Source organism: Pantoea sp. IMH (genome assembly GCF_000599885.1).
Classification (GTDB): Bacteria; Pseudomonadota; Gammaproteobacteria; order Enterobacterales; family Enterobacteriaceae; genus Erwinia.
In genome coordinates, this window is sequence record NZ_JFGT01000005.1 from 172,117 (window position 1) to 228,856 (window position 56,740).

General features: G+C 56.1%; 52 protein-coding genes and 1 pseudogene (2 of these 53 running past the window's edge). 29 read left to right on the top strand and 24 right to left on the bottom strand.

All coding sequences use genetic code 11. The features are described from left to right. The 3 genes from glpG to malQ all read left to right on the top strand — a co-directional run. A protein-coding gene (gene glpG, locus EA20_RS0108950; RefSeq protein ID WP_024966504.1) for a rhomboid family intramembrane serine protease GlpG crosses the window boundary here: on the top strand, positions 1 to 619 show its 3' portion. Its footprint begins 203 nt before the window's first position; only the last 619 of its 822 coding nucleotides appear in the window; its start codon lies beyond the left edge, outside the window; the stop codon is at positions 617 to 619. Positions 620 to 656: 37 nt separating this feature from the next. After that, positions 657 to 1,415, top strand: coding sequence for a DeoR/GlpR family transcriptional regulator (locus EA20_RS0108955; RefSeq protein WP_024966505.1), 759 nt, complete (start codon positions 657 to 659; stop codon positions 1,413 to 1,415). A 269-nt stretch (positions 1,416 to 1,684) separates the two neighbouring features. Continuing rightward, a complete protein-coding gene (gene malQ / locus EA20_RS0108965; protein WP_024966506.1) occupies positions 1,685 to 3,778 on the top strand; it encodes a 4-alpha-glucanotransferase in 2,094 nt (697 codons plus the stop codon). Positions 3,779 to 3,957: 179 nt separating this feature from the next. On the opposite strand, the gene nfuA is transcribed toward malQ, so the two are convergent. Together nfuA and gntX are read right to left on the bottom strand one after the other, a co-directional pair. Further along, positions 3,958 to 4,533, bottom strand: coding sequence for a Fe-S biogenesis protein NfuA (gene nfuA, locus EA20_RS0108970; RefSeq protein ID WP_024966507.1), 576 nt, complete (start codon positions 4,531 to 4,533; stop codon positions 3,958 to 3,960). 58 nt (positions 4,534 to 4,591) lie between these two features. Further along, positions 4,592 to 5,275, bottom strand: coding sequence for a DNA utilization protein GntX (gntX, locus tag EA20_RS0108975; RefSeq protein WP_024966508.1), 684 nt, complete (start codon positions 5,273 to 5,275; stop codon positions 4,592 to 4,594). 32 nt (positions 5,276 to 5,307) lie between these two features. Here gntX and bioH point away from each other — a divergent pair, with 32 nt between their 5' ends. Together bioH and EA20_RS0108985 are read left to right on the top strand one after the other, a co-directional pair. Beyond that, the gene (bioH, locus tag EA20_RS0108980; protein WP_024966509.1) at positions 5,308 to 6,084 is read left to right on the top strand and encodes a pimeloyl-ACP methyl ester esterase BioH; all 777 of its coding nucleotides are present in this window, start codon (positions 5,308 to 5,310) and stop codon (positions 6,082 to 6,084) included. 165 nt (positions 6,085 to 6,249) lie between these two features. After that, complete coding sequence (locus EA20_RS0108985) at positions 6,250 to 6,519, top strand: DUF1471 domain-containing protein (protein ID WP_024966510.1); 270 nt, start codon at positions 6,250 to 6,252, stop codon at positions 6,517 to 6,519. A 36-nt stretch (positions 6,520 to 6,555) separates the two neighbouring features. Here the strand turns inward: EA20_RS0108985 and EA20_RS0108990 are convergent, their stop codons facing one another. The 5 genes from EA20_RS0108990 to greB form a co-directional block, all read right to left on the bottom strand. Beyond that, the gene (locus EA20_RS0108990; RefSeq protein ID WP_024966511.1) at positions 6,556 to 8,244 is read right to left on the bottom strand and encodes an alpha-amylase family glycosyl hydrolase; all 1,689 of its coding nucleotides are present in this window, start codon (positions 8,242 to 8,244) and stop codon (positions 6,556 to 6,558) included. A gap of 107 nt (positions 8,245 to 8,351) precedes the next feature. Further along, positions 8,352 to 10,658 carry a Fe(2+) transporter permease subunit FeoB gene (feoB, locus tag EA20_RS0108995; protein ID WP_024966512.1) on the bottom strand — a complete coding sequence of 769 codons (2,307 nt, stop codon included), beginning with the start codon at positions 10,656 to 10,658 and terminating at the stop codon, positions 8,352 to 8,354. A 2-nt stretch (positions 10,659 to 10,660) separates the two neighbouring features. Then, the gene (gene feoA, locus EA20_RS0109000; RefSeq protein ID WP_024966513.1) at positions 10,661 to 10,882 is read right to left on the bottom strand and encodes a ferrous iron transporter A; all 222 of its coding nucleotides are present in this window, start codon (positions 10,880 to 10,882) and stop codon (positions 10,661 to 10,663) included. A 144-nt stretch (positions 10,883 to 11,026) separates the two neighbouring features. Next, positions 11,027 to 13,360: a Tex family protein gene (locus EA20_RS0109005; RefSeq protein ID WP_024966514.1), complete on the bottom strand. Its 2,334-nt coding sequence runs from the start codon at positions 13,358 to 13,360 to the stop codon at positions 11,027 to 11,029. 95 nt (positions 13,361 to 13,455) lie between these two features. Then, positions 13,456 to 13,935, bottom strand: coding sequence for a transcription elongation factor GreB (gene greB, locus EA20_RS0109010; RefSeq protein ID WP_024966515.1), 480 nt, complete (start codon positions 13,933 to 13,935; stop codon positions 13,456 to 13,458). A gap of 253 nt (positions 13,936 to 14,188) precedes the next feature. On the opposite strand from greB, the gene EA20_RS0109020 reads away from it, so the two are divergent. The 3 genes from EA20_RS0109020 (at position 14,189) to envZ (ending at position 17,822) form a co-directional block, all read left to right on the top strand. Next, complete coding sequence (locus tag EA20_RS0109020) at positions 14,189 to 15,478, top strand: glycoside hydrolase family 28 protein (protein WP_024966517.1); 1,290 nt, start codon at positions 14,189 to 14,191, stop codon at positions 15,476 to 15,478. A 278-nt stretch (positions 15,479 to 15,756) separates the two neighbouring features. Then, positions 15,757 to 16,476 carry a two-component system response regulator OmpR gene (gene ompR / locus EA20_RS0109025; RefSeq protein ID WP_001157751.1) on the top strand — a complete coding sequence of 240 codons (720 nt, stop codon included), beginning with the start codon at positions 15,757 to 15,759 and terminating at the stop codon, positions 16,474 to 16,476. Beyond that, the gene (gene envZ / locus EA20_RS0109030) at positions 16,473 to 17,822 is read left to right on the top strand and encodes a two-component system sensor histidine kinase EnvZ (protein WP_024966518.1); all 1,350 of its coding nucleotides are present in this window, start codon (positions 16,473 to 16,475) and stop codon (positions 17,820 to 17,822) included. The genes ompR and envZ overlap by 4 nt, the downstream gene beginning before the upstream one ends. Positions 17,823 to 17,856: 34 nt before the next feature. Here the strand turns inward: envZ and pckA are convergent, their stop codons facing one another. The 4 genes from pckA to EA20_RS0109050 form a co-directional block, all read right to left on the bottom strand. Continuing rightward, positions 17,857 to 19,470, bottom strand: coding sequence for a phosphoenolpyruvate carboxykinase (ATP) (pckA, locus tag EA20_RS0109035; protein ID WP_024966519.1), 1,614 nt, complete (start codon positions 19,468 to 19,470; stop codon positions 17,857 to 17,859). A gap of 199 nt (positions 19,471 to 19,669) precedes the next feature. Then, a complete protein-coding gene (gene hslO / locus EA20_RS0109040; protein ID WP_024966520.1) occupies positions 19,670 to 20,551 on the bottom strand; it encodes an Hsp33 family molecular chaperone HslO in 882 nt (293 codons plus the stop codon). Between the two features lie 22 nt (positions 20,552 to 20,573). Then, positions 20,574 to 20,975 (bottom strand): ribosome-associated heat shock protein Hsp15, encoded by a 402-nt coding sequence (gene hslR, locus EA20_RS0109045; protein ID WP_024966521.1) that lies wholly within the window; start codon positions 20,973 to 20,975, stop codon positions 20,574 to 20,576. Positions 20,976 to 21,125: 150 nt separating this feature from the next. Beyond that, a complete protein-coding gene (locus tag EA20_RS0109050) occupies positions 21,126 to 23,264 on the bottom strand; it encodes an intracellular growth attenuator family protein (RefSeq protein WP_024966522.1) in 2,139 nt (712 codons plus the stop codon). Between the two features lie 408 nt (positions 23,265 to 23,672). Here EA20_RS0109050 and nudE point away from each other — a divergent pair, with 408 nt between their 5' ends. Continuing rightward, complete coding sequence (nudE, locus tag EA20_RS0109055; RefSeq protein ID WP_024966523.1) at positions 23,673 to 24,239, top strand: ADP compounds hydrolase NudE; 567 nt, start codon at positions 23,673 to 23,675, stop codon at positions 24,237 to 24,239. Positions 24,240 to 24,322: 83 nt separating this feature from the next. On the opposite strand, the gene mrcA is transcribed toward nudE, so the two are convergent. After that, a complete protein-coding gene (gene mrcA, locus EA20_RS0109060; protein WP_024966524.1) occupies positions 24,323 to 26,872 on the bottom strand; it encodes a peptidoglycan glycosyltransferase/peptidoglycan DD-transpeptidase MrcA in 2,550 nt (849 codons plus the stop codon). A gap of 119 nt (positions 26,873 to 26,991) precedes the next feature. Between mrcA and pilM the strand changes: the two genes are divergently transcribed. From pilM to trpS, 12 genes are all read left to right on the top strand, one after another. Then, a complete protein-coding gene (pilM, locus tag EA20_RS0109065) occupies positions 26,992 to 27,819 on the top strand; it encodes a type IV pilus biogenesis protein PilM (RefSeq protein WP_024966525.1) in 828 nt (275 codons plus the stop codon). Then, positions 27,816 to 28,364: a PilN domain-containing protein gene (locus tag EA20_RS0109070; protein WP_024966526.1), complete on the top strand. Its 549-nt coding sequence runs from the start codon at positions 27,816 to 27,818 to the stop codon at positions 28,362 to 28,364. Before pilM ends, EA20_RS0109070 begins: the two co-directional genes overlap by 4 nt. Beyond that, positions 28,357 to 28,860 carry a hypothetical protein gene (locus EA20_RS19970; RefSeq protein WP_024966527.1) on the top strand — a complete coding sequence of 168 codons (504 nt, stop codon included), beginning with the start codon at positions 28,357 to 28,359 and terminating at the stop codon, positions 28,858 to 28,860. Before EA20_RS0109070 ends, EA20_RS19970 begins: the two co-directional genes overlap by 8 nt. 16 nt (positions 28,861 to 28,876) lie before the next feature. After that, positions 28,877 to 29,263: a HofP DNA utilization family protein gene (locus EA20_RS0109080; RefSeq protein WP_161635079.1), complete on the top strand. Its 387-nt coding sequence runs from the start codon at positions 28,877 to 28,879 to the stop codon at positions 29,261 to 29,263. Then, positions 29,208 to 30,578 (top strand): DNA uptake porin HofQ, encoded by a 1,371-nt coding sequence (gene hofQ, locus EA20_RS0109085; RefSeq protein ID WP_235192643.1) that lies wholly within the window; start codon positions 29,208 to 29,210, stop codon positions 30,576 to 30,578. The genes EA20_RS0109080 and hofQ overlap by 56 nt, the downstream gene beginning before the upstream one ends. Positions 30,579 to 30,966: 388 nt before the next feature. Then, the gene (gene aroK / locus EA20_RS0109090; protein ID WP_024966530.1) at positions 30,967 to 31,488 is read left to right on the top strand and encodes a shikimate kinase AroK; all 522 of its coding nucleotides are present in this window, start codon (positions 30,967 to 30,969) and stop codon (positions 31,486 to 31,488) included. A 49-nt stretch (positions 31,489 to 31,537) separates the two neighbouring features. Next, complete coding sequence (aroB, locus tag EA20_RS0109095; protein WP_024966531.1) at positions 31,538 to 32,632, top strand: 3-dehydroquinate synthase; 1,095 nt, start codon at positions 31,538 to 31,540, stop codon at positions 32,630 to 32,632. A 91-nt stretch (positions 32,633 to 32,723) separates the two neighbouring features. Then, entirely contained in the window at positions 32,724 to 33,707 is a 984-nt protein-coding gene (locus EA20_RS0109100; protein ID WP_024966532.1) for an SPOR domain-containing protein, read from the top strand. Between the two features lie 124 nt (positions 33,708 to 33,831). Further along, the gene (gene dam / locus EA20_RS0109105; RefSeq protein WP_024966533.1) at positions 33,832 to 34,650 is read left to right on the top strand and encodes an adenine-specific DNA-methyltransferase; all 819 of its coding nucleotides are present in this window, start codon (positions 33,832 to 33,834) and stop codon (positions 34,648 to 34,650) included. Between the two features lie 52 nt (positions 34,651 to 34,702). Further along, the gene (gene rpe, locus EA20_RS0109110; RefSeq protein ID WP_024966534.1) at positions 34,703 to 35,389 is read left to right on the top strand and encodes a ribulose-phosphate 3-epimerase; all 687 of its coding nucleotides are present in this window, start codon (positions 34,703 to 34,705) and stop codon (positions 35,387 to 35,389) included. Next, positions 35,373 to 36,050 (top strand): phosphoglycolate phosphatase, encoded by a 678-nt coding sequence (locus tag EA20_RS0109115; RefSeq protein WP_024966535.1) that lies wholly within the window; start codon positions 35,373 to 35,375, stop codon positions 36,048 to 36,050. The genes rpe and EA20_RS0109115 overlap by 17 nt, the downstream gene beginning before the upstream one ends. A gap of 14 nt (positions 36,051 to 36,064) precedes the next feature. Continuing rightward, positions 36,065 to 37,069 carry a tryptophan--tRNA ligase gene (gene trpS, locus EA20_RS0109120; RefSeq protein ID WP_024966536.1) on the top strand — a complete coding sequence of 335 codons (1,005 nt, stop codon included), beginning with the start codon at positions 36,065 to 36,067 and terminating at the stop codon, positions 37,067 to 37,069. A 114-nt stretch (positions 37,070 to 37,183) separates the two neighbouring features. On the opposite strand, the gene cysG is transcribed toward trpS, so the two are convergent. The 3 genes from cysG to nirB all read right to left on the bottom strand — a co-directional run bounded on the left by cysG (position 37,184) and on the right by nirB (position 41,489). Then, the gene (cysG, locus tag EA20_RS0109125; RefSeq protein WP_024966537.1) at positions 37,184 to 38,557 is read right to left on the bottom strand and encodes a siroheme synthase CysG; all 1,374 of its coding nucleotides are present in this window, start codon (positions 38,555 to 38,557) and stop codon (positions 37,184 to 37,186) included. A gap of 74 nt (positions 38,558 to 38,631) precedes the next feature. Further along, a complete protein-coding gene (nirD, locus tag EA20_RS0109130; protein ID WP_024966538.1) occupies positions 38,632 to 38,958 on the bottom strand; it encodes a nitrite reductase small subunit NirD in 327 nt (108 codons plus the stop codon). Further along, complete coding sequence (gene nirB / locus EA20_RS0109135; RefSeq protein WP_024966539.1) at positions 38,955 to 41,489, bottom strand: nitrite reductase large subunit NirB; 2,535 nt, start codon at positions 41,487 to 41,489, stop codon at positions 38,955 to 38,957. The genes nirD and nirB overlap by 4 nt, the downstream gene beginning before the upstream one ends. 249 nt (positions 41,490 to 41,738) lie before the next feature. Here nirB and EA20_RS0109140 point away from each other — a divergent pair, with 249 nt between their 5' ends. Then, positions 41,739 to 43,019, top strand: a complete 1,281-nt coding sequence (locus tag EA20_RS0109140; RefSeq protein ID WP_024966540.1) for a cytosine deaminase — start codon at positions 41,739 to 41,741, stop codon at positions 43,017 to 43,019. Between the two features lie 128 nt (positions 43,020 to 43,147). Here the strand turns inward: EA20_RS0109140 and tsgA are convergent, their stop codons facing one another. Further along, complete coding sequence (gene tsgA, locus EA20_RS0109145) at positions 43,148 to 44,335, bottom strand: MFS transporter TsgA (protein WP_024966541.1); 1,188 nt, start codon at positions 44,333 to 44,335, stop codon at positions 43,148 to 43,150. Positions 44,336 to 44,609: 274 nt separating this feature from the next. Between tsgA and ppiA the strand changes: the two genes are divergently transcribed. From ppiA to EA20_RS0109165, 4 genes are all read left to right on the top strand, one after another. Further along, positions 44,610 to 45,182: a peptidylprolyl isomerase A gene (gene ppiA / locus EA20_RS0109150; RefSeq protein ID WP_024966542.1), complete on the top strand. Its 573-nt coding sequence runs from the start codon at positions 44,610 to 44,612 to the stop codon at positions 45,180 to 45,182. Positions 45,183 to 45,283: 101 nt separating this feature from the next. After that, positions 45,284 to 45,844: a putative adenosine monophosphate-protein transferase Fic gene (locus EA20_RS0109155; RefSeq protein ID WP_024966543.1), complete on the top strand. Its 561-nt coding sequence runs from the start codon at positions 45,284 to 45,286 to the stop codon at positions 45,842 to 45,844. A 33-nt stretch (positions 45,845 to 45,877) separates the two neighbouring features. Further along, entirely contained in the window at positions 45,878 to 46,453 is a 576-nt protein-coding gene (locus EA20_RS0109160) for an aminodeoxychorismate synthase component II (RefSeq protein ID WP_024966544.1), read from the top strand. A gap of 81 nt (positions 46,454 to 46,534) precedes the next feature. Then, entirely contained in the window at positions 46,535 to 47,752 is a 1,218-nt protein-coding gene (locus EA20_RS0109165) for an aspartate aminotransferase family protein (protein WP_024966545.1), read from the top strand. 66 nt (positions 47,753 to 47,818) lie between these two features. Here the strand turns inward: EA20_RS0109165 and EA20_RS0109170 are convergent, their stop codons facing one another. Beyond that, the gene (locus EA20_RS0109170; RefSeq protein WP_024966546.1) at positions 47,819 to 49,897 is read right to left on the bottom strand and encodes a YccS/YhfK family putative transporter; all 2,079 of its coding nucleotides are present in this window, start codon (positions 49,895 to 49,897) and stop codon (positions 47,819 to 47,821) included. 58 nt (positions 49,898 to 49,955) lie between these two features. Beyond that, the gene (gene crp, locus EA20_RS0109175) at positions 49,956 to 50,588 is read right to left on the bottom strand and encodes a cAMP-activated global transcriptional regulator CRP (RefSeq protein ID WP_024966547.1); all 633 of its coding nucleotides are present in this window, start codon (positions 50,586 to 50,588) and stop codon (positions 49,956 to 49,958) included. Positions 50,589 to 50,896: 308 nt separating this feature from the next. Between crp and EA20_RS0109180 the strand changes: the two genes are divergently transcribed. Beyond that, on the top strand, positions 50,897 to 51,301 hold the full coding sequence (locus EA20_RS0109180; RefSeq protein ID WP_024966548.1) for an OsmC family protein: 405 nt from the start codon (positions 50,897 to 50,899) through the stop codon (positions 51,299 to 51,301). 26 nt (positions 51,302 to 51,327) lie between these two features. Here EA20_RS0109180 and EA20_RS0109185 read toward each other — a convergent pair whose 3' ends face one another. The 3 genes from EA20_RS0109185 to EA20_RS0109195 form a co-directional block, all read right to left on the bottom strand. Continuing rightward, complete coding sequence (locus EA20_RS0109185) at positions 51,328 to 52,197, bottom strand: phosphoribulokinase (protein WP_024966549.1); 870 nt, start codon at positions 52,195 to 52,197, stop codon at positions 51,328 to 51,330. Positions 52,198 to 52,294: 97 nt separating this feature from the next. Continuing rightward, positions 52,295 to 52,519: a YheU family protein gene (locus EA20_RS0109190; protein ID WP_024966550.1), complete on the bottom strand. Its 225-nt coding sequence runs from the start codon at positions 52,517 to 52,519 to the stop codon at positions 52,295 to 52,297. Position 52,520: 1 nt separating this feature from the next. Next, entirely contained in the window at positions 52,521 to 53,465 is a 945-nt protein-coding gene (locus tag EA20_RS0109195) for a hydrolase (protein WP_235192649.1), read from the bottom strand. Positions 53,466 to 53,596: 131 nt separating this feature from the next. On the opposite strand from EA20_RS0109195, the gene EA20_RS0109200 reads away from it, so the two are divergent. After that, the gene (locus EA20_RS0109200; RefSeq protein ID WP_024966552.1) at positions 53,597 to 54,199 is read left to right on the top strand and encodes a LysE family translocator; all 603 of its coding nucleotides are present in this window, start codon (positions 53,597 to 53,599) and stop codon (positions 54,197 to 54,199) included. A gap of 179 nt (positions 54,200 to 54,378) precedes the next feature. On the opposite strand, the pseudogene EA20_RS0109205 reads toward EA20_RS0109200, so the two are convergent. Beyond that, positions 54,379 to 54,732: pseudogene (locus EA20_RS0109205) on the bottom strand (IS1 family transposase); the annotation flags it as partial. Between the two features lie 160 nt (positions 54,733 to 54,892). Here EA20_RS0109205 and EA20_RS21285 point away from each other — a divergent pair. Then, positions 54,893 to 55,081: a hypothetical protein gene (locus EA20_RS21285; protein ID WP_024966554.1), complete on the top strand. Its 189-nt coding sequence runs from the start codon at positions 54,893 to 54,895 to the stop codon at positions 55,079 to 55,081. 59 nt (positions 55,082 to 55,140) lie between these two features. On the opposite strand, the gene lldD is transcribed toward EA20_RS21285, so the two are convergent. Next, positions 55,141 to 56,322, bottom strand: a complete 1,182-nt coding sequence (gene lldD / locus EA20_RS0109215) for an FMN-dependent L-lactate dehydrogenase LldD (RefSeq protein ID WP_024966555.1) — start codon at positions 56,320 to 56,322, stop codon at positions 55,141 to 55,143. Next, on the bottom strand, positions 56,319 to 56,740 hold the 3' portion of the coding sequence (lldR, locus tag EA20_RS0109220; RefSeq protein ID WP_024966556.1) for a transcriptional regulator LldR. 364 nt of this gene lie beyond the right edge of the window; only the last 422 of its 786 coding nucleotides appear in the window; its start codon lies off the right edge, out of view; its stop codon occupies positions 56,319 to 56,321. The genes lldD and lldR overlap by 4 nt, the downstream gene beginning before the upstream one ends.

The window sequence follows — 56,740 nt, forward strand, 5'->3', positions numbered from 1 at the left end:
GCAGGCGGGCAATACAGAAAGCGGCATCCGCTACCAGCCCTCATCGCTGATGGAGAATATCCGCCAGCGGGCGGGTCCGCTGACGCTGTCGGTGATGGTTATCTGTGTTGCGGTATTTATCCTGATGCAGATCACCGGCTATCCGGTGGTGATGAGCTGGCTGGCCTGGCCGGATGTCGGCCAGCACTATCAGCTCTGGCGCTGGTTTACCCATGCATTTTTGCATTTTTCCCTTCTGCATATACTTTTCAACCTGCTCTGGTGGTGGTATCTCGGCGGCGCGGTAGAAAAGCGGTTGGGTTCCGGTAAGCTGTTTGTCATCATGCTGATTTCCGCGCTGCTCAGCGGCTGGATGCAGTCAAAATATAGCGGCGTGATGTTTGGCGGTCTGTCGGGCGCGGTTTATGCTCTGATGGGCTACGTCTGGCTGAGGGGCGAGCGGGACCCGGAAAGTGGGGTCTACCTTGAACGTGGTTTAATGGCTTTTGCCGTGGTCTGGCTGGTGGTGGGATATATGGACTGGTTTGGGCTCGCCATTGCCAATGCCGCGCATGTCACCGGCCTGCTGGTCGGGCTGGCCATGGCCCTCGTCGACAGCCGGCAGGCGAAGAGATCCTAATGTTAAGTCGCGCGGATGCGGTCAACAGGAGAGTTTTGTGAAGCAAACCCAACGTCATGACGCCATTATCGAGTTGGTGCGTCGCCAGGGCTACGTCAGTACGGAAGAGCTGGTGGAGCATTTCACCGTCAGCCCGCAAACCATCCGGCGGGATCTGAACGATCTCGCGGAGCAGAATAAAATACAGCGTCATCACGGCGGCGCGGCGCTCCCTTCCAGTTCGGAAAATACCGCCTGGCAGGATCGTAAAATGATGTGGTCAGCGGAAAAGGCGCGCATCGCGCAGCGCGTCGCCAGCCAGATCCCTGACGGCGCCTCCCTGTTTATCGATATCGGCACCACGCCCGAGGCGGTTGCGCATGCGCTGCTGAACCACAACAATCTGCGGGTGGTCACCAATAATCTCAACGTCGCTATGCTGATGATGTCAAAACCGGACTTCAGCCTGATTGTTGCCGGTGGTGAAGTTCGCACCCGTGACGGTGGCATCATGGGAGAAGCCACGCTGGATTACATTTCACAGTTTCGCCTTGATTACGGCATTCTGGGGATCAGCGGCATTGATATGGACGGATCGCTGCTCGACTTTGACTATCATGAAGTCCGCACCAAACGGGCCATCATTGAGAACTCCCGCTGCGTGATGCTGGTGGCGGATCATTCGAAATTTGGCCGCAACGCAATGGTCAATCTGGGCAACATGAGCCTGATCGATTATCTGTTTACCGATGAGGCTCCACCGCCCAACGTACTGAAAAACATTGAGCAGCATGAAGTTCATCTGGAACTCTGCTGAGGTCTGGCGCTCGCCTGACGGCAGCAGGGATGCTGCAAAACTGCTTCTTTATCGTTCTCACATTTTCTCACTTCTCAGGTGAGCATTTTCTGCTGTTCCGGTCTTAACTGTAAACGTCTGTAGTGCTTTTACTTTTCATCTTTCGTCCATTACTGGAAAAGGGAGCGGTATGTCGCAACTGAAATTTCATCCGGCGCGCTTTAACGCGCCGCTTACGCGCCAGGCAAAGCCGGTTTCTCTCTGGCAGAGCAAAGGATGAGGGGCGCGCTATGAACAGGAAAAAAATTGAAGAGCAGGCGGCAGCAGCGGGGATCGCCGCAAAATATGTGAATGCCAGAGGCGAACCTGAAGAGATCAGTCTGGCGATCCGTCAGCGGTTGCTGGCCGCAATGGCGCCAGCGAGCCGCAAAAAAAATGCGCCGCTTCCGGCCTGCAAGGTATTTATCCGTCGCCGTACGATGCTGCTGGATATTGCCGGTTCCGGACGCTATCAGTGGCGGCTGGAAACGGAAAGCGGGAAGACGTTTCACGGCGAAATTGACGGCGGCAGCGCGCTTAAGCTGCCTGCCAGCCTGGCGTACGGTTACCATCAGCTTACGCTTACGCAGGGCAAAAAAAGCTGGACGAGCCGCGTTATCGTCGCGCCTGAGCGCTGCTATGAACCGGAACCGCTGCTGGCCGGAAAACGGCTTTGGGGCGCCACCGTTCAGCTTTATACGCTGCGCTCGGAAAACAACTGGGGCATCGGCGACTTTGGCGATCTCAGAAGAATGCTGGCCGAAATTGCCGATCGCGGCGGTGCCTTTATTGGCCTGAATCCCATTCACTCGCTCTATCCGGCCAGTCCGGAAAACGCCAGTCCTTACAGTCCCTCATCACGACGCTGGCTGAATGTGATCTACATTGATGTCTCAGCCGTGCCGGATTTCCAGCAGAGCAAAGCAGCACAGCGCTGGTGGCAGCAGAAAAATACCCGTGCGCAGCTGGCGAAAGCAAGGGAAAGTGACTGGGTGGATTACACGCGGGTTATCGGGCTGAAAATGCAGGGGTTGTGTCACGCGTGGCACCATTTCAACCAGCGTGACGAGCAGGATGCCGATCGGCAGCAGTTCCAGAAATTTGTCGAGAGTGGCGGTAAAAGTCTGTTCTGGCAGGCCGCCTACGACGCGCTGCACGGCGCCATGCTGAAGGAAGATCCGCAGCGCTGGGGCTGGCCCGCCTGGCCGGAAGCACTACAGCAAACCGACAGCGAGGCGGTACAACACTTCTGCGACAGTAACGAAGAGGAGATCCGTTTCTGGCTATGGCTACAGTGGCTGGCGCACAGCCAGTTTGACGCCTGCTGGCAGCTCAGCCAGCAGCGCGGTATGCCGATTGGCCTTTATCGCGACCTGGCGGTTGGCGTGGCAGAAGGGGGAACGGAGACGTGGTGTGACCGGGAGCTGTACTGCCTGGGCGCGTCAGTGGGCGCGCCACCGGATATTCTCGGCCCGCAGGGACAAAACTGGGGTCTGCCGCCGATGGATCCCCACGTTATGACGGCAAGAGGTTATCAGCCCTTTATCGATCTCGTGCGGGCCAATATGGCGAGCTGCGGCGCGCTTCGCATTGATCACGTCATGTCGATGTTGCGGTTATGGTGGATACCTTACGGGGAAACGGCGGATAACGGCGCCTATGTTTATTACCCGGTAGAAGATTTACTGGCGATCCTGGCGCTGGAAAGCCAGCGCAACCGCTGCATGGTGATCGGCGAGGATCTGGGCACCGTGCCAAAGGAGATTGTCGCGATGCTTCGCCGTAGCGGCATTTATTCCTGGAAAGTGTTGTTCTTTGAACAAGATAAACCGGATAGCTATCGTTCGCCCGCTTCGTGGCCCCGTCAGTCGATGGCGAGCGCGACCACTCATGATCTGCCGACGCTGCGGGGATTCTGGACGGCGGGCGATCTTTCTCTCGGCGAGGAGTTAGGCATTTATCCGGATAAAGCCGTATTGCATGGGCTCCATCAGGATCGTGCCAGGCAGAAGCAGGCGCTGCTGGAGGCGCTGCGTCAGTATGGTTGCCTGCCTCAACGTAGCGGAAAAAATGCCAGCCTGATGGCGATGAACCCGCAGCTTAATCGCGCCATGCAGCGGTTTATCGCCGACAGCAACAGCGCGCTGCTGGGGCTACAGCCGGAAGACTGGCTGGACATGGCAGAGCCGGTCAACGTTCCCGGCACCACCGATCGCTACCCCAACTGGCGGCGTAAACTGGCGGTGACGCTGGAGGCGATGTTTAGCGACGATCGCATCAACAAACTGCTTAAAGACCTTAATCGCAGGCGCAACGCTGGCAACGGTGTGGGCAGAGAGAAATGAGCCAGGGAGGCCTGGAGAAAAACAGCGTGGCGCTTTGCAGCTAAGAAGAGTATTGCAGGGATGCATGCTGCGAAAGGGTTGAATGCTTCGAAAAGGATAAATGCGGCGGCAGAGAAGAATGCTGCGCAAGGAAGAAATAATGCGGGCAGCACAGAGGCCGCCCGCGTAACGCCGCCCACTCAGTAGAAGGAGTGCTCGCCGCGCTGGTGCTCGGTCAGATCGCGGACGCCCTTCAGTTCCGGGAAAGTGGCCAGCAGCTCTTTCTCAATCCCTTCCTTGAGGGTCACATCCACCATGGAACAGCCGTTACAGCCGCCGCCAAACTGCAGAATGGCGTAGCCGTCATCGGTGATTTCCATCAGGGATACCCGGCCGCCGTGGCTGGCGAGCTGTGGGTTGATCTGCGCCTGCAGCTGATATTCAACGCGTTCAATAAGCGGCGCGTCGTCGCTGACTTTACGCATTTTGGCGTTTGGCGCTTTCAGCGTCAGCTGGGAGCCAAGGTTATCGGTAACGAAGTCGATTTCCGCATCGTCGAGATAGGGTGCGCTCAGCTCATCCACATAGGCAGAGAGCTTTTCAAACTTCAGTTCGGTGTCGGTGGCTTCTACCGCATCGGGTGGACAGTAAGAGACACCGCACTCGGCAGTTGGCGTACCCGGATTAATGACGAATACGCGGATTTGGGTGCCATCTTCCTGTTTCGACAGCAGTTTTGCGAAGTGCTCTTGCGCAGAATCAGTAATTCGGATCATGGCGATTGCTCAATAGTTGACTAAATCAGTTGGTTATAATACGCCCATCGCCGACGCTCTACAAGGTTCGGCACAGGCACCATATCTGTACGCTGGCGGCGCCCGCCGCCAGCAAAATGCGGCTCATCTCCCCGGCAGTGCTGCCGGTGGTCACCACGTCATCGATAAGGGCAATATGCTCATCCCTGACACCGGTGACCACCCGGAAGGCACCCCGTAAATTCCGGCGGCGCGCCCGGGCTGTCAGGCTGTGCTGAACCGCTGTCTGACGAAGCGGCCTGATGCCTGCGGGCAGATAGCGGCAACCGAGCCAGTGGGCGAGAGAGCGGGTCACGCTTTCCATCTGGTGATAGCCGCGCTGCCAGGCGCGCTTTTTCTGTAAGGGTACAGTAAGTAGCAGCGTGGGTCTGCACAGCCCGTGCTCACGCCGTGCCGCCAGCCAGCGCAATAGCAGCAGCCTCGCCAGCATGGAGGAAAGCGCGTTAGCACGGAAAAATTTCAGCCGCTTAACCAGTTCGCGTACCGGCGGCTGCCAGTCGCTCACGGCGACCATATGTTGCCAGGCGGGAGGATGCAGCAGGCAGCGGCCGCATTCAAGACGGGATGTCGCTGCCGGTAGTCCGCAGCGGGGACAGCAGGCGGGCAGGCGGGGTAAGTTACGCAGACAAAGGCTACAGCAGCCATGATGCGCAAGGGCGAGCGGCATCTGACATAGCCAACAGGCGGCGGGGATTGATAGCATAGCGGCCTCAGATAAAAACAGGACAATAACGCATGACTCAGCTTTACTGGGAGACAACAGGCGCAGGCGATCGCGATCTTGTGATGCTGCACGGATGGGGGCTGAATGCGGAGGTGTGGCGCAGCACGTTGGCGCGGCTCAGCCCCCATTTTCGCCTGCATCTGGTGGATCTGCCCGGCTATGGACGCAGCCACTCTTTTCCCGCCATGAGTCTGGATGAGATGGTGGCCACGCTGCTGCCGCATGCCCCTGCGAAGGCGCTCTGGCTCGGCTGGTCGCTGGGGGGGCTGGCGGCCAGCAAAATGGCGTTACGCCACCCGGAGCGGGTAAGCGGCGTAATTGGTGTGGCAACCTCGCCTTGCTTTACGGCGGGTGAAGCCTGGCCGGGAATTAAACCGGAAACGCTCAGCGGCTTTCAGCGTCAGCTGAGCGAGGATTTTCAGCGTACCGTTGAGCGCTTTCTCGCGCTGCAAACGCTGGGCACCGAAACGGCACGTCAGGATGCCCGGATGCTTAAAAATGTGGTGCTTAGCCAGCAGGCTCCGGATGTTAACGTCCTGAACGGCGGGCTGGAAATATTGCGTACGACCGATCTGCGTGAAGCGATGCTGGCGTTTACCGTACCGCTGTTGAGAATTTATGGTGCCCTGGATGGACTGGTGCCGCGCCGCATCGTCCCCCTGCTTGACCAGGCATGGCCCGACAGCGAGGCGGTCATTATTGATAAAGCTGCCCATGCGCCCTTTATTTCTCACCCGGAAATCTTTTGCCAGCAACTGATTGATTTCGATTTGAAAATATCACATTAAATTTGCCTTTCCGGCTGGCTATTTATCCATCAGGGGCAATAATAAAGAGGGTAAGCAGGAACGCTTACCTTTTACCTCTGAGATGGCCAGGGAGCCGGACAGTCTTCTCCCTGTAACCCCATCGAGCGACGGCTTATTTCTAACAACTATGCAGGAGAGTGTTTGATGAAAATGTTCAAAACAGCTGTGGCCGGTTTACTGGTTAGTGCAGTTTCTTTCGGCGCATTTGCCGCGCAGGAAGTGACGAAAGAAGAAGTGCAGACCATGAAGCTTGAAAAAATTGGTACGGTTAGCACGACGGCAGAAACCACCTCGCCAATGGACGCTAAAGAAGAGCTGTCCAAAATGGCTGATGAAAAAGGCGGGAAATATTTCCTGGTGATCGCCGGCCGTGAGCACGGTAAATTCAGTGCTACCGCAGACGTCTATAAGTAAATCCCGGAAGCAGGCAGAGCGCATTCTGCCTGCTTTTTAACCCTTCAGCCACAGCCAGCCCCAGGGCGCCAGCGACACCGGCGCGTCACCTTCTATGCGCTCATCATTATTGATATTTCTGTAGCGCCTGTTTTCCGGCAGCGACCAGGTCACCTCACGTCCGCTGAGGTTGTAGATACACAGTAGCGCATCATGTTTTTTAACCGGCTGCCGGCCGATGACCAGCAGCGCATTGTCGCTTTCCAGCACCTCCATCGGCGTATCGGGATGAAAGGCCGGCTGGCGGATGCGTAGCTGAATCAGCGCGCTCAAAGCGTGGTAAACACGGTGACGCAGCGACTTGCGATCGCCCAGCGCCGCTTCAATCGCGCTGATGGCATATTTTTCACGGTTAATCGCCCGGTTATGCCCGGCGACCTTCACGCCTTCCATATCATTTCGCGATCCCAGAATGCTCTGTACATAAATGGCCGGCACGCCGGGAAAGGCCAGTAGCAGGGCATGAGCCAGCATAAAGCGCTGCAGCCGCGTGTCATCGTCATCCTCTTTTTTGTTCAGCGCGTCCATGTAGGTGACGTTGATTTCGTAGGGACTGGCGGTGCCGTCAGGATTGTTTTTCCATGAAATTAACGCGCCTTCGGTGGCCAGATCGCGCACCAGAGACACGATTTCGGTTTCAGGCAGAATGCCGCGTAGCGGGTTCAGGCCAATGCCGTCGTGGGAAGCGAGGAAATTGAAAAAAGTGGTGGTGCCGTCTCCCGTACCGAGAGAGGCCGCCCACTGCTTCAGCGCGCGGGAAGAACCATAGTGGATTGCGTGCAGCACTAATGGTGGCAGCGAAAACTGATAAACCATCTGCGCTTCATCGTATCCGTTACCGAGGTAGCTGATATTGTCTTTATGCGGCACGTTGGTTTCGGTAATGATCACCGTGCCTGGCGCCACTACATTGGCAATAGCGCGAAACAGCTTCACCAGCTGGTGCGTTTTTTCGAGATGAATGCAGTTGGTGCCAGGGGTTTTCCACATGTAGCCGACCGCATCGAGCCGGACGTAGTCTGCGCCTTTTGCCAGGTAATCCAGCAGAACGTCAGCCATACGCAGCAGAACCTCAGGATTGGCAAAGTTGAGGTCAATCTGATCGGCACTGAAGGTTGTCCAGATAAACCGCGTACTGCCGTCAGCCATCTCAAAAGGTGTCAGCAAAGGCGATGTGCGCGGACGGGTAACGCCGCTCAAATCGGTTGCGGGCGGCATACTGATAAAAAAGTCATCCCAGCCAGCATCCATCGCCAGATAGTGCTTAAACCAGCGGCTGTGTGCGGAGATATGGTTACAGACAAAATCGAACATCAGGCGCGTATGCTGGTGCAGTTCAGCCACATCAGACCAGTCGCCGCAGATGGCGCTGACCTGATGATAATCAATCACCGAAAAGCCATCGTCCGACGAATAGGGAAAAAAGGGCAGCAGATGCACAAGATTGAAGCTGGACTGGAGATGCTGTTGATAAAAGCGGGAGAAGGTACGCAGCGTGGGAGCTTCACTTTCGCGGAACTGATCGGCATAGGTTATCAGCACCACATCTTTTTCATCCCAGTGCGCTTTACGCTGATGCGACAGGGCATCACGCGTGGTGCAGATGGCGGCGGCCAGCCTTGCCCGACAGGCGTCGGGAAAAGTGCCGTCATAGATCTTATCGAGTAGGGAATTGATAATTTCCATTTTATTGGGGGAGCCACCGCAATTATTCAATGCCACATTAGCTTTCACTGTAGACCGTTGAAGCAATATCGCAACTTCAACGGCCCTTTAGCGCAAAAGCGGCAGGATCAGTGGCAGTTGCCGCTTTTGGCGCATCCCTGGCAGCGGTTTTCAGCCCCGACCGTTCTGACCGCCAGGCGCCCTGGCGGCAGATGGATATTTTTCAGTATCAGCCAGATCAGCAAATTGAAGAGCGCGATCGCCAGTAGTGTGACGCTGCTGTACTGAGGATGCTCACTGAAGGTGGCAACCTGATAGAAGAGCGTCGCCAGCGAATAGGCCAGATTCAGGCCCCAGAAAACGGAAAACAGCATCCAGCGGGTACTGCTTTCGCGGGCAATCGCCCCCATAACCGATACGCAGGGCACATAAAGCAGCACAAAAATCAGATAGCTGTAGGCAGCGGCATCGTTGACAAACTTGCTGTGCATGATGCCCATCGCGCCGCTCGCCATCTCGCCGTCGCCCTTACTGGCTTCAAACGGATTGGCTAATACGCTGAGGCTGAAGGTATCCCGTACGCTCGCCCAGGTTTCCGACAGGGCATCGCCCAGCTCGGCGGTCAGGCTGAAGCTGGCCGCATCAAAGGGCTCATCATGCAGCGCCTCGGCGGTATAGAGCGTGTTCAGCGTACCGACAACAACTTCCTTCGCCATCGCCCCGGTGATCAGACCGACCGTTGCCTGCCAGTTATCATCGTGGACCCCCATTGGCGCCAGCAGCGGCGTGATCTGGCGGCTGACCGTTGCCAGCGCCGATTCATCAATGCCTGATACCGGCTGACCGCTGAAGGAGAAGCTGTTCAGGCCACCAATCAATATGCTCACCAACACGATGACCTTGCCAGCCCTGAACACAAAGCTTTTCAGCCGTTGCCAGGTTTGCAGCAGCAGGCTCTTCAGGTGCGGAACGTGCCAGGTCGGCAGTTCCATCACAAAGGGTGAAGCCTCGCCGCGCATCAGCGTATGCTTCAGCACCAGGCCGGTCAGGATTGCAGCGGCAATGCCGAGCAGATAAAGACTGAATACCACCAGCGAGCCGTGCTGGCCAAAAAACGCCGCGGCAAAGACGGCAAAGATTGCCAGCCGGGCGCCACAGGACATAAAGGGTGCCATCAATACGGTAATCAGCCGTTCACGCGGCGCATCCAGCGTACGGGCGCCCATCACCGAAGGCACATTACAGCCAAAACCCACAATCAGCGGCACAAATGATTTGCCCGGCAGCCCGAGTGCCTGCATCAGACGATCCATAACAAAAGCCGCCCTGGCCATATAGCCTGAGTCTTCCATCAGCGAAAGAAACAGATACATCAGACCGATTTGCGGGATCAGCGGCATAACCGTGTTGATACCGCCACCGATGCCCTGCGCCAGGAACAGCGTGAGCGGCAGCGGAAAATGCAGCATGGCGCCTGCCCACTGCATGCCGTGAATAAAGAGCGCGGCAGAACCGAGATCGAACAAGGGTTGCAGCGCACCGCCAAGATTGATCGCCATAAAAAACATCAGGTACATCACCAGCAAAAATACCGGCAGGCCCAGCCAGCGGTTCATCACCAGCCTGTCCAGCCTGGCCGAAAGCTGATGCGGCGTCGCCCGGTCAGGTTCGATCACATGCTGGCAGACGGCTTCAATGGCCGCATAACGGGCGGTGACGATACGCAAAGGGTCATCCTGCTGACCCGGCAGCGTTGCCAGCAGCTCTGCCGCCTGGCCGATCTGTTCACGACTGTAGATATCGCCTTCCAGGGTTTGCAAGGCCAGCCAGCGCTTCTGCTGCGGCGTATAGTGAGGCGGCATGGCATCGCACAGCGTGGCGACGTTGCGCAATACGTCGTCGGGGTAGTGAACCGTAAGTTCTCCCGGCTGGCGGGAATGGCTGTCGATGGCCGCCTTCAGCTTATCAATGCCCCGCCCGCGGTTTGAGACCAGCGGGACCACCGGGCAGCCGAGGCGTTTTTCCAGTTCGGCAATATTGATGGCTATCTGCTGATTTTCAGCAATATCCAGCATATTCAGCGCAACGATGCAGGGAATGCCCAGCGCCTGGAGCTGGAGCGTCAGGTAGAGATTACGCTCCAGATTGCTGGCATCCACGACGTTAATCACCAGATCCGCCTCACCGCTCAGCATGTAATGACAGGCGATCTGCTCGTCAAGCGAGGTCTGATCGGAGATGGTCGTCAGCGAGTAAGTGCCGGGAAGATCGATCAGCCGCACCTTATACTGGCCGGTGATAAAGTTACCTTCCTTACGTTCAACGGTCACGCCAGCCCAGTTTCCCACGCGCTGCCGTGCGCCGGTAAGCTGATTAAACAGCGTGGTTTTACCGGCGTTAGGGTTGCCAATTAAGCCGATTGTGCAGGGTTTCATGGTTAAGCGCGCTCCAGCTGAAGAGAGGCGAGATCCTTTTTGCGCAGCATCAGGCTGACGCGACGCGTATCGATCTGCACGGGATCGCCAAAGGGCGCCACGCGTTTTACTTCAAAAGTGGCGCCCGGTAGCAGGCCGAGGGAGAGAAGCTTCTGGCGAAAGGCGATACTGACGTCAGGGGAAAAGCGAACGATTTTGTAGTGTTCTCTGGCAATAAGCTGCATAAATCCACCCAGGCGGTTCTTGCCGCACCGTGATAATTAACAGCGTAAATTATAATGAGAACCATTCTCGTAAACATTGACTCAGGACAATTTTTAATCGGGGAAGAAACGGGAAGCGCCGGACGGCACCTCCCGGAGAGACGCTTAACGCTTTTTACCGAACGCGGCTGCCAGCGCATCGCCCATCGCGCTGTTATTACTGGCAGCGGCCTGGGCCGGCTGACGTGGCCGCGCCTTGCCCTGCGCCGGACGTCCGTTTTCCCGATCGCTCTTACCGCCGCTGCGGCGTGACTGGGTTTCGCCTGGCTGCTCATCAAGGCGCATCGTCAGGGCAATACGCTTGCGCTGAAGATCAACCTCCATCACTTTCACTTTAACGATATCGCCTGCCTTCACCACTTTATGCGGGTCATCAACAAACTTATCGGCCAGCGAGGAGATGTGTACCAGACCGTCCTGATGTACGCCAATATCCACAAAGGCGCCGAAGTTAGTGACGTTGGTGACCGATCCTTCCAGCACCATTCCCGGCAGCAAATCGCTCAGGGTATCAATGCCTTCAGCAAACTGGGCGGTTTTGAATTCAGGGCGCGGATCGCGACCCGGTTTTTCCAGTTCTTTAATGATATCGGTGACGGTCGGCAGGCCGAAGCGCTCGTCGGTAAAATCGACCGCTCTCAGCGTACGCAGTCCGGCAGGGTTGCCCATCAGCGCATTCAGTGCCTCGCCGGTGGCGGCCAGGATACGCTGCACGACCGGATAGGCTTCCGGGTGCACCGTAGAAGCATCCAGCGGGTTATCACCCTGATTGATGCGCAGGAAGCCCGCGCACTGCTCAAAGGCTTTCGGCCCCAGCCGGCTCACCTTCATTAACTGCTGGCGATTCTGAAAGCGGCCATTTTCATCACGCCAGCTGACGATATTCTGCGCCATCATTTTCGTCAGGCCTGCCACACGGGTCAGCAGCGGAACGGAGGCGGTATTCAGATCCACGCCTACGCCGTTCACACAGTCTTCCACGACGGCGTCCAGCTTCTTCGCCAGCTGGCTCTGGCTGACGTCATGCTGATACTGGCCCACGCCGATCGATTTCGGGTCGATTTTGACCAGCTCGGACAGCGGATCCTGCAACCGGCGGGCAATGGAGACGGCACCGCGCAGGGAAACATCCAGATCGGGAAACTCCAGCGCGGCCAGCTCGGAAGCGGAATAGACGGACGCGCCAGCCTCGCTGACGATGACTTTTTGCGCGGTAACCTGCGGAAACTGCTTCTGAACGTCCAGGAAGAAACGTTCGGTCTCGCGCGAGGCGGTTCCGTTGCCAATGGCTACCAGTTCCACGTTGTGACGGGTGCACAGTGCCGCAACGGCCGCCGCTGCTTTGGCTGCCTGGCCGGTATGCGGATAAATCGTGTCGGTGGCCACCACTTTGCCCGTTGCATCCACGACGGCCACTTTTACGCCGGTACGCAGTCCCGGATCGAGGCCCATCGTCGCACGCATTCCTGCTGGCGCGGCCATCAGCAAATCGTGCAGGTTACGGGCAAAGACATTAATGGCTTCATCTTCAGCGCGCTCGCGCACCGTGCCCATCAGTTCGGTTTCCAGATGCAGCAGCACTTTAATGCGCCATGTCCAGCTGACGACCGCTTTGCGCCAGCTGTCAGCCGGAGCATTGTTGAGACGCAGATTAAGGTGTTCAGCAATAATCTGCTCACCCTGGCTTTCACGGGGCGGCTCATCGAACTGGGGATCGGCGTTCAGCGCCAGCTGCAGTACGCCTTCGTTACGACCACGGAACATCGCCAGCGCACGGTGCGAAGGCACGGTGGCAAGCGGTTCGTGATGATCGAAATAGTCGCGGAACTTGGCGCCTTCCTCCTCTTTCCCTTCAATCACGCGTGAAACCAGATGGGCGTTCTTCCAGAGGTAATTACGTACTTTCGCCAGCAGGGAAGCATCCTCGGCAAAACGCTCCATCAGGATATAGCGTGCACCATCCAGCGCGGCTTTGGTGTCCGCGACGCCTTTATCCGCATCGACGAAGCGGGCGGCCAGCAGCTCAGGCGTCTGCGACGGATCCTGCCACAGCGTATCGGCCAGCGGTTCCAGTCCGGCTTCGATAGCGATCATGCCGCGCGTACGACGCTTTGGTTTATAAGGAAGATAGAGATCTTCCAGTTCGGTTTTACTCTGGGTGCTGCTGATGGCGCTGGCCAGTTCGTCGGTCAGCTTGCCCTGATCAGCGATCGATTTAAGAATTGCCTGGCGGCGTTCGGCCAGTTCGCGCAGGTAGACGAGGCGGGTTTCCAGCTGGCGCAGCTGGGTATCGTCCAGCCCGCCGGTCACTTCCTTACGATAGCGTGCGATAAAGGGCACGGTATTTCCTTCATCCAGCAGACGAACAGCGGCTTCAACCTGTTCTGCCCTGGCCTGAAGCTCACTTGCAATTAGGTGGCTCAGCGAATCTTTCATCATGGGTTACTTTATGGCTATAAGACAGCGGTAAGTTATACGGTTTGCGGGGGCAAATTGCCAGCGCATGGCTGGCCAGATGCGCAATAACCGTGCGGTCAGGATGGGTTAATATAATCAATATTCACCACATACCAGGTGGCTTCGCCGGCTGGCGTCATCACCGTGGCAACGTCTCCGGTCTCTTTTTTTAACAGGGCGCGCGCCATCGGTGAATCAATGGAGATGTAGTCTTTACGGCCAAAGATTTCGTCATAGCCGACGATGCGAAAGCGCTTCAGCTCGCCGTCGTCATTCTCCACTTCCACCCAGGCGCCAAAGAAGACTTTGCCATCCTGCTGCGGCGAGTAGTCGACAATGCGCAGCTGCTCCAGACACTTGGTCAGATAGCGGACGCGGCGGTCGATCTCACGCAGGCGCTTCTTATTGTACTGATAATCAGCGTTTTCACTCCGGTCGCCAAGGCTCGCCGCCCAGGTCACTTTTTTGGTCACTTCCGGGCGTTCGGTGCGCCAGAGAAAGTCCAGCTCGGCTTTCAGCTTATCGAATCCTTCGCGGGTAATCAGTTTGGTTCTCATCCGGCAACGGCCATCTTCAGTGAAACAATGGGCGTCATTGTAATCACTCTGACGTAGTTATTCATCATCAGTGGCTGTTGCCTTATCTGCGGTTTTTCCTCTCTTTTTTACAATGTGGATCAGGGCTGAGAAATCTTTACTTTCTTGCCAGGTTTTTCGCCGCCCTGTCGCTGACGGAAAGGGGAAAACGCGGGCGTGGCGTAGAGTAGCGATAACGACCATGATTTTTTGGGCAAAGGGAAGGGATCCTGACATGACGCATCTGAACGTTCTTGAGCTGGGGGCCGATCCGACCGGCGCCACACTTTCAACGCGTGCGCTACAGCAGGCGATCGATCGCGCATCGCCTGGCGATAGAGTGGTTATTCCACCGGGCCGCTTCCTGACCGGTTCCCTGTTTCTGAAAAGCGAGATGACGCTCTGGCTCGCTGAGGGCGCGGTGCTGCTGGGAAGCGAGCAGCTCGCTGACTATAAAACGATCTGGACCCGGGTGGCGGGCATCGATATGTCCTGGCCAGCCGGCATCATTAATATTAACGGCTGTCAGCGGGTGGAAGTCGCCGGTCCGGGCGTGATTGACGGGCAGGGCAGATACTGGTGGCATCGCTTCTGGGGAGAGGATGAACAGGGAGGCATGCTGGCGGATTACAGCGCGCGCGGCCTGCGCTGGGTTGTGGATTATGAGTGCCAGCGGCCACGCAATCTGGTGGTTTATCAAAGTGAAAACATTACCTTACGCGATTTCACCAGCCGGGAATCCGGGTTCTGGAACATCCATCTCTGTTATTCCCGCGACATTCTGCTGACGGGGGCCACAGTCAGTAATTCAGCTGGACCGAGTACGGATGGCATTGATATCGACTCCTGCCAGCGGGTCACGGTCGAACAGTGTGTCATCTCCTGCAACGATGACAATATCTGCGTTAAATCGGGACGCGGTTTACTGGCTCAGCAGCAGGCTGAAACGGCCAGAGAAATTATTATCCGCCAGTGTGAGCTGCATAAAGGCTCCGGCATCACGCTGGGAAGTGAAACCTCCGGCGGCATTGAACAGGTGACTATCGAGCACAACTGCTTTTTCGGCACCGGTGTGGGCTTTCGCATCAAATCTGCCCGCAACCGCGGCGGCTGGATCAACGCGATCGTGGTTCGCCATCTGACCATGACGGATGTGCGCTTTCCTTTTCTGATGCAGCTCAACTGGTTCCCGCAGTACAGCTACGCTTCCAGCGCCGCTTCTGAGGATTTTCCTCCCCACTGGCAGGCGATCCGGCAAGGGGTGGAAGGCGAAGCGGGGCTGACCACCGTCGCGGATATCACCCTGCGCCATATCACCGCCACCCTGACGACAAACCGCTTTTCCCGCGCTTTTTTCATTGAGGGATGTGAAGAAAATCCGGTTAAGAATATGACGTTTAACCATATTACTGTGCAGGCGAGGGAATTTGGCAAAATAGCGGGTGTGGAGAATTTGCAGTTCAGTGACGTGAGCGTGACTTCTCCTGCTTTGACCCGCGATGAAAATGATACTTATGAACGCTGAATTCTGCCTAGTAGCGGGTAAAAACGGCTATTTAGGGAGGTTAAGGAGTCTGAGGCAGGAAGATCATTTTTTAACGCCGTCCGAACCTGCCTTCCAGCCGATACCCCGGGGAAAACGCCGATCTTTCGCGCCAAAAGAGAATGAAAAATAAGGATAAGTTGCTGTTTAATATGCTTTGTAACAATTTCGGCTACAATATAAACCATTATTGACTGTTACATTCAGGCATCTTTTTTAAGAATAATGGTGCAGGCAATGGCGCCTTTGGGAGTATCGATATGCAAGAAAATTATAAAATCCTGGTCGTCGATGACGACATGCGCTTACGTGCGTTGCTTGAGCGCTATCTGACCGAACAGGGCTTCCAGGTTCGCAGCGTGGCGAACGCCGAACAGATGGATCGCCTGCTGACACGGGAATCTTTTCACCTGATGGTGCTGGATTTGATGCTGCCTGGCGAAGATGGCCTCTCAATCTGCCGCCGCCTGCGCAGCCAGAGCAACCCGATGCCGATCATTATGGTGACGGCGAAGGGGGAAGAAGTGGACCGTATCGTCGGGCTGGAAATCGGTGCGGATGACTACATTCCAAAACCCTTTAACCCGCGTGAGCTGCTGGCCCGTATTCGTGCCGTGCTGCGTCGCCAGGCGAACGAACTGCCGGGCGCGCCTTCGCAGGAAGAGGCCGTTATCGCCTTCGGCAAATTCAAACTCAACCTGGGCACCCGCGAAATGTTCCGTGAAGATGAACCTATGCCGCTGACCAGCGGTGAGTTCGCGGTGCTTAAGGCGCTGGTCAGTCATCCGAGAGAGCCGCTCTCCCGCGATAAGCTGATGAATCTGGCCCGCGGCCGCGAATACAGTGCGATGGAGCGTTCAATCGACGTGCAGATCTCCCGTCTGCGCCGCATGGTTGAAGAAGATCCCGCGCATCCCCGCTATATCCAGACTGTCTGGGGTCTTGGCTACGTATTCGTACCGGACGGCAGTAAGGCATGAAGCGCTTCCGCTTCTCTCCCCGCAGCTCTTTTGCCCGCACGCTGTTGCTGATCGTTACCCTGCTGTTTGTCAGCCTGGTAACGACCTATCTGGTGGTACTGAATTTCGCGATTCTGCCCAGCCTGCAACAGTTTAATAAAGTGCTGGCCTATGAAGTGCGTATGTTGATGACGGACCGGCTGCTGCTGGAGGATGGCACCCAGCTTGAAGTGCCGCCAGCTTTCCGCCGTGAGATCTATCGTGAACTGGGGATCTCGCTGTACACCAATGCGGCGGCGGAAGAGAGCGGACTGCGCTGGGCGCAACATTATGAATTTCTCAGCCAGCAGATGGCGCAGCAGCTCGGCGGCCCGACGGATGTGCGCGTTGAGGTGAATAAAAACTCACCGGTTGTCTGGCTGAAGACCTGGCTGTCACCCGATATCTGGGTAAGGGTACCGCTGACCGAGATCCATCAGGGCGATTTTTCTCCCCTTTTCCGTTATACGCTGGCGATTATGCTGTTGGCGATCGGGGGCGCCTGGCTGTTTATCCGCATGCAGAACCGGCCATTGGTCGAGCTTGAACATGCGGCGCTACAGGTGGGGAAAGGCATTATTCCGCCGCCGCTGCGTGAATATGGCGCTTCCGAGGTGCGTTCGGTGACGCGGGCCTTTAATCAGATGGCGTCGGGCGTGAAGCAGCTGGCGGATGACCGCACGTTGCTGATGGCAGGTGTCAGCCATGACCTGCGGACGCCGCTCACCCGTATCCGTCTGGCGACCGAAATGATGGCGGAGGAAGATGGCTACCTGGCGGAATCGATCAATAAAGATATCGAAGAGTGCAATGCGATTATCGAGCAGTTCATCGATTATCTGCGCACTGGTCAGGAGATACAGACGGAACGTGCCGATCTTAACGGTGTACTGGGCGAGGTTGTGGCTGCGGAAAGCGGTTACGAACGTGAGATTGAAAGCGACATCATGCAGGAAGAGCTGATGGTGGAGATCAATCCGCTCTCGATTAAACGCGCGGCGGCCAATCTGGTGGTTAACGCAGCCCGCTACGGCAACGGCTGGATCAAGGTCAGTAGCGGTAGCGAACTGCAGCGCGCCTGGTTCCAGGTGGAAGATGACGGCCCAGGCATCAAGCCTGACCAGCTCAAACATCTCTTCCAGCCCTTTGTACGCGGCGACAGCGCCCGCAGCACCAGCGGAACGGGTCTGGGACTCGCTATCGTACAGCGTATTATTGACGCGCATCAGGGGACACTGGAGATTGGCGAAAGCGAGCGCGGAGGATTACGTATCCGTGCCTGGTTGCCGCTGCCGCCCGGTATTTCACCGCCGGCGGTAGCGAGCTAAGAAAAGAGAAGGGCCGTTTTTAACGGCCCTTTTTTTACAGCGCTGGTCCCGCTTTTACGAGGGCGGCGCCGGCTGGCGTATCGGTATATTTATCGAAATTATGAATAAACCGCTGCGCCAGATCCCGCGCTTTGCTTTCCCATTCTGCCTCATCGTTATAGGTATTACGCGGATCGAGAATGTGGGCATCCACGCCCGGCAGCGAGAGCGGCATTGCCAGATTGAAAATGGGAAGCGTGGCGCTTTCGGACTGGGCAATTTCGCCGCTCAGAATCGCATTGATGATGGCGCGCGTATCTTTTATTGAGATGCGCTTGCCGCTGCCGTTCCAGCCGGTATTCACCAGATAGGCCTCGGCGCCCGCCGCCGCCATACGCTTCACCAGCACTTCCGCGTACTGAGTCGGATGCAGCGTGAGGAAAGCCGCGCCGAAGCAGGCGGAGAAGGTTGGCGTGGGTTCCGTTACGCCGCGTTCCGTCCCGGCGAGCTTGGCGGTAAAGCCGGAGAGAAAGTGGTACTGGGTCTGCTCAGGCGTCAGACGGGAAACCGGTGGCAGCACACCAAAGGCGTCAGCGGTCAGGAAGATAACTTTGCTGGCGTGTCCGGCTTTCGACACCGGCTTGACGATATTTTCAATATGGTTGATGGGGTAGGAAACGCGGGTATTTTCCGTTTTGCTGGCGTCATCGTAATCGACGGTACCATCGGCGCGGACCACCACATTTTCAAGCAGCGCATTACGGCGAATGGCCTGATAGATTTCCGGTTCTGCCTGGGGGGAGAGTTTGATGGTTTTGGCATAGCAGCCCCCTTCAAAATTAAACACCCCATCGTCGTCCCAGCCGTGCTCATCGTCACCGATCAGCTTACGGCGGGGATCGGTGGAAAGCGTGGTTTTCCCGGTGCCGGAGAGGCCGAAGAAAATGGCCACATCACCCTGTTCGCCCACGTTTGCCGAGCAGTGCATTGACGCAATCCCCTTCAGCGGCAGCAGGTAGTTCATCACCGCAAACAGCCCTTTTTTCATCTCGCCGCCATACCAGGTGCCGCCAATCAGCTGCATACGCTCGGTCAGATTAAACGCGACAAAATTCTCGGAGTGTAACCCCTGTTCCTGCCAGTTGGGATTGGTACATTTAGCGGCATTCAGCACCACAAAATCAGGCTCAAAGTCGCGCAGGGCGGCCTCATCAGGCTGGATAAACATGTTTTTGACGAAATGCGCCTGCCAGGCCACTTCCGTAATAAAGCGCACCGACAGCCGCGTGTCCGGGTTCGCGCCGCACCATGCATCCACCACGAACAGCCGCTTAGCGGAGAGCTGTTGAGTGGCAAGCGCTTTAAGATCCTGCCAGATTTCTGGGGTTAGCGGCTGATTGTCATTCTTCCCTTTGCCCTGATCGTTCCACCAAAGCGTATCCCGCGTGGTGTCGTCGCGAACGATATATTTATCCTTCGGCGAGCGCCCGGTGAAAATACCGGTATCGACGGCAACGGCTCCTGAGGCCGTGAGGGTACCATGTTCATATCCGCTCAGGCCGGGGAGGGTTTCTTCTCTGACAAGGGTATCGTAATCAGGATTATGAACAATTTCGACCGTATCCATAATGCCATAAGCGACGAGGTCCTGCGGTGTCAGGTCACGCATGCTACTGCTCCTTAATCGACTCTGTGGTGCACCAGATTGTAGGGGATCTGTTTCCTTTAACCGTGACGGAGCGCGGATTATCCTGTTACCGAAACGATCGAGGGCAGTTTACATCGTGTTAACGAGAGCGAAAGGAGAAGCGGGCAGAAATGAGAGGTGACGCGCCCTCCGCCGTTCAGCGGCGGAGGGCGCGGGTAAATCAGTGAAGCTGGCCGTTATCGCTGGCGGTCGATTCCTTGCGGATAGCCGCAATGTCCACGGCATCGTAGATATAATGGCTGCCGCAGTAGTCGCAGTGCATATCGATTTTGCCATCCTCGGCGAGGATCTGATTCACTTCCTCTTCAGGCAGCGTACGTAACACTTCACCGCAGCGCTCGTGCGAGCAGGTGCATTTGAAGCAGACGTCCTGTGGATCAAAGAGGGTAACCTCTTCCTGGTTATAGAGACGCCAGAGCACCTCATTGGCAGGCAGTTCCAGCAGCTCTTCGGTCTTGATTGTTTCCGTCAGCGTCGCCAGATGCTCAAAGTCATCCGGCTTCGCATCCTGTGCGGGCAGGACCTGGAGCAGAATACCGCCAGCGCCCTGTTGACCGCTGACGTCACCGGTACGAATAAACAGACGCGTAGGCAGCTGCTCAGAGCGCATAAAGTAGTCTTCCAGACATTCTGACAGGGTTTCCCCTTCCAGACCGACCACGCCCTGATAGCGCTCGCCTTCAGTAGGAGAGATGGTGATCACCAGATAGCCGTTGCCTACCATCTCTTTCAGGCTGCTTTCTGCGGCGATGTCACCCTGCATCCGCGCCACGCCGCGCATTTCCTGACGGTTGTTGCCGTTGATAACCGCCAGATTCAGTGGGCCATCACCCTGAAGCTGGACGGTAATGTCGCCGTCGAATTTCAGCGTGGCGGTCAGCAGGCTGGTCGCCACCAGCAGCTCACCCAGCACCTTCTGGACCGGCGCAGGATAATCGTGGCCGTCGAGGATGTCACGCCAGGTGGCAGAGACGGATACCAGTTCACCGCGGACGGCATAGTTTTCGAACAGGTAACGGTGCATTTGGTCTTGATGAGCCATAATTCTCTCTCGTAGGGACGCGTTACGCGTCGCCGCTATTTTTAAATTTCATTAAGTCCCGCCGCTCTTTTTTGTCAGGGCGACGATCGGGATGCGGCATACTGAGCGCGTTCATTTTTCGCGCGGCCGCCATTTTTTCCCGTTTCTCAATACTTTGTGCCGTTTCGGTATAGAGTTGTTGCGCCTCCACGGCGGGACGGCGCTGATCGCTGATCGCCTGTACGATCACCGTCCGTTCGTCGTTACCCTGACGCAGGGTCAGTTCAGCATCCACTTCAACGATTTTACTGGGTTTGCTGCGCTGGCCGTTGTAGTGAACCTTGCCGCCCTCAATCATCTCGCGCGCCGCTGCACGGGTTTTATAGAAGCGAGCCGCCCAGAGCCACTTATCCAGCCGGACCGCGTCTGCAGGTTTCTCTTTCATTGCTGCTCCTTTCCGGGAATCCCTTTATGTATGGGTTGCGCGCCAGAAATCAAGGGCGCGTTTTGCCGGAGGAGGGCAGGAAAACGCGGGCGCGATGGGAAGAGGCATTTAAGCCCTGTCAGCCTTAAAAATAGCATAAAAGCGACCGGCTCAGAACAGCGGGCGGATGCTCTGACTGTTGTTCAGCGTGGGGCTGAAGCACTTGTCGTAGTAATTGAGGATGGCGGCGGTGCGCTGACGATTGCGGTGGATACGGCGCAGCGCCAGGAAGCTGTTGACCACGAAGCCCAGTGCGACGATAACCAGCAGCAGACTGGTGGCAAGATAGCGCCAGAGCATAACGGTATCCGGTTCACTGTGTAATGCAATATGGCGCGTGCCGTTCGCATCTGTGGTGATATTTGTGACGATGCCGCTGGCCGTAAACGGCGTATGCAGCAGCATACCGGCAAGGCGCTGTAATTCCGGCCACTGATCCGGTGCATTGTAATCAAACAGGGAAACGCCCGGTGCGGGATGATTAACTAACTGACGGCCTTCATCGCTGTGGATTAAAAAGCCACCGGGCGGTGGACTGTTCAGCGATTCAGCCGCCCGGCGAGTTTCCCGGTAGAAAAAGGTCGAGGTGGCGGTATTGACCAGGTTTTCCAGCGCTTCGGCGCTGACCGGACGCAGCAGGACATTCATACCGTTAAGCGCACCGGAGTCCGCCCGGCGAATCAACGTTTCCCAGTCCCGGGCGTTGCCGAGGTTGACCAGCGCGTTTTTCAGACGAACACAATCCTGCTCCTGGTTACAGAGCTCCTGCGTTCTGAGAACGATATCGGAAAAGTCATCCAGCAGGATCATGCCTGATTTCTGTATCGCGGTCGCCAGCTGCGGGTTGAGCTTAGGATCTGGACTCTCCTGAGGGTGCAGTTGCTGACGGGTCGTGGTCAGCAGGCCCATCGCCTTATCAATAATATCTGACTGTGGGATCGGCAGCGGCGCGGCGTTATTCCAGTAGACGGCAGAACAGTCAAACGGCATAAAAGCGTAAGTACGATTGCCCTGATAGTTGGCGGGAATCGAGCACATACCCGTGCCGCTTACCCGCAAACTGTCGCCCACATGCAGCGAAATCTGCTCTAAATCTTTCACCGAGGTCACCTGGACGCTTTCGGTACCCTGCAGCCAGGCCATGCTGAGCTTGAGCGGCATGCCGAGCGGGATCCAGACCAGCAGCAGGACCAGTACCAGCAGCGAGCAGGCCGCCAGCACAACGTTTTTACGCCAGTGCTGAATCGGGAAATTACGGACTTCATCCTGCAAAGAGAGGTAGCGTCCCTGACGTACCACCTGCCGGTTGAGATAGATATCGACTTCGGTCGATTGCCCGAGATCGTGGGCGACGTAGGGCTGCCAGTGGGGCGGATAAATTAAGTCGATAATACCCAGCGAGATATTACTGACCTGGCCCTGATTGGATTCGCCAAACAGGCCCCAGCGTTTGGGCGCGCCTCTGAGGCAGTGAACTTCCCGCAGATCTTTTTCGCCGGGGCGACGGTAGAGAAACCAGCAGCTTACGCCGATGGTGGCTACTGCGGTCAGCATCAGCCAGGGCATCAGCATCAGCGGACCCAGCAGGCTGACAAACAACAGCAGCAAGGCGATGCCGATGGCGATGGCTTCACGCGTGCCGTCGGGCCGGCTGAGCATGAATTCTTCCGGCGTCTCTTTTCTGACACTTAACAGCTCGACGTTCTCGCTCTCTTCTTTCCTGATAGAAGCATTTTGCGCCATAGGCCTTACGGCAGGCGCAAGGGCTGGCTGTTCATAGACATAGTTTACGAGCGAATGCCCGTTTAAGGAGATAACCAGCGGGATCGTTTGGGTTTTGATCAGCTCAACGAAATTTTCATCGGCAATATACTGCTCCCAGAGCGGAGGCAGGTGCACTTCAACGGCGTCCAGATAGTAGCGCCACTTATGCGGTTCATCCGTGGAGAGACCGTAGCGGGTGATCGAGCGGGTAACCGGATAGACGTTGCTGCTTTGGGAAGTGAGCGCCAGCCGGTCGGCCACGCTGTCTGACGCTTCCTGCAGGGCGTTATGACGAGTTTTATCGAGCGAAGCAACATAGCGCTCGGCAGCCTTGCGCTCTTCATTGCTCAGTTTACGAAAAGGGGGACTGATAAATGGCAGTGGTTTCGCCAACGGCGGGCGATGCCGCATAGCGTACCAAAAGAAACAACCCGCCCCGATCGAGCAGGCCAGCATTACAGCCAATATAATGACTATTGTGCTCATGCTTCCCTCATTCCTGCCACGATACTCCCGTCGTTATTTTTGTGATTACCTGCGCACTTCATAAGATTAGTGTCATTGTGGCGGGTTTAGACGGCGCTGGCAATTGGCTGTGTATACAAAAATAGCGCACAAAATCATAAAATTAGAATGGTAACTTATAATTCCCTGTTGAAAGCTTACCAAGCAAACCTGCCCTTCAACATCGGCATTATCCTATTTTTGAATGGTCTGGTTGACTTTTTTCAGAAAGCATCCCGGCTTGAAGGGTAAGGTATTATCGCCGGATAAAATTATATGCCAGAGGATTGGCAACCTTTCGTCGCTGCCGCACAATGGAAAGCATCACGGTTTCCGGACCGTCATTCACGGGCTAAGATGCTCAACTTTTGGCTTTTCCCTGGGGCCGCTATGACCAGACAGTTACAGAAACCCAAAATCCTGAACGTGGAAACCGTGGCCCGTTCGCGGCTTTTTACCGTCGAGGCCGTCGATCTGACCTTCAGCAATGGCGCCAGGCGTCTCTACGAGCGTATGCGGCCTTCCGATCGCGAGGCGGTGATGATAGTGCCCATCATCGACGACCATCTCATTCTGATTCAGGAGTATGCCGTCGGACTGGAATGCTATGAGTTGGGGTTTCCAAAAGGATTGATCGATCCTGGCGAAACGGCTTTTGAAGCCGCCAACCGCGAGCTGAAAGAGGAGGCCGGCTTTGGCGCGGGCACGCTGGAAGCGCTGGGTAAGCTGACGATGGCACCCTCCTATTTTTCCAGCAAAATGAATATTGTTGTCGCGGAAAATCTCTTTGAAGAGAAGCTGGAAGGCGATGAACCCGAGCCGTTGCCGCAGGTACGCTGGCCGCTGGATAATTTGCTGGCGCTGCTTCAGGAGCCCGACTTTCGCGAAGCCCGCAACGTGAGCGCGCTGTTTCTTGTCCGCGAATGGCTGGTGAAGCAGGGCAGGTTGAGCTATTAAAAAAGCGCGGGCATTGCTGCCCGCGCTTTTTTCTCTTCAGGGACGCGCTGGTCTGACCGGCGCCTCCCGTTTTCTGCTCCTGGTCAGAACAGCTCGTGGCTCTGGCCGTTATCGATTAACGTCGTTCCCACGTCATCAACGGAATATTCCGTCGGCTGTGTGCCTTCAATAAAGTATTCCGGACGGCTGCTTCCACCGTTAGCCAGTTTACCGGTGCGGCGATCGATATTGACCGTCACCACGCCCTCTGGCGGCGTCAGCGGCTGCACAGGCACGCCATCCAGCGCGGCCTTCATGAAGTCATCCCAGGCAGGCTGAGCACTTTTTGCGCCGCCTTCGTAGCCGGATATCTGGTCCTTTATCGCGCCGGAAGCGGTCGTGCGGCCCAGATTGCGCCGGTGATCGTCGAAGCCAATCCAGACGGTGGTGACCACGCCCGGACCATAACCGGAGAACCAGGCATCTTTCGAACTGTTGGTCGTACCGGTTTTCCCGCCGATATCGTTACGCTTCAAATCGCGGCCCGCGCGCCAGCCGGTTCCCATCCAGCCCGGTTCACCAAAGATATTTGAATTCAGCGCGCTTTTAATCAGGAACGACAGCGGCGTATTGATCACGTGCGGCGCATACTGTTGTTCACCTTGCTGCTGCCCCGGCTGAGAAACTTGCTCAAGCTTTGGCTGCGGCACGGCGGCGTTACGTCCTTCCTGAGAGATGGCGACGTTTTCCACGCTATCTTCGCTCAGCGCGACCGCTTTTTTCGTCTCGCCGTAAACCACCGGCAGATTACATTCCGGACAGGCAATTTTCGGCTTCACTTCAAACAGCGTATTACCCTGTTCATCTTCGATTTTACTGATGAAGTAAGGATCTACCAGGAAACCGCCGTTTGCCATCACGGCATAGCCGCGCGCCATTTGCAGCGGCGTAAACGAAGCGGAACCCAGCGCCAGTGATTCGGTATGCACGATATTCTGCGCCGGGAAGCCAAAACGCTGGAGGTATTCAGCCGCGTAATCCACGCCCATTGCGCGCATGGCACGTACCATCACCACGTTCTTAGACTGCCCCAGGCCCTGACGTAAGCGGATCGGGCCGTCATAGGTCGCTGGGGAGTTTTTAGGACGCCAGTCCGATCCTGCACCAGCATCCCAACGGGAAATCGGTACGTCATTAAGTATTGAAGCCAGCGTCAGTCCACGATCCATCGCCGCAGTATAGAGGAAGGGTTTGATATTAGACCCCACCTGACGCAGCGCCTGGGTAGCGCGGTTGAATTTGCTCAGGTTAAAGTCGAAGCCACCTACCAGCGCCCGGACGGCACCATTTTGCGGATCGAGTGAAACCAGCGAAGAATTAACGTCCGGCACCTGACCCAGCCACCAGTCGTTATCCACTTTGCGCACCCAAATCTGCTGACCGGCCTGAACCACTTCTGTCACTGCGCGCGGCGTCCGGCCCTGTACGGTGTCAGTTTTATAAGGCCGTGCCCAGCGCATACCCGGCAGCCCCAGCGTCACGGTAGTGCCATCGCGCAGCAGCGCGGTTGCTTCATCACGGCTGGCGTCGGTAATCACTGCCGGAATCAGCGGCCCATAGACTGGCAACGTCTTCAGCTTCTTCAGCATCGCCGTGCGATCCCATGCAGCTTCACCGACTTTCCACAACACCTCTGTTGGCCCACGGTAGCCGTGACGCATGTCATAGGCCATCACGTTATCCTGCACCGATTTCTGTGCCGCCAGCTGCAGTTTGCGGGTAATCGTGGTGGTGACCTTAAACCCGTCATTGTAAGCATTTTCGCCGTAGCGCTTGATCATCTCCTGACGTACCAGTTCGGTCAGGTAAGGCGCGGAAAAGACGATTTCAGGCCCGTGATACTTGGCCTCAAGCGGTGCGCTGCGTGCTTCTTCGTACTGTGTCTGGCTGATGTAGTGCTGATCGAGCATACGGGCAAGCACCACGTTACGACGCTGAGTCGCGCGCTCGATGGAATAGAGCGGATTGAACGTCGACGGCGCTTTAGGCAGTCCTGCGATCATTGCCATCTCACTCAGTGAAAGCTGACCGACGCTCTTACCAAAGTAAACCTGTGCCGCGGCACCCACGCCATAAGCGCGATAGCCGAGATAAATTTTGTTGAGATAGAGCTCAAGGATTTCATCCTTACTCATCATCTGCTCGATGCGGATAGCAAGGAAAGCCTCCTTGATTTTACGCATCAGCGTCCGTTCCGGACTGAGGAAGAAGTTACGCGCCAGCTGCTGTGTGATGGTACTGGCCCCCTGAGAGGCATGGCCTGACAGCAATGCCACGCTGGCCGCACGGAAAATACCAATAGGATCGACGCCGTGATGTTCATAGAAACGGCTGTCTTCAGTGGCAATAAACGCCTTAATCATTTCAGGCGGGATTTCCTGAAGCTGGAGCGGGATGCGGCGTTTCTCACCGTACTGAGCAATCAACTCATTATCGGCGCTGTATACCTGCATAGGAATCTGAAGACGGACATCTTTCAGCGTGGCAACGTCGGGCAGCTGCGGCTCTATAAATTTGTAGAGACCGAAAATCGAGCCTGCTCCAAGCAAAATGCAACACACTGCAAGGATCAAAAAATACTTTACGAACTTCACCTGATATTTTCCATTTTGAGTCGACTGGGCAGTTTATAAACAATCGCGCGGTAGTATAAAGGCTAGCCATGAGCTTGGATACGTCCTTTTAAACGCAGACGACAGGGAGAGCGCGCTTCATGGCATTTCAGACATGGCAAGTCGGACTGGATATACAGAACGGGCAGCTTTGCGCCCTCGGCATCCAGCGCCGTCGGAACGGCTGGCAGCTTCGCCACTGGTGGCAGCATGTGCTGCCGCAAGATACGTTAACCAACGGGCTGCTGCAACGCCCCGATGCCGTCGTTTCCGTGCTCAGGCAGTGGCGGAAACGGCTGCCTTACCGGATCTCGCTCCGCGTGGGGTTTCCGCCACAGCTGGTTTTACAGCGGCAGCTTGACCTGCCGGGCACGCGATTAGGCGAGCCAGAGCGTAGCAGCTATATCACCGCCTCGGCGAGGCGATTTTTCCCAATTGAGCTGGAGCGGCTGGTGATGGATTACCGGCAGCCGGAGGCAACGCCCGGACAGCTGTGCGTCACGGCTACCCGGCGCGACGCCCTGCAACGCTGGCTGGGCTGCCTTTCAGACGCGCGGTTAACGCCGCAGGTGATAGAACTGACGCCCGCCGCGCTTTGTGCAATTTCACAGCGGCTGGCTACCCCCCCGGCAACGGCGCTGGTTCACCGGCTGGACGATCACTGGTTGTGGTTTACCGGCGATCGGGCAGGACAACAGTGGGGCTGGCGTTCGCGGCAGGAGGTGCCCGATTTCGCAACGCTCAGAACACAACAGCTGCCTGATGTCGCGAGGATTTACTATAGCGCCATCAGTGAGGATATCCTTCCGTCCGGCACGCGGCCCCTTAACCCGCTGGATACGCTGGCACAGAAGCAGCCTCCGCTACCGCTGTACGCTGGCGCCTTCACGCTGGCCGCCGGGCTGGCGCTCAGACCGGACGATGCATGATGGTGTGGGTCAATTTCCTTCCCTGGCGCCATCGTCAGCGGCGGGCGCAGCGTCTCCGTGCCTTACTCCTGCCTGGTCTGCTAGCGCTGCTGCCAGTCAGCGTTTTTCTTCAGGCGACAGGGCAGCGAACCCTGAACGATCGGTATCAACGCGTGCTTGTGGAGTGGCAGACAGCATCAAAGCAGCTCGGAGAACTTAAAGCGCGCGCAGCCACGCTCACGTTGCAAAAGCAAAAACTGCAGCAGGTCATGCGATTCCGCCAGGCGCAGCAACAAAACATGCAGATCTGGTATCTGTTTGCCCGCGATCTGGCAGAGCAGATGCCAGAAACGCTCTGGTTAAGTGAAATAAAACAAAACGCAGCGGGCCTCAGCCTGAAGGGCTTCAGCAAAGGGATGCGTGAGCTGCATGATTTCCGCCAGCGATTGCAGGATTTGCCCTTTTTCCTGACGGTGAAAACGGAAAAAGTGAACCTGGATGCGCAGTATGGCCTGCATTTCACCCTGACGGGCAGCCTAAGAACGGAGGGCGGGAACGATGATTAGCCGTTTCCTGGATAACTGGATTGTCCTTCCGCACTGGCAGAAAGTGATTTACTGCCTCCTCTGCGCAGGCTTGCTGACAATTGTTGTATGGATGCGCTGGGGACAGCCAGCTGGCAAGGACGCCACGGTTATCGCCAGCAAAAAAAGGGAGGCGATAGATCGCAACCAGAAGACAGTGCGTCAGATTCATCAGTATGGTGCCGTGGCTGCCATTGCGGCTGAAATCGCCGGACTGGAAGCCTCTGCGCATGAGGCGCAGACACTCTCATTCTCCCCACTGGCGCTACTTGAAGAAGCCGGCGGGCAACTGCTGGCGTGGCAGCCGCAGAGCCATGGCGGCAACCTGACGCTGTTGCTTAGCTGGGAACAGGTGAAAAACGTACTTCTTTACTTGAGTGAACGGCGTGGCGGCATCGTCCTGCGACACTTCAGCCTCACCCGGGAGGAGGAACGGCTCCGCCTGGAAATGGCCCTGGTGATGTCCAATGAAATTTGACACTTTCCGAAAGGAGATGGCGAGACTCCTCCTCATTGTAGGCATCGCAGGCACGGCAGCAGACACCAGCGCCGCCGCCGGACGGGATCCATTCAGATCCTCTTTATTCTCTTCTTGCGCCCCCGGGAAAGCGCCCCCCCTTTCCTGGCAGCTGCGGGGCATTATCGGACATGATGCGGATTACCATGCCTGGCTGGTCTACGGCAATGGCCGGTGGGCGCAGCGTCGTCCGGCCGCATTGCTGGATGCGCACTGGCGTCTGCTCAGGGTGGAAGCGCGAAGTATTACCCTTGAGGCGCTACAGGGATGCGAACCTCTCAGGACAATTATTTTACAAGGAGATCGTGATGATCAGGATGCTATGCCTGCTGATACTGCTCATTCTCAGGCCGCTTTACGCTAGTCAGGCTCAGATTCGCCCTTCAGCGACCCTTTCCGTTCCGGCACACTCTTCAGGCTCAGCCGTTTCAGCCCTGGAGCCGGTTCCGGCAGTCCTCAGCGCACAACAACCCACGTTGACCTCAACTTCGGCGCCGTTGTCGCTGACGTTCAATGAGGCGCCTGTCGGGCAGGTTTTACAGGCATTAGCCGATTATCAAAAGCTGAACCTGATGCTGGCACCTGGCGTGGAAGGAACCGTGTCGCTCCGGCTGGAGAAGATCCCCTGGCGGCAGGCGCTGAAGCTGGTGGCAAAGATGAACCAGCTCACAATCGAAACGGAAGGCAATGTTCTGATGGTCTACCCGCCAGGCTGGCAGCTGGAGCAGAAACGCCAGCGGGCCGCGCAAAAAGAAGAGGCAAAAAACGCACAGCCGCTGGAAACGCTTGCGCTGACGTTACGCTATGCCGATGCGAAAGCGGTAAATAACGCGCTTCAGGCCGAACGAAACAGGCTGATGACGCCACGCGGCAGCATTACCGTGGACGAACGAACCAACAGTCTGCTGCTGAGGGATACGCCAGCGGCGCTGAATGATACGCAGCGCTGGGTCAGCGCGCTTGATGTCCCGCTGGAACAGGTGGAGCTTTCAGCACATATCGTCACCATCAGCGAAGAGAGCCTGCGGGAGCTGGGCGTGCGCTGGGGAATGCAGGGCGAGGAACAGGTCGCGCGCGCATTAAGCGCCAGTCAGCTGCGGGTTAATCTGGGCGTCACCGATCCGGCGATCGCCGCAGGATTCACCCTCGGCCGGCTGAACGGTAAGCTGCTCGATCTTGAACTGAGCGCGCTTGAGCAGGAGAACAAGCTGGAAATCATCGCCAGCCCGCGTCTCTTCACCTCTCACCGGCAGGCGGCCAGCATTAAGCAGGGCACAGAAATTCCTTATGAAGTTTCATCCGGATCTAACGGCGGCACCTCCGTGGAATTTAAAGAGGCAGTACTGGGCATGGAGGTCACGCCGGTGGTCCAGGCCAACGATCGGATTTTGCTGAAACTGCATATCAGCCAGAACGTGCCGGGCAAAACAATGCGTAGCGGAGAAGGGGAGTATCTGGCGATAGATAAACAGGAAATCCAGACCCAGGTCACGCTCAGGAATGGCGAGACGCTGGCGCTGGGCGGCATTTTTCAGCAACACAGCGCCAGCGGTCAGAAAAAGGTCCCGCTGGCAGGCGACATTCCCTTTCTTGGCGCGTTGTTTCGCTATGACGTCAGGGAACAGAAACGTCGGGAATTAGTGATCTTCATCACACCAAGACTGATTCGTGACGAGTAATGCTTTTTTTAGTCCAAACTGAGGGACCGGGGGCTTTTTTCCCGGATTGCTGACATATGCGTTTGACGCAAGAGCGGAATTAGCTTACAAGGTTTAGCGATTTTGATTTATGGGCCTCGGTTTGGCTTTTGAAGATGCATTTAACCCGTTTTTTATCGTGCGCAACCGGCGTAGCCGATGCAGTGACATCGGGCTGATAAATGAAGCGGACTGAAACGCGGCCTTTTTGCGCGCAATGGGCAAGGTCAATTTAATCGGTTGCCAAAACACCTTCAGTGTTGAGATAATTTTCCTCTGACTCTCGCACTATCGCTCATGAGGTTTCAGTTCATGTCCTGTCCGGTTGGACGGGGTATCATTAACGAATTGTCTTAGTAATACCGAAAAAATGGCAGAGAAACGCAATATCTTTCTGGTTGGGCCTATGGGTGCCGGCAAAAGCACTATTGGGCGTCAGTTAGCTCAACAACTCAATATGGAATTTTACGATTCCGATCAAGAAATTGAGCGACGTACCGGAGCGGATGTGGGTTGGGTGTTCGACGTCGAAGGCGAAGAAGGCTTCCGCGATCGCGAAGAAAAAATTATCAACGAACTCACCGAAAAGCAGGGCATCGTGCTGGCTACCGGCGGCGGTTCAGTTAAATCACGTGAAACGCGCAATCGTCTTTCGGCTCGCGGCGTAGTGGTGTATCTGGAAACCACCATCGAAAAACAGCTGGCGCGTACGCAGCGCGATAAAAAGCGCCCTTTGCTACAGGTAGACTCACCGCCGCGTGAGGTACTTGAAGCGCTGGCCGATGAGCGTAATCCACTTTACGAAGAAATTGCCGACGTGACGATTCGTACCGACGACCAGAGTGCTAAAGTGGTCGCGAATCAGATTATCAACATGTTGGAAAAGAGCTGATTCTGGCTCTGACCGCCTGTAGGCTTCAGTAAAAAGGTGAAACAGCGTCATGGAGAAGATTACCGTCACTTTGGGAGAGCGCAGTTATCCCATCACCATCGCTGCCGGGTTGTTCAACGATCCGGGCTCCTTTTGGCCGCTTAAGGCGGGCGATCGGGCCATGCTGGTCACTAACCAGACGCTGGCCCCGCTCTATCTCTCTCCAGTGCGTCAGCAGCTTGAAAAGGCTGGCGTGCTGGTTGACCAGGTTATCCTGCCGGATGGCGAACAGTACAAAACGCTCTCCGTTATGGATCAGGTTTTTACCGCCCTGCTGGAAAAACCCCATGGTCGTGACACGACGCTCGTCGCCCTTGGCGGCGGCGTTATTGGCGATCTCACCGGGTTTGCCGCCGCGAGCTATCAGCGCGGCGTTCGTTTTATTCAGGTTCCCACCACGCTTCTCTCTCAGGTCGACTCCTCCGTTGGCGGCAAAACGGCTGTTAATCATCCGCTGGGCAAGAATATGATCGGCGCGTTTTATCAGCCCGCCTCGGTGGTTATCGATCTCGACTGCCTGAAGACGCTGCCGCCCCGTGAGCTGGCGTCGGGCATGGCAGAGGTGATCAAATATGGCATTATTCTCGACGGCGAGTTTTTTCGCTGGCTGGAAGCGAACCTGGATGCGCTGATGGCGCTGGACGGCGAGGCGATGGCGTACTGTATTCGTCGCTGCTGTGAGCTGAAGGCGGACGTGGTGGCTGCCGATGAGCGTGAGATGGGACAGCGTGCGCTGCTCAATCTCGGTCATACCTATGGTCATGCCATTGAAGCCCATATGGGTTACGGCAACTGGCTGCATGGTGAAGCCGTGGCGGCCGGAATGGTCATGGCCGCCCGGACAGCAGAGCGGCTTGGTCAGTTTACCGCCGCCGAAACCGACAGGATTATCGCGCTGCTCGAACGTGCCGGCCTGCCGGTTGCAGGACCGCAAAGCATGCCAGCAGAAGCGTATCTACCGCATATGCTGCGTGACAAAAAAGTCCTGGCGGGTGAACTGCGGCTCGTGCTTCCGCTGGCTTTAGGTAAAGCCGAAGTGCGCAGCGGCGTGTCGCATACCCATGTTCTGGCCGCTATCAACGACTGCCAGACGCCAGCGGTCTGATGTCATCACCGGGCTTATGCCCGCAAACTTTTGATGTAACCGCCGTTTATCGCAAACTGAACGGCGTTGCCGCACTACTGGAGGAGGTTGAATGGACGAGTTTAAACCGGAAGACGAGTTAAAACCTGATACCAGTGACCGCCGCCCGCAGCGGTCGCGCAAAGGATCTTCCGCATCCAGGACCCCAGTCTCCCGTCAGCATATGATGATGGGGATCGGTATCCTGGTTTTATTGCTGTTAGCCATTGGTATTGGATCGGCGCTCAACTCTTCCCCGGATGAGGGCAATGACCAGGCCGGACGGCAGCCCTCTGCGCAGCCCGCCACTTCCGGCAATGATAAAGCGATCGATCTCTCCAGCTCATCATCCATGAGCGGCCAGTCAGACGCTCAGGCACCCGATGCCCGTGCGGATAACAGCGCCCCTCAGGAGATCAGCGTGCCGCCTGTTTCGCCTACGCCGACCGAGGCACAACCAGTGCAGACGCCTGCCAATCAGCAGCGCGTAGAGCTGCCGGGCGATCTCGGTAGTGCGTTGACAAATCAGCAGGGCCAGCTTGATTCTGCCGTTCAGGGCTCGCCGGGCAACGGCACTTCACTGCCTACCGCTCCGGCGACCGTCGCGCCAGGCGCTCAGGCACCTCGTGCTACGGGCAGCCACTCCTCACCGGAGCAAGCGGCGCCGTCAACGGCGAAAAAATCCCCGGCACCCTCTAAAAGTGCGGTAAATAAACCGGCCACGAAAGAGACCCGTTCTCACACCAGTGCGACAGCCAGCAAAAATGCCGCACCGGCGGCGACAAGCGGATCCACGCCAGGCGGCAACTACACGCTTCAGCTGAGCAGCGCTTCGCGCTCCGATACGCTGAACGCCTGGGCGAAAAAGCAGAATCTGAGCAACTATCACGTCTACAAAACGACCCGTAACGGCCAGCCCTGGTACGTGTTAGTCAGCGGTTCTTACGCCACGCCAGCCGAGGCGAAGCGGGGTGTTGCCGCACTGCCCGCGGAAGTCCGGGCGCAAAAGCCCTGGGTGAAGCCGGTCAGCCAGGTGAAAAAAGAGTCAGCTAATTAATCCAGGCCGGGGTAACCCGGCCTGATATTGCAGTATGTCGGCCTGTTACAGGGCTGACATTCCAAAGCGCAGATATGCTGTCGGTGTCACCGCAGCCAGAAGAGTAAATGTAATAAACGACGGCATGAAAAAAAATCGCGCTTTTTTAAAATGGGCGGGGGGTAAATTCCCGCTGCTTGATGATATCCAACGTCATCTTCCCGACGGGGATTGCCTGGTTGAGCCCTTTGTTGGCGCAGGCTCCGTCTTCCTGAATACCCACTATTCGCGCTATATCCTGGCGGATATCAACAGCGATCTGATCAACCTCTATAACGTCGTGAAAACCCGCGTTGGGGAGTTTACGGCCGATGCCCGCGAACTCTTTACCAGCGAGAGCAACGAGGCGGATTTCTACTACGCCCGTCGCCAGGAATTCAACCGTTGTGACGATCCCTATCGCCGTGGCGTGCTGTTTTTATACCTGAACCGTCACTGCTATAACGGCCTGTGCCGTTATAATCTGAGCGGTGAATTCAACGTACCGTTCGGGCGTTACCGTAAGCCCTATTTTCCTGAAGATGAGCTTTTCTGGTTTTCAGAGCGCGCCCAGAATGCGACCTTTGTCTGTGAATCGTACGATGTTACGCTGAGCAGGGCGCCACAGAATGCGGTGGTCTACTGCGATCCGCCCTATGCGCCGCTGTCGGCGACCTCAAACTTTACCGCGTACCATACCAACAGCTTCAGCCTGTTGCAGCAGCAGCATCTGGCCGAACTGGCCGTGAAGCTGTCTCAGGAGAGTCGTATTCCGGTGCTGATCTCTAATCACGATACGCCGCTGACCAGGCTCTGGTATCAGGCGGCAGAGCTGCACCAGATCAAAGCCCGCCGGTCCATCAGCCGTAACGGGACCGGGCGGAATCAGGTCGATGAGCTACTGGCGTTGTTTGCCAGCCGCTGATCCTTAACTGCGTTACGTGCCTCATCACAGGCGCGCTAATTGGGAGAAATGGATGAAACAGTTCTTACTTGCCCCATCAATTCTGTCAGCCGATTTTGCCCGTCTGGGCGAGGATACGGCCAAAGCGCTGGCCGCCGGGGGTGACGTTGTGCACTTCGACGTGATGGACAATCATTATGTCCCCAATCTGACCATGGGGCCGATGGTGCTTAAAGCGCTACGCGATTACGGCATCACCGCGCCGATTGACGTGCATCTGATGGTGAAACCCGTCGATCGCCTGATCCCTGCTTTCGCCGAAGCTGGTGCCAGTTACATCACCTTCCATCCTGAAGCCTCTGAGCACGTTGACCGTTCGCTGCAGTTGATCAAAGAGCACGGCTGTAAAGCCGGTCTGGTTTTTAATCCAGCCACCTCGCTCAGCTATCTTGATTACGTCATGGACAAAGTTGACGTCATTCTGCTGATGTCGGTCAATCCGGGCTTTGGCGGCCAGTCATTTATTCCAGGTACGCTGGACAAACTGCGCCAGGCGCGCAGGATGATCGACCAAAGCGGTTACGATATCCGTCTGGAAGTGGATGGCGGCGTTAAGGTGGAAAATATCGGCGAGATCGCCGACGCGGGCGCAGATATGTTCGTTGCCGGCTCGGCAATTTTTGGCCAGCCTGACTACAAAAAAGTTATCGACGCGATGCGTAATGAACTGGAGAAATCACGACATGGCGCATTTCACTAATATCCGCGCACTGGCGTTTGACCTTGATGGTACGCTGATTGACAGCGCACCAGGCCTGACCAGCGCGGTGGATGCGACGCTCACGGCGCTGGGTTTTCCCGCCGCGGGCGTGGAAAGAGTCTCCACCTGGATCGGTAACGGCGCGGATATCCTTATTGCGCGAGCGCTCACCTGGGCCGCCGGGCGCGAGCCTGATGAGGGGATGCTCGCTGATGCGCGCGTGATGCTGGATGCCCACTACGCAACCACCATCAAAAGCGGCAGCAAACTCTTTCCACAGGTGAAAGAGGGACTCGCCGCGATCGCCGCTACCGGATTGCCAATGGCTATCGTTACCAATAAGCCCACGCCTTTTGTGGCGCCCTTACTGGCATCGTTGGGCATTGCTGAGTTTTTCTCGCTGATTATCGGCGGGGATGACGTGGTGGCGAAGAAGCCGCATCCGGCACCGCTGTTTCTGGTGCTGGGTAAGTTTGGCCTACTGCCTTCAGAGCTGGTCTTTGTCGGGGATTCCCGCAATGATATTCTGGCGGCCCAGGCGGCAGGCTGCCCCAGCGTCGGCATGTCGTTCGGCTACAACTATGGAGAGCCGATTGCTTCCAGCAATCCGACCGTCGTACTCGACAACTTTAACGATTTGTTGCCCACTTTAGGGCTGTAATTATCAGGACGAAAATCATGAAACCCATCGTATTTAGCGGCGCACAGCCTTCCGGCGAACTGACCATCGGTAACTATATGGGTGCGCTGCGTCAGTGGGTCAACATGCAGGATGATTTCAACTGCATCTACTGCATCGTGGATCTGCATGCCATTACCGTGCGCCAGGATCCGTCCGCGCTGCGTAAGGCGACGCTGGATACGCTGGCGCTCTACCTTGCCTGCGGTATTGACCCGAAAAAGAGCACCATCTTTGTTCAGTCGCATGTGCCTGAGCATACCCAGCTGAGCTGGATCCTGAACTGCTACACCTATTTTGGTGAGCTGAGCCGTATGACGCAGTTTAAGGACAAATCGGCACGCTATGAAGAAAACATCAATGCGGGCCTGTTTGACTATCCGGTGCTGATGGCGGCGGATATCCTGCTTTATCAGACCACCCAGGTGCCGGTGGGCGAAGATCAGAAGCAGCATCTGGAGCTCAGCCGCGACGTCGCAGCGCGCTTCAACGCGCTCTACGGCGAGGTGTTCAAAGTGCCGGAGCCGCTGATTCCTAAATCCGGCGCGCGCGTGATGTCACTGCTGGAACCCACTAAAAAGATGTCCAAGTCGGATGACAACCGCAATAACGTGATCGGCCTGCTGGAAGATCCTAAAGCGGTGGTGAAAAAGATTAAACGCGCCATGACCGACGGTGATGAGCCGCCGGTCGTACGTTATGACGTTAAAAACAAGGCGGGCGTCTCTAACCTGCTGGATATTCTCAGCGGCGTGACCGGCAAAAGCATTCCTGAACTGGAACAGCAGTTTGAAGGGCAGATGTATGGCCATCTGAAAGGGGCGGTGGCGGAAGCCGTATCCGGCATGCTGAGCGAGCTGCAGGAGCGCTATCATCGCTATCGTAACGACGAAGCTTTCCTTGAGCAGGTGATGCGTGAAGGAGCAACGAAAGCCCGGGCACAGGCGCAGGAAACGCTGAAGAAAGTCTACGATGCCGTCGGCTTTGTGGCGCAGCCCTGATTAGCGCGATCCGTAATGCGGTGAAAACCGTCTGCCATTAAAAAGAGAGCTACGGCTCTCTTTTTTGTGCCCCTGATGGGTTGCGGCTGGACCGGCTGGCGGCCCGCCAACGGCTCAGGCGGACTGAGAAAGGTTAAGCTTGTGGCGCAGCGTGACAACCCGGCCAACGATAATCAGGCTCGGGCTTTGCACCTGCTGTGCCAGCTCCGCCAGCTGCGTCAGCGTGCCGTCCACCACGCGCTGGCGAACACTGGTTCCATTCTCTACCAGTGCCACCGGCATGTCAGCAGCCATCCCCTGAGCAAGCAGCTGACGCTGGATCTCCGGTGCCTGAGACAATCCCATATAGAACACCAGCGTCTGCTGCTCTGCCGCCAGCTTTGACCAGTCGAGCTGGTTTTCATGCTTCAGATGGCCCGTCACCAGACGTACGCTCTGCGCATGATCGCGGTGGGTCAGCGGGATACCCGCATAAGCGGAACAGCCCGATGCAGCGGTGATGCCCGGTACGACAGAGAAGGGGATGTGATGCGCCGCAAGGGTTTCCAGCTCTTCGCCGCCCCGGCCAAAAATGAAAGGATCGCCGCCCTTAAGGCGCACCACGCGTTTACCCTGCTGCGCGTGATGCAGCAGGATCTGGTTAATCTCTTCCTGAGGCACGCAGTGGTGACCAGCGCGTTTGCCGACAAAAAGCCGTTCAGCATCACGCCGGACAAGCTCAAGGATCTCTTCTGAAACCAGGCGGTCGTAGATGACGATATCCGCCTGCTGAAGCTGCTGTAAGCCTTTCAGCGTCAGCAGACCGGCGTCGCCAGGGCCAGCGCCTACCAGCACTACTTCCCCCCGGTCACTTAGCGGCGCCTGGAACAGCGCCTCGGTCAGTTTTTCAACCTGTGGCGCGTCATCGCTGGCCAGCGATTGTGCCAGACGATCATGGCTGAACAATTTTTCCCAGAAGCGCCGGCGCTGTGACATTTCGCTGAAATCCTGTTTCACTCTCTGCCTGAGCGAACCGGCGAAAGCCGCGATTTTACCCAGATGCTGCGGCAGCAGCGCCTCGATTTTTTCCCGCAGCAAACGGGCCATAACCGGCGCGCGGCCACCGCTGGAAACGGCGACCAGCAGCGGGGAGCGGTCAATGATAGATGGCATGATGACGCTCGCGGCTTCCGGTGCATCCACGACGTTACAGAATATCTGCCTTTCTTCCGCTGCCGTCTGAACCTGCTGATTGACCTCATGACTGTCGGTGGCGGCAATGGCCAGCCAGCACGCCGCCAGCATTTCCGCTTCGAAAGTGCCTTCGATCAAGGTCAGCTGGCCCGTCTGCTGCCATTCATGAAACGGCGCGGAGAAGTGAGGTGCGCAGACCCGCAGATCGGCACCGGCTTTCAGCAGCAGCCGTGCTTTACGCTCTGCGACTTCACCGCCGCCCACCAGCAGACAAGCTCTGCCACGAAGCTGGCAAAAAAGGGGAAGATAATCCATACGAGACGCACTCCAGAGAAGAAAAAAGGCCGCTGTCAGGCGGCCACGAACGGAAGGGGCAGCGACCTGACGTTTCAGGCAGCCACTTCAACCATGCCATCTTTGACGCGCGTCGGGAAGGCAGCCACCGAGCGGCGCTCATCCTCCATACACAAGCCGTCGCTCAGGCGGAAGCGCTGCTTTTTCAGCGGACTGGCTACCCACAGCGTCTGCTGATGCTCGGCAATAATACCGCGCGAGAGCACGCTGGCCTGCGCAAAAGGATCGATATTGCTGATAGCGAAGACGTCGTCGTCCTCGCGGGGACGGAATATCGCTATCTGATGTTGTCCGACTTTCGCGCACACGCCGGTGCCGGGAATAATGGCGTTAACGGCGCAAATCTGATGCCACTGACTCATACGTTTTCCTCCAACAGCGTGACGGGGATGCGTTCTTCAGGTCGGGCGGGACGATGCTGATCGCGTTCGGCAACGACCTGCACCAGCGGATCGCGCTGCGTGTCATTAATAAAGTGCGAGAATCGGGCGAGCTGGTTTGCATCCGCGAGGGTTGCCTGCCATTCACAGACGACATTTGCGCGCAGTCGGGCAATGTCCTCCTCCAGCTGAGCATTCAGACCGAGTTTGTCATCAATAATCACCTGGCGCAGGTAGTCGATACCGCCTTCAAGGCTGCCCAGCCAGAGTGAAGTACGCTGGAGCTTATCGGCGGTACGGATATAAAGCATCATAAAACGATCGAGATAGCGGATCAGCGTCTCTTTATCCAGATCGGCGGCCAGCAAATCGGCATGGCGGGGCTTCATACCACCGTTGCCGCAAAGATAGAGGTTCCAGCCTTTTTCCGTAGCGATAATACCGACGTCTTTCCCCTGTGCCTCGGCACATTCGCGGGTACAGCCGGATACGCCGAACTTCATTTTATGCGGCGTACGAATGCCCTTATAGCGGTTCTCCAGCTCAACGCCGAGGCCGACGCTGTCACCCACGCCAAAACGGCACCAGCTGCTGCCCACGCAGGTTTTCGCCATGCGCAGCGCTTTAGCGTAAGCGTGTCCGGTTTCGAAACCTGCGGCGATCAGCTGGGACCAGATGGCAGGCAGGTCATCCTTCTGGGCACCGAAAAGCGCGATACGTTGCGATCCGGTAATCTTGGTATAGAGATTGTAGCGACGACCGATTTCACCGATGGCGACCAGACCTTCCGGCGTAATTTCACCGCCAGCCGAGCGGGGGATCACGGAGTAAGTGCCATCTTTCTGGATATTCCCCAGGAAATTATCGTTGCTGTCCTGAAGGGGGGTGTGCTGAGGCTTCAGCACATAGTCATTCCAGCAGGAGGCCAGCAGCGATCCGACCGTCGGTTTACAGACTTCACAGCCGTAGCCGCTACCGTGTTTTGCCAGCAGCTGCTCAAAGGATTTGATCTCTTCAACGCGGATAAGATGATAAAGCTCCTGACGGGAATAGCTGAAGTGTTCGCAAAGGTGATTATTCACCTCAATGCCCTGACGGCTCAGTTCGGCGTTGAGAACCTGCGTCATTAGCGGTACGCAACCGCCGCAGCCGGTACCCGCTTTGGTTTCAGCCTTCAGCGCGGCCACCGTGTGGCAACCGTTCTGAATGGCGCTGATAAGATCGCCTTTGGTGACGTCAAAGCAGGAACAAATCTGGGCGGTTTCCGGTAGTGACTCCACGCCGATCGCCGGTTTGCTCCCCGCATGGCCAGGTAAAATCAGCGCGTCGGGATGTTCCGGCAGCTCAATGGCGTTCAGCATCAGCTGCAGCAGGTTACCGTAGTCGCTGGTGTCTCCCACCAGCACCGCGCCCAGCAGCGTTTTATTGTCCGCACTGACCACCAGTCGCTTGTAAATCTCTTTATTTTCATCCAGATAAACGTAGCTGCGTGCGCCTTCCGTACGGCCATGCGCATCGCCAATGCCGCCCACGTCAACGCCCAGCAGCTTCAGCTTGGCGCTCATATCCGCGCCGGTAAAGGCATTATCGTTGCCCAGCAGATGGTCACAGGTCACCTGAGCCATTTTGTAGCCGGGCGCGACCAGCCCATATACGCGGTTTTGCCAGGCGGCACATTCGCCGATGGCGTAAATGTCCGCATCGGCGGTCTGGCAACGATCGTTAATCAACACGCCGCCGCGCTGGCCCAAAGGCAGCTCGCACTGTTTAGCCAGTTTGTCCTGAGGGCGGATACCGGTAGAGAAGACGATGAAATCGACTTCAAGTTCGCTGCCGTCGGCAAACTGGAGCGTTTTACCGCCTTCAGGCCGATCGATAATTTGCTGCGTATTTTTGCTGGTATGAACGCGCACGCCCATGCGTTCGATTTTCTGCCGTAGCTGCTGTCCGCCCATCGGGTCGAGCTGCTCAGCCATCAGCACCGGCGCAAATTCAATAACGTGCGTTTCCACACCCAGGTTTTTCAGCGCGCCGGCGGCTTCCAGACCCAGCAGACCACCGCCGACCACCACGCCACGCTTGCTGCGGCGGGCGCAGGCTTCGATCGCGTTCAGATCTTCAATGGTGCGGTAAACAAAACAGTCCTGCCCGTTGGCACCTTTGATCGGCGGGACCCAGGGATAAGAACCGGTCGCCATCACCAGTTTATCGTACTGCACGGCGCGGCCACTGCTGGAGTAAACGACCTTTTCCTGCCGGTTGATACTGAGTGCCCGCTCGCCGATCAGCACTTCAACGTTGTGTTTCTGGTAGAAGCCATCGCGGACCAGAGAGAGTTCTTCCGCCGTATGATGGGAGAAGTAAGCAGAAAGGTGTACGCGGTCATAGGCCACGCGGGGTTCTTCACAAAAAACGGTGATGGCAAACTGGCCAGGCGCTGATTTTTCGACCAGCTCTTCAATCAAACGGTGGCCAACCATGCCGTTGCCAATAATGACGAGTCGGATGCTCATTTTTGCCTCACAATGCGAAATAATGAGGCTACGATAACCTGCCCGAAGGGGCAGTTATTGATGTATATCAATCCCCTTTTTAAATACTCCTTAGTGGGTAGATGGCTGATTTTTCCTGTTTTTTTGTAAGTCGAGGAAAAGGTTCAGGTTTTGGCTGAAACGTATCAGCGTGTCTTTTGACACGCCAGGTTGCAGCGGAAGAAAACGGTGGTAGGGTTAAAAGGAGCATAAACATTTGGGAGCGTTGAGATGCAGGCTGGTCAATTAAGATGGATAAATCACGCGCGACTTCCCTGGCGTGAAGGTCGCTGGCAAATTGAGATCCACAACGGCAAGATTGCGCGGCTTTCGCCGCAGACCCATTTTGTGGCTCAATCTGATGCGCTGGACGCCGAGGGTGGGCTGGTTTTTCCGCCTTTTATCGAGCCTCATATTCATCTCGACACCACCCAAACCGCGGGTGAGCCGTCGTGGAACCAATCCGGCACGCTGTTTGAGGGAATTGAACGCTGGGCTGAACGCAAGGCTCTGCTCAGCCATGAGGATGTGAAGGCGCGTGCCAGGCAGACGCTTAAGTGGCAGATTGCTAACGGCATCCAGTATGTCCGGACCCATGTTGATGTTTCCGATCCGACGCTGACGGCGCTGAAGGCCATGCTGGAAGTTAAACAGGAGATGGCGCCCTGGGTCACGCTTCAGATTGTGGCCTTTCCTCAGGAGGGAATTCTCTCCTATCCTGACGGCGAGACGCTGCTTGAAGAGGCGCTGAGGCTGGGCGCCGATGTTGTCGGAGCGATCCCCCATTTTGAATTTACCCGCGAGTATGGCGTGGAGTCATTACATAAAACCTTCGCCCTTGCCCAGAAGTACCAGCGCATGGTGGACGTACATTGCGATGAGATTGACGATGAGCAGTCCCGTTTTGTGGAAACGGTCGCGGCGCTGGCGCTGAAGGAAAACATGGGGGAGCGGGTGACGGCCAGCCATACGACCGCCATGCACGCCTATAACGGTGCCTATACTTCAAGACTGTTTCGCCTGCTGAAGCTCTCCGGTATCAACTTTGTCGCCAATCCTTTGGTGAATATACATTTACAGGGGCGTTTCGATACCTACCCGAAACGCCGGGGTATCACGCGCGTTAAGGAGATGCTGGAAGCGGATATCAATGTCTGCTTCGGCCACGACGACGTCTTCGATCCCTGGTATCCACTCGGAACGGCGAATATGTTGCAGGTGCTGCATATGGGGTTGCACGTTTGCCAGCTGATGGGCTATGAGCAGATCGATGCGGGGATCAACCTCATCACTCACAACAGCGCCAGAACGCTACAGCTGCAGGACTACGGTATCCAGACCGGCAACAGCGCCAACCTGATTATCCTGCCGGCGGAGAGTGGTTTCGATGCGCTGCGCCGTCAGGTGCCGGTGTGCTATTCCATTCGTGAAGGGCGGATCATCGCCGAAACGAAGCTTAGCGAGACGAGTATTCATCTGGACGAACCTGAGCGGATCGACTTCCGGCGCTAAAAGAAAAGGCCGGATTAACCGGCCTCAGACGACTGACAAACGTAACGCGTCCCGCGAGACGGAGGCCGCGGGAGAGGCTGTCAGGACGATATACTTCCGCCTGAACAGCCCCCTTCATGAAGCCAGCATTAGTGGGAGGACATATGCCCATGCAGCTTATGCTTGCTGACGAAGCCGAGCAGCAGGCACATCACAAACACGACGGCGTAGAGGCCGTTAGCGGTCATCAGCGCCGCATGCGCGCCGCCTTTATCGACGATAGGGCCGGTCACTACGAAGGTGAGCATCGTACCCACGGTGCCGCAGGTCAGAATGAAGTTCACCAGCTTCGGCGAGGAGACCTTAGTCTGCAGTGAGCCGAGCGTGATAATGGTGGTGTAGATTGCGCTGGAGAAGAAGCCCAGGCTAATCATGATCCATTTCAGCATCGAGGCATCATCACTGCTGACAAACCAGTACATCAGCAGGGTGGCCATCAACGCCAGCACGGTAAGAATACGCTGAGGATCGAAGAAACGAAGGATGGCGCTGAACGCCCACATGCCGATCATGTATGAGGTCCAGAAATTCCCCACCAGTCCGCCTGCCTGGGTGATATCCATGCCCATGGTTTTGGTCGCGTAAAGCGGCACCCAGCCAATGAAGCCAAGCTGGCCCAGGATGTAGCAAAGGGCGGCAACGGACAGAAACAGAACGCCAATACCCCATTTCTCTTTTTGCGCGGCCTGCTGCTGATTCGGCGCTTTTTTACCCAGTACGGGGAATTCGAAACAGAGTGCCAGCACGAAAATAACCACGTAAATCACGCCGATACAGGCATAAACCCAGTACCACGGCAGTGCACGGGCCAGAATGGCGGCGGCGATAATCGGGAAAATGGTACCGGCCATGCTGAAGAAGGAGTCGGTAAACAACAACCGGGAACCGCGCTGACGGCCTTCATAGAGATGGGTAATCAGGAAGGTACCGATCGACATCGTGATGCCGCTGACCACGCCAAGCACAAACATACAGAGCGAGAAGACGCTAAGATTGTGGCTGGTCATTAATCCCAGCACCGAGAGGATCATCAGTACAAAGCCGAAGATCAGCTGGCGCTTAAGCGGAATGATTTCCATCAGCCAGGCGTTAAGAAAAACGGCGGCCAGAATGCCGGCATTCAGAAAGGTAAAGGTATTGCTCATCTGCGCGACGGGCAGCTGAAAATAATCAGCAATATTTTCCAGCACCATACCGGTCACAATCACTACCGCGCCGGTAAGCGCATAGGAAAAGAAACTGATCCAGGTAAGACCGATTCGATCGCGATTCGTCATAATGAAAACCTGTGAGTCAAAGGGAACGTGAAGCAGGACGCCCACGGTAAGCGGGAGGAGTGTAGCGAGATTCGTGATCGGCTTAAACGAATAATGAAATAAAAAACATTGTATGCACTAAAATCGTGATTTACGTCACCGTTTATTAACCTGCGTAAGCGTTTGCGTGTATAAAAAGCGTACGTAAATAAAAGTAAAAGGCTGGCGCTGATCCAGGTGCCTCTTTACAATCAACTTTGTTTTCAGGCCTGTAGAACTTAGAAAGGATATAGCTATGTTAAAACGCACCCTGGCCGCCGTCGCCACCGTATTGGCGCTCTCTTCGGTTTCCATGACCTCATTCGCTGCAAAAGGCGATCCTCACGTTCTGCTGACCACTTCTGCAGGCGCGATTGAGCTGGAGCTGAATAATCAAAAAGCCCCGGTTTCGACGAAAAACTTTGTCGACTATGTCAACAGCGGCTTCTATAACAACACCACGTTCCATCGCGTCATTCCGGGTTTTATGGTGCAGGGCGGCGGATTTACGCAGGATATGCAGCAGAAGCCGACCAACGCGCCGATCAAAAACGAAGCGGATAACGGGCTGCTGAATAAACGCGGTACGATTTCAATGGCCCGCACGGCGAATAAAGACAGTGCCACCAGCCAGTTTTTTATCAACGTCGCCGATAATGCTTTTCTCGATCATGGGCAGCGCGATTTTGGCTATGCCGTGTTTGGTAAAGTGGTAAAAGGCCAGGATGTGGTCGATAAAATTTCTCAGGTTCAGTCGCAAAATGTGGGGCCTTATCAAAACGTTCCCGTAAAGCCTGTTGTGATCCTTTCCGCAAAAGTATTGCCATAACCTCCCTGCGGGAGATTGCTGCTTATAATTAGGGCAGCAAGTTTGCAGCGTGCTGACCGGCTTGCCGGTTCAGGCAGCAATCCCCCGTCAATGGAGCGAGCATGAGTAAAAAGCCTACCGAAAAGCAGAAAACCCTTCTCTGGCAGCAGCGTCGTGAGGCGAACTTCCTTGCCAGCTTTGAACTGAGTGGCGCACGGCTTGAACTGGGGTCAGCCCGGCCCGGCCTTCCCTGGCTAATCCATCTTCATCGTGAACTTTTTCATGGTCTGCTTGAAGATGCCGGTGAGCTGCGCCAGGTCGATGTTGTGCTGGATCAAACGCCTTGCTGCCATTTCGAATATATCGAAAAAGAGGGTAACGCCCTGATGCGTTCGCTGGAGGAGGAGAACGGCCTGGCCGATCTGCCCGCCGACGAACTGGCTGCCCGGCTGGCCTGGTATTATTGTGAACTGACCGTGCTTCATCCTTTTCTGCGCGGTAATGGCCGTGCGCTGCGGCTGTTTTTTGAACAGCTTGTCTTCCATGCCGGTTACGATATTCAGTGGCGACGTACCGACAGCGAAAGCTGGCAGGCGGCGAACCGGGCAAGCTGGGAAGGCGATCTGACGCGCCTCACTGCCGAGTTCAGCAAAGTGATAAGCGAACGCAGCGAAAATGCGTAGAATGGCGGCGTGTAAACTCTTGCCGGAACGCCGATGCTGCTGCTTATTGATAATTACGACTCTTTTACCTGGAATCTCTATCAGTACTTTTGTGAGCTGGGTGCTGAGGTTTACGTACAGCGCAACGATGAGCTTACGCTCGATCGGATCGCGGCCCTGCAGCCAGATCGATTAGTCATTTCTCCCGGCCCCGCAACGCCAGACGAGGCGGGGATCTCCCTGGCGGCCATCCGTCACTTTGCGGGCAGGTTGCCGATTCTGGGCGTCTGCCTTGGGCATCAGGCTATCGCGCAGGCTTTCGGAGGGAAAATTATCCTGGCCCCGGAAGTGATGCATGGCAAAACGTCCCGCATTGAGCACAACGATGGCGGGATATTTGCCGGGCTGAACCATCCGCTGACCGTCACCCGTTACCACTCCCTGATCGTTGATCCTGCTTCACTGCCGGATGAGTTTGAGGTTACCGCCTGGACGCTGCGTGACGGTCAGCGCGATCAGATTATGGGGCTGCGCCACCGGCATCATCGTCTGGAGGGGGTGCAGTTTCATCCTGAAAGCATCCTCAGTGAACAGGGACATCAGCTGTTAAAAAATTTCCTTGCTGACTAAATTACTTTGCCTTTAAATGATTTTTTATGCATATTTTGTGATTATAATTTCACATTGGTGACATAAGAACAGGAGTAAAGCATGGCAACGGAAAAAGTAGCGGTGACCCGGGCGACATTTGATGAGGTGATCCTTCCTGTTTATGCGCCAGCTGCCTTTGTGCCGGTGAAAGGAAAAGGCAGCCGCGTCTGGGATCAGCATGGCAAAGAGTATATCGACTTCTCCGGCGGCATCGCGGTGACGGCGCTGGGCCACTGCCATCCGGCGCTGGTGGAAGCATTAAAAACCCAGGGCGAAATGCTGTGGCACACCAGCAACATCTTCACGAACGAGCCGGCGCTGCGTCTGGCCAGTAAACTTATCGCGGCCACCTTTGCCGATCGCGTCTTTTTCGCCAACTCCGGCGCGGAAGCGAACGAAGCGGCCTTTAAGCTGGCGCGCTACTATGCGTCGCAGCGTCACTCCCCTTATAAAAGCAAAATTATTGCCTTCCATAACGCGTTTCATGGCCGCACGCTGTTTACCGTTTCCGTTGGTGGTCAGCCGAAATACTCTGACGGTTTCGGGCCAAAACCGGCCGATATTGTCCATGTGCCTTTTAACGATCTGGCGGCCGTGGAGGCGGTTATCGACGATCATACCTGCGCGATTGTGGTGGAACCCATTCAGGGTGAAGGTGGCGTGATGCCTGCTACGCCGGAATTTATGCAGGGGTTGCGTCACCTGTGCGATAAACATCAGGCGCTGCTGGTACTGGACGAAGTACAGAGTGGTATGGGGCGCAGCGGTAAACTCTTCGCCTGTGAACACTACGGTGTGACGCCGGATATTCTGACCACAGCCAAGGCGCTGGGCGGCGGATTCCCGGTTAGCGCCATGCTGACCACCCACGAGGTCGCCGCCGTTATGGCGCCAGGTGTTCACGGCACCACCTACGGCGGCAACCCGCTGGCCTGTGCCGTTGCCGAGGCCGCGCTGGATATTATCAATACCGATGAGGTGCTTGGCGGGGTGGAAACCCGGCGTGAGCACTTTATCTCAGCGCTGAAGGCGATGGATGCGAAGCGGGATCTGTTCAGCGCCATCCGGGGCAAGGGCTTACTGATCGGTGCAGCGCTTAAGCCGCAGCATGCTGGCAAAGCCCGCGATATTCTTCATGCCGCAGCGGAAGAAGGCGTGATGATCCTGAGTGCCGGTACGGACGTTATCCGTTTTGCGCCTTCGCTGGTAATTGAGCCTGGCGATATTGAAGAGGGCATGGCCCGTTTCGTGGCGGCAGTCGACAAAGTGCTCGCATAAAACAGCAAGAGGAAGGCGTTTTGCCTTCCCCTTGCTGTCTTCACGTTATTCGTCTCAATAATTATGTCAGGAGGCTTTTCTTAAGCGTCGCGATAACCAGTTGCCGTGATGGGGCCGCGTTGTCCACGCCAGTGATGAGATAGTGTGCATCACGCTAAGATGGTCCAGAATCCGCTTCACGTGCCGCTCCATGATCGTTACCGGTCCCTGACTGAACTCTCCCTGCGATTCCAGCACGTTATTTTCCGAGCCTGGCCCATCATATTCCAGCCGCTGCTGGCAGCGCTGCAGGGCAATCTCACACGACTGAAGATAGCGCTCCGCCAGCGCAGGCGTCAGCATCGTATGCTCGCGAGCCAGAATGGTCATCGCGTTGATATGTTCGACGACAAACTGGCCATGCGTTACCCACAGTTTCATATCGGCCAGGTAGCTCGGGTCGAATCCTGGCTCCTGCATCGCCTGATTGAGTGAGTTAAACAACGCGTTGTGCGCCTGGTTGGCCCGCATACGCTGATAAGCCAGCTTTACCGGGTCATGTTCGTTGCCCAGCAGTAATTGCAGCGCCTCCTGCCAGACCTCCAGCGCGTCATGGGCGTTTTGCCGCAGCAGGCCGCTTTGCCACTGCGGCCACAGCCAGATCATACCGGCAAAGGCGATCAGACAGCCTATCAGCGTATCCAGCAGGCGCGGCAGTAGAAAATCGGCGCCGTTAAGTGAAAGCAGCTGCAGGGAATAGACCGCCGTCACCGTAAAACCAATCATTGCCAGACCGTAGTACTTACGGATGAACAGATAGCTCACCAGGGTAATTATCAACATCACCAGCAGCACTACCGGCTCCGGTACCTGAAGTCGCAGGGCCATGGCGGCGACAATCAGTCCGGCAAGCGTGCCCAGCGCCCGGTGCTGGATCCGGACGCGTGTCGCGCTGTAGCCGTTCTGACTGACGAACATGATCGTCATCAGGATCCAGTAAGGCTTTGGCAGATTAAAAAACAGCGCCAGAGAACTGGCAAAGGTGAGCATCACGGCAAAACGCCCGGCGGTGCGAAGCGCGGATGACCGCAGTGAGAGATAACTTTTAATGGCCGGCAGCAGCGGCAGGCGGCGCTGGCGATCGGCCATCAGGTCCCGCTTATAAAGCGGACGCTGATGACGAAGCAGACGGCCTATCCGGCTAAAATGGTACGAACAGAAATGCCCGACGGGATTATCCGGATGCTGTCTGGCGATCTTTTCCAGCGCCTGCAGCTGCTTATCCATGGAGAAACGGCTGGGTAGCTTGTGGTAAAGAATATCATCAGCAAGTTCGCGAAGCCGGGCGGCAATCGTCTGCGCGTTCCAGCGAATAACCGCTTCGGCGTGGCTTTGCTCAACCAGTTTCTGTACCTCACCAGGCTGATGCAGGCTGACCGCAATATGCTCCTGTAAATCCAGGGCAACCTGAAACGCACGGGTCAGATGTTTATGATGATTATCCCGGCTGGCAGCCAGCATGTGCATCTGCTGGTAGCAGGTTGTGATCAGGTCGACCGCTTTTTGCTGGCGCGCCAGCAGCGGCGGCAGCGCTTTTTCAGGATCGGTAAGCTGCGTCAGCATGCTGTATTTTGCTTCACAGTAGCCAGCCAGCTCCAGATAGAGCAGGCTGAGCGTTTCACGCATTGGCTGCTCTTTCCACAGCCAGAACCAGAACCAGTTAAAGGCGCCGTACCAGATCGTGCCCATAATATAAAGCACTGGCGGCGCCCAGATGGGCATACGGCCCGCCAGACTGAGGGTAAAAATAGCGGCGATCAGCGAGGCGGGCAGCAGCCTGCCATGAAGCGGGCTGATTTCTCCGGTGACGCCTAACAGCATGGCCATGACGAACAGAATGAGCGGCAGGGGGACCTGATAGCCACCGAGAAACTGAATAAGGAAGCTGCTAAAGGCGAACAGACTGCCGCCAACGATCAGGCGTTTGAAAAAGCGCTTATGGGGCGTATCGAGACCGGCGATATTGCAACAGGCAGGCACTAACGAGAAGAGCAATCCTTTTTGCAAATCACCCAGCAGCCATCCTATAGCGACAGGGAGAGAGAGCACCAGCGTTTGTCGCAGTGCATAGTTCACCTCGGGGTGATAGATCAGTCGGCGCCACATCCTTCCATACCCGTTGAGAGAGGCGCAACGACGAGGTTGCGCCATGGAGCGGGGCAGATTAACGCGTGCCGTAAACGACGATGGTCTTGCCGTGTGCTGAGATCAGATTTTGATCTTCCAGCATTTTCAGGATTCGCCCAACGGTTTCGCGCGAGCAACCAACGATCTGGCCGATCTCCTGACGGGTGATTTTGATTTGCATCCCATCCGGATGGGTCATTGCGTCCGGCTGCTTGGCCAGATTCAGCAGAGTTTGCGCGATGCGACCTGTCACATCGAGGAAAGCTAAATTGCCCACTTTCTCTGAGGTAACCTGAAGGCGGCGCGCCATCTGTGAGGAGAGACGCATCAGGATGTCAGGATTGACCTGAATCAGCTGACGGAACTTTTTATAGGAAATTTCAGCCACTTCGCAGGCGGCTTTTGCACGTACCCATGCGCTACGCTCCTGACCTTCTTCAAACAGGCCAAGCTCGCCAATAAAATCGCCCTGGTTGAGGTAAGAGAGGATCATCTCTTTGCCTTCCTCATCCTTAATCAGCACCGCTACTGCGCCCTTGACGATGTAGTAGAGGGTTTCCGCTTTTTCACCCTGGTGAATCAGCGTGCTTTTGGATGGATACTTATGAATATGGCAATGTGACAGGAACCATTCAAGAGTCGGGTCTGTTTGCGGTTTGCCGAGAACCATTCGCTGTTATCCTCTGTTGTCATCGTGCCTAAATACAGGGGGAAGAAACCCTGTCAGGCGTTGAAAAAGTCAAGCGTTCCCCTTCAGGGAATTTATCCTGACCCTGGTTGAGGGCCTGGCTCGTTATGGTGTTCCGTTTCGCCACGTATGTAGAGTACTGGCGAAGATATTACAGCTTTGTTTGTAACACAGCTTTCATTGAGTGTCTTCTGTTGTCTCGCTTCAGCATAGCGGGAAATCTACGGCGTTGCCGTTTTTGTTGCTAAAGCGTAATCTGATGTTAACTGAATGACTTAGAGGAGTTTGTTATGGAAGCTCGCGTGAAATGGGTGGAGGGGCTGACCTTTTTGGGAGAATCCTCATCCGGGCATCAGGTGCTGATGGATGGCAATGCGGGCGATAAAGCGCCCAGTCCGATGGAAATGGTGCTGATGGCGGCCGGTAGCTGTAGCGCCATCGACGTGGTGTCTATTTTGCAGAAAGGGCGTCATGAGATCACGGACTGTGAAGTAAAGCTGACCTCAGAGCGTCGTGAAGAGGCGCCACGCCTGTTTACCCACATTAATCTGCACTTTATCGTGAGCGGTAAGGCATTGGGCGACAAAGCCGTGTCCCGCGCGGTAGACCTCTCTGCCGAGAAATACTGTTCGGTTGCGCTGATGCTGGGCAAGGGCGTTAACATCACCCACAGCTACGAAATCATCGCGGTATAACCTGAGAGAGCCCTGCGCGGCAGGGCTCACTCAATCTTTTTCCCCTCCATCAGCCGCTTCACCAGCGGGCCCATAATCAGTTCCATTGCCAGGCCCATTTTGCCGCCGGGCACAACCAGCGTATTAATATGGGAAATAAACGATCCCTGTAACATAGCGAGCAGATAAGGGAAATCAATCCCTTCCAGCGCCTGGAAATGGATGACGACAAAACTTTCATCAAGAGAGGGGATGGCACGTGCGGCGAAAGGGTTTGAGGTATCGACGGTCGGCACGCGCTGAAAGTTGATGTGCGTGCGGGAGAACTGCGGCGTAATGAAGTTGATGTAATCCTCCATTGAGCGCACCACGGAATCCATCACGGCTTCCCGGGAGTGACCTCTTTCGCTGGTATCCCGCACCAGTTTCTGGATCCACTCCAGGTTAACGATCGGCACCACGCCCACCAGCAAATCAACATGCTGGGCGACATCATTATGCGGCGTGACCACACCACCATGAAGGCCTTCGTAGAAGAGAACATCCGTTGGCTCTGGCAACGGCTGCCAGGGGGTGAAGGTGCCAGGCACCTGATTCCACGGCACCGCTTCATCATAGGTATGCAGGTATTTGCGCGATTTTCCGCTGCCGCTGAGACCATACTCCACAAAGGTGTTTTCCAGCAGCGCAAAGTCATTGGCGTCAGGGCCGAAATAGCTGATATGCCGGCCCATCTCCCGCGCTTTACGAATCGCCATATCCATCTCAGGGCGCGTAAAACGGTGGAAGCTGTCTCCTTCCAGTTCGGCGGCATGCAGGCCAAGCTGCTGAAAAATTTTTCGGAAAGCGGTACTGGTTGTAGTGGTGCCTGCACCACTTGAACCGGTCACGGCGATCACCGGATGTCTGGCTGACATAGCAGATAACTCCCTGAGAAAGGTCAGTTCTATCCCGCATTGGTAACACGTTTCACGCCCGGGTGTCACGTGACTATACGTGTGCTGTATCGCGCAGTCAGGTGCTACGCGTTACCTGGCCACGGGGCATAATATTGACCGTCTCATGCAGTTCGGACCAGACCAGCACCGCTTCACCGCTGCTTAACTGGCGGCGGACATCTCCCACTTTCTGTTCCAGCGAACGTTCCTGTTCGCCGTAGTCGGTGCCTTCCCTCAGCACAAAGGATTCAATCAAATTATCAAGCGTTTCCGCGTCGAGTTCTTTCCAGGGAATAATCACGTTAATTGTCCAGCCAGGTTGAAAGCCATTGGGGGATGCGCTGCTCCAGCCACATCTGGGGTTTACGCAGAGTGCCGCCGACGAACCCCACATGACCGCCGTGCTGAGTCAGCTGATACTCTACGTTAGAGGGTAGCAGGCCGGGAGGGGGGATGACTTCATTTGTCATAAAGGGATCGTCTTTGGCATGAATGATCAGCAGAGGTTTGCGCACATCCGGCAGGAGCGGCATTGCGCTGCAGCGTTGATAATAGTCGCTCGCGTCCAGAAAACCATGAGCGCGGGCAGTAATCGCATCATCGAAATCACGCAGTTTTTTCAGCGCCCGCAGCGTTGCCAGATCGATCGGCAGCGTGCCGGGCCAGGCCACCAGTTTACGCTCGGCATTTTGCTTCAGCAGCCCCAGCAGATAGCGCTGATAAACGCGGGAGAAACCCTGCTCAAGTTTCAGGCTGCACGGCTCCAGCATCAGCGGCGCGGAGACAACCACGCCCGCATCAAGCAGGCAGTCCGCGCCCTGTTGCCCCATCAGGCAGGCGAGCATATTACCGCCAAGCGATACGCCGACGGCGGCGGTCGGCACCTCGCCCCATTCCTCGCGCAACCACTGCAAAAAATAGCCCGCGTCACCGGTTTCGCCCGAATGATAGATGCGTTCAAGCCGGTTCGGCTCGCCGCTACAGCCGCGAAAATGCATCACCACACCCAGCCAGCCACGCCCCTTGCACGCCTGCAAAAGCCCATGGGCGTAAGGGCTGCTGACGCTACCCTCCAGCCCATGAAACAGGACCACTCTTGGCTTGTGGCGTGCCTGCTGCAGATCTTCGCTCCATGCGAGATCGACAAAGTCGCTATCCGGCAGCGTCAGCCGCTGCCAGTGTGGCTGAAACAGCAACCGACGACGCACCAGACGGGGAAGAAGCGTTTGCAGATGCGCATTGCTCATGCCCGGCATTGGCCGGAACAGGATATTGTCTGAGGAGTGAATATTTATGTTCAAAATGCTTGTAGGATTCCAGTCACATTGCTAGCTTCGACAAGTTGTTACCGACCATGGGATGAGGAGCATCCGTTCAAATGGAACTGAGTTTGTTTTTATCTATGTTGGGTTTTCTCTGGGTCGCTGCGATTACGCCAGGCCCTAATAATATGTTACTCACCGCCTCCGGCGCCAACTTTGGTTTCTGGCGATCGCTCTGGCTACTGTTCGGCATCATGCTTGGCATGCAGGTTATGCTGCTGATGGTGGCTTTTGGGGTAGGGGGCCTGATACTGCTTTATCCGTCTCTGCATCTGTTTCTCAAAATTGCCGGGAGCGCTTATCTGCTCTGGCTGGCATGGAAAATTGCCACAGCCGCGTATGAGAAGCTCGAGGTGGAGGAGGCGCCCGTGGCGCCGATGCCGTTCTGGCAGGGCGGGCTGCTCCAGCTGATCAATCCGAAAGCCTGGCTGATGGCGCTGGGTGCGGTTGCCAGCTTCAGCCTGGCCGGGGCGGCGTACGGACAGTCGGTGATTGCCATCAGTATCGGTATGGCGCTGGTCAACCTTATTACCGGCCTCCTCTGGCTGGGGTTTGGCTCGCTGATTGGGCGTATTCTCCGCAGTCGCCGGGCGTGGAAAATCTTTAATCTGTCGATGGGGTTACTGACCGCCGCCTGCGTATTATTGATCTGGCACTGAAAATCCGCCGCACCTGTTTCCCTTCTGTGCAGAGTAAAAGCTATCGTCAGCGGCGATAGCTTTTTTTATTCCTGCTGCAATTTCTCCGCTGCGCGGAATAAAAATTTCACGCCTGACAGAGTCTGCTGACTGCAGGGGAATGCCCCAATAATGGCAGGAAAAGCGGTAATGACTCCAATTTATTGGTAATAGTTTATCGTCAGATAATGCCCGATGACTTTGCCATGCAGTTCCACCGATTTTGAGAACGACAGCGACTTCCTGCCCAGCCTTGCCAGATGCTGCCTCAGATTCAGGTTATGCCGCTCAATTCGCTGCGTGTATCGCTTGCTGATGACGTGCAGCTTTCCCTTCAGACGTGACTCATACAGCGGCCATCCGTCAGTCATCCATACCATCACGTCAAAAGCCGACAACAGACTTAAAAGACGCTCCAGTGTGGCTTTGGTGCGAGCACCAAGAACGTGTGCCATGACCGTCTTGCGTATCCTGTCATACGTATAAAACAGCCAGCGTTGGTTACGCACAATGCCTTCAGTAGCGGAGCAGGAGGGGCAGCAGACGGCGACGGAAGCCACAGGAGCACCTCAAAAACACCATCATATATTAAATCAGTAAGTTAGTAGCATTACCGCTTTTGCCGTTGAGTATATCAAAGGCGCTTTTGCGGGGCTGGATGAATAAAATGGTGAAGTGCTATTCCTGTTAGCTTTACGCCGCCTGGTTGAGGCTCGAGGTGGGGTTAGTAAAATTGCCGCCGAAACCGAACTGAATCGCGAAACGCGCTATAGAACGCTTTCTGAGCGCGGCAATCCCACTATCAGCACCACTAAAAAAATAATCAATGCGGCGGGTATTCATTTTGCTGAGTTGACCGGGTGAATAAACTACTCGCCACGTTGCGCAGCAGCGAGCATTGCTGGTTATTCAAACCTTAGCCATTAAAATCCAACCACCATCGCTTGCGGTGAAAAAATATCTTTGAATCCTTCGCGCACCAGTGATTCCGGGCTGATTTCAGCGATGGTTTTAGCGCCGGTCAGCGTCATCGCCACACGCATCTCTTTTTCAATTAAGTTCAGCAGATTGGTTACACCGGCCTGGCCATGGGTTGCCAACGCATACAAATAAGCGCGGCCTAACAGACAGGTGTCGGCTCCAAGCGCAATCATGCGCACCACATCCAGCCCACTGCGGATACCACTATCGGCAAGAATCGCGATATCGCCTTTGACGGCATCGGCAATGGCGGGCAGGGCGCGGCAGGATGAAAGCACACCATCGAGTTGGCGGCCACCGTGGTTTGATACCACTATCCCATTAGCGCCAAAGCGCACCGCATCTTTCGCATCTTGCGGGTCGAGAATGCCTTTAATGATCATTGGGCCATCCCAGAATTCACGGATCCACTCCAGGTCACTCCAGGAAATTGATGGGTCGAAATTATTCGCCAGCCAGCCAATGTAATCTTCGAGCCCGGTGGGTTTCCCCAGATATGTTGAGATATTCCCTAAATCATGCGGGCGACCGTTCAGGCCCACGTCCCACGCCCATTGCGGATGCGTCACCGCTTGCCAGTAACGGCGCAATGCAGCATGTTGCCCGCTCATACCAGAATGCGCATCGCGATAACGCGCTCCTGGTGTTGGCATATCGACGGTAAACACAAGCGTTGAACACCCGGCAGCTTTCGCACGCTCCAGCGCATTACGCATGAAGCCACGGTCTTTTAAGACATAAAGTTGAAACCACATCGGGCGGTCGATTGCAGGTGCCACTTCTTCAATCGGACACACAGAAACAGTAGAAAGCGTAAATGGAATGCCTTTCGCTGCAGCCGCTTTGGCCGCCTGCACTTCGCCACGGCGGGCATACATTCCGCATAACCCAACGGGAGCGAGCGCTACGGGCATCGACAGCGTTTCGTTAAACAGTTTGGTTTCAAGGCTTAACGCGGACATGTTTTTAAGTACGCGCTGCTTTAACGCCACTTCTGCCAGATCGTCAACGTTGCGACGTAGCGTGTGTTCGGCATAGGCACCACCGTCAATATAGTGGAATAGAAATGGCGGCAGAATACGCTTTGCAGCGGCGCGGTAGTCAGATGCAGCGGAAATAATCATGGATTTGCGTCCCTTAAAACGTCGGTGTCTTCATCAGGCAGGCGGCTGATTCGCGCCTGTCGCGCTTCGTCTTCATGCAGGTTTTTAATGGTGGTGTGGACAAACCCGAGGTGCTTTTTCGCCGCCAGGCGAGCGCGTTCCGGGTCTCCTACCAGAATGGCCTGCAACAGTTCGTTATGCTGTTCGGTAAGCCCAGCAAAAATAGCCGGCACGGTGTACATACGCTGGCGGCTGTGCATCACCGAAGATTGCAGTAAATCGAAAAAACCGCGCATCGTCTGGAGTAGCACGATGTTGTGTGAGGCTTCGGCAATGGCCAGGTGAAAGCGCACGTCAGCCTGGGCCGCGAGATCTGGAACGTCGCTTTCTTTGAATTTTAGCGTGGCGTCAAAACAGGCGATGAGCTTCTCTTTATCGG

Excerpts from the sequence above, each read along its gene's own strand:
- malQ (WP_024966506.1), top strand. The coding sequence starts at position 1,685 with ATGAACAGGAAAAAAATTGAAGAGCAGGCGGCAGCAGCGGGGATCGCC.
- nfuA (WP_024966507.1), bottom strand. The coding sequence starts at position 4,533 with ATGATCCGAATTACTGATTCTGCGCAAGAGCACTTCGCAAAACTGCTG.
- gntX (WP_024966508.1), bottom strand. The coding sequence starts at position 5,275 with ATGCTATCAATCCCCGCCGCCTGTTGGCTATGTCAGATGCCGCTCGCC.
- bioH (WP_024966509.1), top strand. The coding sequence starts at position 5,308 with ATGACTCAGCTTTACTGGGAGACAACAGGCGCAGGCGATCGCGATCTT.
- EA20_RS0108985 (WP_024966510.1), top strand. The coding sequence starts at position 6,250 with ATGAAAATGTTCAAAACAGCTGTGGCCGGTTTACTGGTTAGTGCAGTT.
- EA20_RS0108990 (WP_024966511.1), bottom strand. The coding sequence starts at position 8,244 with ATGGAAATTATCAATTCCCTACTCGATAAGATCTATGACGGCACTTTT.
- feoB (WP_024966512.1), bottom strand. The coding sequence starts at position 10,658 with ATGAAACCCTGCACAATCGGCTTAATTGGCAACCCTAACGCCGGTAAA.
- feoA (WP_024966513.1), bottom strand. The coding sequence starts at position 10,882 with ATGCAGCTTATTGCCAGAGAACACTACAAAATCGTTCGCTTTTCCCCT.
- EA20_RS0109005 (WP_024966514.1), bottom strand. The coding sequence starts at position 13,360 with ATGATGAAAGATTCGCTGAGCCACCTAATTGCAAGTGAGCTTCAGGCC.
- greB (WP_024966515.1), bottom strand. The coding sequence starts at position 13,935 with ATGAGAACCAAACTGATTACCCGCGAAGGATTCGATAAGCTGAAAGCC.
- EA20_RS0109020 (WP_024966517.1), top strand. The coding sequence starts at position 14,189 with ATGACGCATCTGAACGTTCTTGAGCTGGGGGCCGATCCGACCGGCGCC.
- ompR (WP_001157751.1), top strand. The coding sequence starts at position 15,757 with ATGCAAGAAAATTATAAAATCCTGGTCGTCGATGACGACATGCGCTTA.
- envZ (WP_024966518.1), top strand. The coding sequence starts at position 16,473 with ATGAAGCGCTTCCGCTTCTCTCCCCGCAGCTCTTTTGCCCGCACGCTG.
- pckA (WP_024966519.1), bottom strand. The coding sequence starts at position 19,470 with ATGCGTGACCTGACACCGCAGGACCTCGTCGCTTATGGCATTATGGAT.
- hslO (WP_024966520.1), bottom strand. The coding sequence starts at position 20,551 with ATGGCTCATCAAGACCAAATGCACCGTTACCTGTTCGAAAACTATGCC.
- hslR (WP_024966521.1), bottom strand. The coding sequence starts at position 20,975 with ATGAAAGAGAAACCTGCAGACGCGGTCCGGCTGGATAAGTGGCTCTGG.
- EA20_RS0109050 (WP_024966522.1), bottom strand. The coding sequence starts at position 23,264 with ATGAGCACAATAGTCATTATATTGGCTGTAATGCTGGCCTGCTCGATC.
- nudE (WP_024966523.1), top strand. The coding sequence starts at position 23,673 with ATGACCAGACAGTTACAGAAACCCAAAATCCTGAACGTGGAAACCGTG.
- pilM (WP_024966525.1), top strand. The coding sequence starts at position 26,992 with ATGGCATTTCAGACATGGCAAGTCGGACTGGATATACAGAACGGGCAG.
- EA20_RS0109070 (WP_024966526.1), top strand. The coding sequence starts at position 27,816 with ATGATGGTGTGGGTCAATTTCCTTCCCTGGCGCCATCGTCAGCGGCGG.
- EA20_RS19970 (WP_024966527.1), top strand. The coding sequence starts at position 28,357 with ATGATTAGCCGTTTCCTGGATAACTGGATTGTCCTTCCGCACTGGCAG.
- EA20_RS0109080 (WP_161635079.1), top strand. The coding sequence starts at position 28,877 with ATGGCGAGACTCCTCCTCATTGTAGGCATCGCAGGCACGGCAGCAGAC.
- hofQ (WP_235192643.1), top strand. The coding sequence starts at position 29,208 with ATGATCAGGATGCTATGCCTGCTGATACTGCTCATTCTCAGGCCGCTT.
- aroK (WP_024966530.1), top strand. The coding sequence starts at position 30,967 with ATGGCAGAGAAACGCAATATCTTTCTGGTTGGGCCTATGGGTGCCGGC.
- aroB (WP_024966531.1), top strand. The coding sequence starts at position 31,538 with ATGGAGAAGATTACCGTCACTTTGGGAGAGCGCAGTTATCCCATCACC.
- EA20_RS0109100 (WP_024966532.1), top strand. The coding sequence starts at position 32,724 with ATGGACGAGTTTAAACCGGAAGACGAGTTAAAACCTGATACCAGTGAC.
- dam (WP_024966533.1), top strand. The coding sequence starts at position 33,832 with ATGAAAAAAAATCGCGCTTTTTTAAAATGGGCGGGGGGTAAATTCCCG.
- rpe (WP_024966534.1), top strand. The coding sequence starts at position 34,703 with ATGAAACAGTTCTTACTTGCCCCATCAATTCTGTCAGCCGATTTTGCC.
- EA20_RS0109115 (WP_024966535.1), top strand. The coding sequence starts at position 35,373 with ATGGCGCATTTCACTAATATCCGCGCACTGGCGTTTGACCTTGATGGT.
- cysG (WP_024966537.1), bottom strand. The coding sequence starts at position 38,557 with ATGGATTATCTTCCCCTTTTTTGCCAGCTTCGTGGCAGAGCTTGTCTG.
- nirD (WP_024966538.1), bottom strand. The coding sequence starts at position 38,958 with ATGAGTCAGTGGCATCAGATTTGCGCCGTTAACGCCATTATTCCCGGC.
- nirB (WP_024966539.1), bottom strand. The coding sequence starts at position 41,489 with ATGAGCATCCGACTCGTCATTATTGGCAACGGCATGGTTGGCCACCGT.
- EA20_RS0109140 (WP_024966540.1), top strand. The coding sequence starts at position 41,739 with ATGCAGGCTGGTCAATTAAGATGGATAAATCACGCGCGACTTCCCTGG.
- tsgA (WP_024966541.1), bottom strand. The coding sequence starts at position 44,335 with ATGACGAATCGCGATCGAATCGGTCTTACCTGGATCAGTTTCTTTTCC.
- ppiA (WP_024966542.1), top strand. The coding sequence starts at position 44,610 with ATGTTAAAACGCACCCTGGCCGCCGTCGCCACCGTATTGGCGCTCTCT.
- EA20_RS0109155 (WP_024966543.1), top strand. The coding sequence starts at position 45,284 with ATGAGTAAAAAGCCTACCGAAAAGCAGAAAACCCTTCTCTGGCAGCAG.
- EA20_RS0109160 (WP_024966544.1), top strand. The coding sequence starts at position 45,878 with ATGCTGCTGCTTATTGATAATTACGACTCTTTTACCTGGAATCTCTAT.
- EA20_RS0109165 (WP_024966545.1), top strand. The coding sequence starts at position 46,535 with ATGGCAACGGAAAAAGTAGCGGTGACCCGGGCGACATTTGATGAGGTG.
- EA20_RS0109170 (WP_024966546.1), bottom strand. The coding sequence starts at position 49,897 with ATGTGGCGCCGACTGATCTATCACCCCGAGGTGAACTATGCACTGCGA.
- crp (WP_024966547.1), bottom strand. The coding sequence starts at position 50,588 with ATGGTTCTCGGCAAACCGCAAACAGACCCGACTCTTGAATGGTTCCTG.
- EA20_RS0109180 (WP_024966548.1), top strand. The coding sequence starts at position 50,897 with ATGGAAGCTCGCGTGAAATGGGTGGAGGGGCTGACCTTTTTGGGAGAA.
- EA20_RS0109185 (WP_024966549.1), bottom strand. The coding sequence starts at position 52,197 with ATGTCAGCCAGACATCCGGTGATCGCCGTGACCGGTTCAAGTGGTGCA.
- EA20_RS0109195 (WP_235192649.1), bottom strand. The coding sequence starts at position 53,465 with ATGAGCAATGCGCATCTGCAAACGCTTCTTCCCCGTCTGGTGCGTCGT.
- EA20_RS0109200 (WP_024966552.1), top strand. The coding sequence starts at position 53,597 with ATGGAACTGAGTTTGTTTTTATCTATGTTGGGTTTTCTCTGGGTCGCT.
- lldD (WP_024966555.1), bottom strand. The coding sequence starts at position 56,322 with ATGATTATTTCCGCTGCATCTGACTACCGCGCCGCTGCAAAGCGTATT.